Here is a 55355-nt window from a genome sequence, read left to right on the forward strand (position 1 = left end):
TCCAGCGCCACAGAAGCTGCGGCCCATCTTGGCATCTCCGAGTTCTACATCGGCAAGAACGCCAAGCTGACCTTCACCATGATTCACAACTGGGGCGAAGAAGTCGTCGTGCGCCCCCGCACCCGCGGCGTCATTCAGGCTGGCGGCGAGTTCCAGAACAACTACGTGCTCATGAAGCCCGTGGGCAATCTGCAGTCCAGCCCCATCATCGACCTCGACGGCGCCGGCGCCCGCGCGCGTCTGAACTCCGTCATCGTCGCGCCCAAAGGCTCCTACGTGAACTCCGGCGGCGTGCTGAACCTCAACGCCCCGGACACCCGCGGCGAGATTATTTCCCGCACCCTGACCACCGGCGGCACCATCGTGGCCCCCGGTCGCATCTCCGCCAAAGCCGTGCCCGCGCGCGGACACTTGGAGTGCAAGGGCCTTATCCTTGGCGATGGCCGCATTCACGCCATCCCCGAGCTGGACGGTCATCTCGAAGGCGTGGAGCTCTCCCACGAGGCCGCCGTCGGCAAAATCGCGCAGGAAGAAATCGAATACCTGCAGGCCCGTGGTCTCGATGAGGACGAAGCAACGTCCACCATCGTGCGCGGTTTCCTCAACGTCGAAATGGACGGCCTGCCCAGCGAACTGCAGACCGCCATCGAAGAGCAGATTAACCAGCTCGACGCCAGCGACGCCATGTAGCGACGCGTGCAGAGCATCCGTGCTTCTCAAGGCGCCCCGGTCAGCGGACCGGGGCGCCTTTTTTTGTCGTGTGGTTGGTGTTGGTGGGAGTGCCACCCTCTTTGTGCTCCGCAGGCTTAAGGATTTCATCCTTAAGAATCCTGTTCATACGCCACGTCTCCCACGGCCCACGCGGTTGCGATCATGGCTATACGTCAGCTTTGAGCAGGGCGGGGGACTGTCCGTGGGCGCGGTAGCGCAGAGGCCTTTTTTCGGGCTGGCTTCCAGCCCGAAAACCTTGGGATTTTTAAGGGGTCGCACCCCTTGAGTCGCCGAAGGCATCCTCTTGAATGCGGCGTAACGACCACGTCGTCTCTGCCACCCTCTTTGTGCTCCGCAGGCTTAAGGATTTCATCCTTAAGAATCCTGTTTATACGCCACGTCTCCCACGGCCCACGCGGCAGCAATCATGGCTTTACGTCAGCTTTGAGCAGGGCGGGGGACTGTCCATGGGTGCGGCAGCGCAGAGGCCTTTTTTCGGGCTGGCTTCCAGCCCGAAAACCTTGGGATTTTTAAGGGCAACGCCCTTAAACCAGCGGAGCTAACCTCTTGAATGCGGCGTAACGACCCGGCCCCGCAAAAGGCACCGCCGTGTGAAATTTCGCACTTGGCGGGAATTCGTTTGAAAGGGGGCTGACGCGCTTGTCTTTGTGTAGCGGGAGGAGTAAAAAGTCTGACTCGGTCACCCGGGTGTGTGACCGGAAAGAGGTCAACATGGATGCACAGAACTGGACAAGAACCAGACAATCGGACCGAGGTCAGGCCTGATGCCCGGATATCAAGGACACGTTGTTGGCGGGACGCTTGCCGCTGGCGGCGTGTGGCTTTCTCTTGCCCTGTGGTTGCCCATGTACCAGCCGGAACCCGTGCAGGGCGTGGCCCTCATGGCGATTGCGACGCTGACGGCGCTTTTCCCCGACGTGGATACGGATTCTAAGGGGCAGCGCCTGTTTTACGCCATTCTCGTCGTGGCGGACCTTACGCTTTTGTGGTTTGGAAAATACCGTTGGGCCGCGATACTCGGCTTTGTTGCCATGCTCCCGGCAGTGGGGCAGCACCGGGGGTGGACGCATACATGGTGGGCCATGCTCATCGTGCCGCTTCCGATTCTGCTTTTGCCGTATTGCTTTTTTGGCACCGGGGTTGAGGTGCTGGCGCCGTACTACGCCGCCGCGGTCATTGGGTACTTTTCGCACCTTGTTCTGGACTGGGTATTGTAGGTTTCGAAAAGAATGCGGGGGCTGCTTTGGCGGCACCTCGCCAGTTGGGGGGATTCATGCGAAAACTGTGTGCCCGTTGTCTGTATTGGCTGGCTCCTGAGGGGAAGGAAATCCTCTGCGACGTCGAGGGTCTGTGCCGCTATAGACCCAAGCAGGCTGTCAGGGAAGGCGGGGCGGAGTGCCCCACCGAGGCCTGTGGCTCGTGCGAGTACTGGGAGCCGCATCCCAATCCACAACGCAACTCGGCGGAGTACTAGTCCGCCTGAGCGCACATTACCCGCTGCGCCCAATCCGAAAAAAGGCACGATGACGTTTGGTCATCGTGCCTTTTTTCGTATGCCGTGCTGGTGGCGGGTGCCGGTCACCACGGCAGGCGCAGAGTCGTGATAGGGCCGCCTGTGGCGGCGATTGGTGCGCGGTGGCCTTAGGAGGCCGCGGCGTCCATATCGTCGAACCAGCTGGACAGAATGTCCACGAGCTGTCGTGCCTGCTTGGCGGAGGATATATTGAACTTGGACTGCTGAATGTAGTGCCCGCCACGCTTCTGGTAACGTCCTACGCGGACTTTGGGGGCCTTGTATTCTTCGGTCCTTTTGTCCATTTCCTGATACAGGAAGACGATGGTGGTCCAGGAGCCTTTGGTCAGGACTTCCTTTTTCAGCTCCTTGACGACAAGACGGCCGTCTTCGTCTTCCCAATTGATTGTGATTTCGTCGATAGTCTCGGCCATGAAACACCCTCCTTTGCTGTTCTTCGCTCTCGTGGGCCTGTGCTCAATGCTTGAGCGCAGGCGTGACCGCTTCCCTCGCATGGACGAAGGAGGATTTCAAATCTTTTTTTCATTGTGCGTGGTGGCGCGCACGATGCCTTGCATGCACGAAAAGGGTCGTGCCCCTTCTGCGTCAAGGCTTTTCGTGTGGCGGGGCGCACAGTGGTAAGCTGCTGCACGTGTGGATAAATTTGACGCTGTGTCCACGGGGATGTGCGCCGTGCCGTGTGCGGGCTGAGACCGTGGATGAGCAGGGTGCACGCCCGGTTAGCGCGCCATCAGCCGGAGGTACAGGTCGCCCTTGATGGGACCTATCTTGCGCCCAAGGCCGCGCAGACGCAGCGGGCGGCCTGCCACAAAGTCCGGGGGCAGGGGCACCTCAATGGTCATGGGCTTGTCCGAGAATCCGCGCCGGATTTGCAGACGCACGACGCAACCGGGCAAAAGCTGGCTGGGAAGGAGATGGACGGTTTGTTCGTCGTCCATCTGCTTTTGCAACCAGCCTTTCATCCATTGTATCGGGCCGCCGCGCAGGTTGAGGTTCATCTCCGCACTGCCAAGGCGCAGGCTGAGACTGCGGTTTTTGACGGTGGCGTTGCGGCGCGGGGCGGTGCCAGCCTTTTTGATTTGGCTGTAGATGTCCTCAAAGACCTTGCGGGCGAAGGGGTCGTTGAGGATGTTTTTCAGCACGTCTTCCTGCTTGAAGTGGAAGCCGCCTGTGGGTTCGGCCTCGCGCCGGGGCTTTTGGCGTGCGCCGCCGGGTGGCGGCGGCGGGGGCTTGGCCTCGGACTGCTTTTTGTAGCGGCGTGCGCCTTCCTCGCGCGAGGCTTTGGCCTTGTGGTCTGCGCTTTTTGAGGTCTTGCGGCTGCGTGGTGGCTCTTGCGGCTGATCCTTCAACGCCTCGGTGAGGATGACGTAGGCTTCGTTCAGGCGCTGAAAATCCGTTGCGGCCTTGGGGTTGTTGGGATTGAGGTCCGGGTGGAGTTCGAAGGCCCTTTTGCGGTAGGCGGATTTGACCTCGTGCAAGGACGCCCCGGGTTTGAGACGAAGAATCTTGTAACAGTCACGGACGTTCACAGGGCCCCCGGTGTATGGTGGTTCAGGACGGGATGATATTCGTCAGTGCCTCGGGCGCGTCGTTGTCGTCGCACTCGATGTTCAGGCTTTTGATGTATTCGATGCCTTGTCTGCGGAATTCGTCGTGTCCGGCCTCGGCGCGGACGCCGGGACAGTATTCCTGAATCATTTCCCAGCTCATGGCGTCAACGATGTTGCCCTTGAAGAAGGGCCACGCGCGGCAGATGTCCGGACGTCCGGGGTGAACGTGGCATCCTTCGCCCTGCCGGAAGAAGATACAGTAGTCGTCGTCTCCGGTGATGAGGATAATCTTGCCGCCGCAGGTGCGGGTGTAGCGGGAGAGGAAGTCCTCAAGCGGCAGGCCGAGATGGTCGGCCAGACGGCGCTGGTCCTTGGCGGCCATAACGATGCCGCCTTCTCCCTTGCAGCAGTGGCCGCACATGCGGCACTCGAACGCCTTGACGTCCTTGTTCATCGAAGAAGTCTCCTGTGCTCGACCATGAGGCAGCGGTCCTGCACAACGCTGGTCGGCGTGTTGTTCAGTATATCCACGGCGTCGTTACTGACGATGCCGGATTGCATCCAGAAGAGGAGCGGGGCCTTTGGCAGTGCGGCGCACTCCCGGGCGTGGTCCGGGCAATACGCGGGCGCGCGGAAAACATCAACAAGGTCAATCTCGCCGGGGATGTCCGCAAGACTGCGATAGGTGGCAAGCCCCCAGACGCCGGTGCGCTTGGGGTGCACGGGATAGATGGTAAAGCCGGCCTCTATGAGGTAGCGTCCCACCATATCGACGGGTTGCCCCGCCTTGTCTTTGGCACCGATGATGGCAATGGTCCGAACCTGCGACAGCAGGTTTTTGAGCGTGTCGTCGAAGAGAATCATCCGCGACTCCATGGTTGCGAAAATCTTTCGGATGCGCCAATGTCTGGCCCGCCGGGCCTTTGTTGTCCGTGAATTTGTCGTAATCGTCAAGCAACCCGGGAGGGAGACAAATATGCAGGAGCGTTTGACTCCGCAGGCGGCGCTTGCGCTGCTGAAGCAGGAATCGGTGTTCAGCCTTGGCCGCATGGCGCATGCCCGCAGGATGCAAAAGCATCCGGACAGCCGGGTGACATATATCGTTGACCGCAATATCAACTACACCAACGTGTGCATCTCCGGGTGCAAGTTCTGCGCGTTTTTCCGTGCGCCGGGCGACGAGGGCGGCTACGTCCTCAGCCGCGAGGAGCTTGCGGCCAAAGTGCAGGAGACCGTGGACCTCGGCGGCTACCAGATTTTGCTGCAGGGCGGCATGCATCCGGACCTCGATATGGAATTCTATGAGGGGATGCTGTCCTTTTTGAAGGAGCGCTTCCCGCAGGTGGCCGTGCATGGCTTCTCACCGTCCGAGATTTGGTACCTGGGGCAGGAGAGCGGCCTTGGGCACGGCGAAGTCATCCGCCGTTTGGTGGCCGCGGGGCTGGATTCCATCCCCGGCGGCGGCGCGGAAATCCTTGTGGACCGTGTGCGCGAGGACGTCTCCCCGCGTAAAGCCACGGCGGACCAGTGGCTGGAGGTCATGCGCGAGGCGCACCTTCAGGGGCTGCGCACCACCGCCACCATGATGTTTGGCGAAGGCGAAACCATTGAGGAGCGCATTGAGCATCTGGACCGCCTGCGTACCCTGCAGGACGAAACGGGCGGCTTTACGGCGTTCATCCCGTGGACCTTCCAGCCCGACAACACCCGCCTGCCGCGCCCGGAGGCGTCCAGTGAGGAATACCTCAAAATGCTGGCCCTCTCGCGCCTGTATTTGGACAATATCGACAACGTGCAGGCCTCGTGGGTGACGCAGGGACCGCTTATCGGTCAGCTTGCGCTGTTCTGGGGCGCCAATGACTTTGGCTCCACCATGATTGAAGAGAACGTGGTGGCCGCCGCCGGCGTGCACTTCCGCCTGCCGGAGGGCAAACTGCGCCATCTGGTGGAGTCCGCAGGGTTCACCCCATGCCGCCGGCGCATGGACTACACCTTGATGGAGTAACCGTGCACACGGCGTTTTTTCTTCGTGGGATGCTGCTCTGGGCGGGATTTGTCCTGCTTGGGGCGGCGTCCGGTGCGGTGCGCGCGGCGTGGACCCAGCCTGCGTTGGGGCCGGGCGCGCAGTATGTGCACTTGGTGGCGCTGACGGCGTGCGTGGTGCTGCTGACCCATCGATTGCTGCGCCGCTTTGACGCCGCGCCCGCCTTGCTGTGGCGGATGGGGGTGATGTGGGCGGCGCTGTCCGTTGCCCTGCACCTTGGCCTTGGGCGGCTGGTGTTTGAGCGGCCCCTTGCCGCGCTGGTGGCTGAGTATGACCTCACCGCCGGAAGCCTGTTCCCCGTCTTTTTGCTCATCCTTGCCGTGACCCCCCGCTGCGCGGCGCTCCTCTCCCGTCCGTAGCTTCTGCCCGTCAGCCGCCATTTTTGTGTAGCGCAGCATAATTGCGGGCGCATATTCCCCGTTGTTTAGCCTTGTTATCAACAGCCGAAACCCACGGCCCGCTTGTGACGATGGGCTGTTCATGGTATTACAGATAACAATTGCCGATTGTCTGTTCCAAGGAGTTGAAATGCCATAAGTCCAGTTGATGCGGGGAAGCGCGATGCCCAGTGATCCCAAGATGGAGCAGGGCGTTCTTATCGCCCTGAAACCTAAAGACAAGAGCGAAGCGTCTAGACGGCGCAATGGCGACACCTTGCCCGGCCCGCCCCAGAGGCGCGAGCAAGGAATGGGTGTGGCCGATGCGCTGGGCAGCAGCCAGTATCAAACGCTCCTGAACGGGATTCCCCTTCCGACGGTAACGTGGCGCTATACAGACGGCGAGTTCGTGCTTGTGGACTTCAATGCCGAGGCCGTGAACTTCTTCGGCTCCACCGCCAATAGCCGCATCGGCTTCACCAGCACCACTCTCTATCCCGACCATCCCGAAATTTCCCTCGACCTTGAACGCGCCTACCACAGCGGCGAGCGCATTGTGCGCGAGATGCGCTATACCACGCGCACCCAGCCTGCGCGCCGCCTGCATATGCGCTTTTCTTACGCCGCGTGTCCGCCGGACCTTGTGCTCATGTTCTGCGAGGACATGTCGCAGGGCATGCAGTTCTGGGAGGACAGAAAGAAGGCGGAGCAGCAGTTCCGCGCGCTGTTCGATGCGGCTCCCGTTGGCATCTATCAGACCGGGACGGGCGGACGCTTTGAGCATGTGAACCTGCGCCTTGCGCGGATGTACGGCTTTGCCTCGCCCGATGAAATGGAGCTGGGCGTCAAGGACCCGAGCGAGCTGTTTGTGGATCAGAAGCAGCGCGACGCCCTGCAACGCGCACTGGCCGAAAGGGGCGCGGTGGACGACTTTGAATGCCTTGTCCGCCATGCGGATGGCTCCACGTTTTGGGTGTCCAAAAGCGTGAAGCAGATTCGTGACGGGCAGGGCAATGTCCTGTCGTCCATGGGCTTTGAGGTGGACATCTCGGAGCGCAAAATGGCGGAGAACCTGCGCGAGGAAGTGGAACGCATCACCCGCCACGACCTCAAGTCGCCGCTCAACGCTGTGGTCGGCCTCGCCAACCTGCTGCAGGATGATGAAAATCTGACTGATGATCAGGTGGAAAGCCTGCGTGTTATCGAGCACTCGGGCAATACCATGCTCAACATGATCAACCTTTCGCTGGCGATGTATCGCATGGAGCGCGGCGCCTATACTGTGAAGGCCCAGCGCATTGACCTGCTACCCCTGCTGGCCGAGGTGCTGACCGAACTGGAGACCACGCTGTCCGCGCATAAGGTGAAGGCGGACGTGCGCATTCGCGGCGTGCTGGCGGGACCGGGAGCGGGGTTCTTTGTGATTGGCGAGCGGCTTCTGTGCTGGGCGCTGCTGTACCATTTGGTGCAAAACGCGGTGGAAGCCTCGCCGCCGGGCGAGCATGTGCACATTCATTTTAACGAAGACAAGAGCTGCTGCGTCAGCATCCACAATATGGGTATGGTGCCGGACAAGATTCGCGATACCCTGTTCGACAAGTTCATCACCGAGGGCAAGAAGGACGGCACCGGCCTTGGCGCGTACTGCGCGCGCCTTGTGGTGCAGACCCTTGGGGGCAGCATTTCCTACACGTCCACCAAGGCGGAGGGGACCACCATGCGCGTGCGATTGCCGTTGCCGCCCTCCGGGTGCTTTTAGCCGCGAAAGGGGCCAGACAGCGCAAAAGAAGCGCCGCGCCGCCGGGTTATCCGGGGCGCGGCGCTTTTGCGTGCAGTGGGGAGAATGACGGTACTGGTCGCAGGGGCGGGCTGGCCGCCGTGACGGTGCCGCCCTTGGGCGCGGGTCAGGCGCCGATAAAGAGCTTTTTGGCGTCCAGCACCTTTTTGATGTAGCGGCGCGTCTCCGCGTAGGGCAGGTGGGCGCGCAGCTTGGCGTAGACCTCGGACGGGCGCATGGCATTGATGCGCCGTACCGCTGTGGAGCGGTTGGAGCTAAAGGTCCGCAGCACGTTGCCCGCGCCGGTGTTATAGGCGGCAATGACGCAATACTCCCGTGTGAGCGGGTTGGTGATTTTGGCGAGGTGGCGCGTATCCAAAATGTGCAGATAGGCGGAACCAAAGGTGATGTTGTTGTCCGGCTTGAACAGGAAGTCCCGGCTGGGCGGCGTGGTGCTGCCGTGGAGCATACGGTTCACTTCCGCGCCTGCACTGGTGGGCACAATCTGCATCAGGCCAAAGGCCGGCGCGCCGCTGACGGCAAAGGGGTTGAAATCGCTTTCCGTTTTGATGACAGCGTAGATGAGGTTGCGGCTGACGCCAAAGCGCTTGCTGCGGCTGGCCACAAGGGAGGCGTACTTTCGCGCGCGGATGTGCAGGTGGTCCTTCACCAGCGGAAAGCTGACCGAACGCGCCGTGCCGTGGCCGTTGTCCAGACGGCGCGTGGAGAGGGAGGTGCTAACAAGGTGCTCCGCAAAGCGGTTGGCGCGCCATTGCCAGCGGATGGCCTTGCCGTCCTGGTCCAGCACTTCTTTGTAGAGGAAGGGCGTTGCGCCGTAGGTGACCTCGCCCGCGGAGTAGAGGTCCACGGCGCGTGGGTCGCCGGGGGCGAGGACCGTTGCCACCACGGCCTGCTTCAGGCTGTCCAGCGGGGCGGTTGTGTCCACCGTTTCCACGGTGACGCGCCCTGCGTCAAAGTCCACCAGCGCGCGGGATTTGTAGCCTTCGGTATATTTGACGTAGGTCTTTGGCGTTGGTTCGCGCCGTTCCTTTTTGCCCCACACGCCGTCGATGGCGTCGCGGAATTCCTCAATGCGTTTTTTGAAGGCGAGGATGTCGGCCTTCAGCTTTTTGGGGTTGGCAGCGTAGCGGGCGGCCTTTTCCGCGGCAAGGGACTGCACGGCGGCCGGGTCGCCACTGGTGGCGATGCGGGCAAGGCGGTAGGCGTCGGAGCTGGTGCAGCCAAGGAGAATGACGCAGGCTGCGCCCAAACAAATATTCCTGAGCAGACGGGTGCGGGTGGTGGTGACGGCTTTCATAGCCCGGACTGTAGCGGAATTGTCCGGGAATTCAAGGGGCCGCGGGGCGGCCCCGGATGATGTCTGGCAGAATGCCGCGGCGTGTTTAGGACAGGAGCGTGACGCCGAGGCGGGTTTGCAGGTCCGTCGTAATGGCCTTGGCGCGCTGGGTATCCGTGGTGGAGAGCAGTTCGTCCAGCAGCTCCGTGGGGATGACGTCTGGCTGGTAGCGCACGTGGATGGTCTGGGTGAAGATGTTTACCTTCACGTCGTCGATGCCGCTTGGCAGCTCGTCGAACTTGGGCAGACCGGAAAAGCCGGGGGCGGAAAGGATGGCGGGGTTGACCTTAATCTTGAGATCACCGGGCGTATGGCTCGCCACACGCAGGTAGTCTCTGGCTTTCATGAGCCAGTCGAAATCCATATGTCCTCCTGATGGATGCTCGTGTCGGGGCAAATATGCTGTGCTCCGGGCCGAAGCGCCCGGGGAAAGTGTCGCGATGCGGACGGGAGTTCGTATACTAGCGCGGGAGCCATGGCAAGCGCGGCTGGGAATGCCAATCCGTGCAAGTGGTTGCGTATGCATCTCATTGTGGCGTATGACGGGCCATTCGCAGAGCATGAGAAAATTTTGGTGAATCTGCCAAGGAGAATCACTATGACAACGGCGCTTGAAACGATACCGCGCGAGGAACTTGCGCTGCGCTGGCAGCGTTGCCGCGAGGCCCTTGCACAGATGGTCCCCGAGGCGGGCGGCCTTTTGGCAACGTCGCGTACGGCCATCTATTGGCTGTCCGGGTCGTGGATGAACGGCCTGTTCTGGCTCCCGCGCGAGGGGGAGCCTGTGCTCCTTGTTCGCAAGGGCATGGAGCGGGCGCGGCTGGAATCGTCCGTTGCCGCCATGGCGCCATACCGCAGCTACCGCGACATAGCCGGGGCGGTGGCGGAATGCGGGGGCACGCTGGCGTCGACGGTAGCCGTGGAAATGAACGGCCTGCCGTGGACCATGGGTGACAAGCTGCGCTCGGCCCTTGCGAGCGTAACATTGCTGCCGGGAGACGCCGCGCTGGGCTTCGCCCGTTCGCGCAAGACGGCGTGGGAGCTGGCAAAGATGCGCCTGTGCGGCGAGCGGCATAACTTTGCCCTTGCCGAGGTGCTGCCGGAGATGCTCCACGCGGGCATGACCGAGCGGGAGGTCTCCCACGCGGCGTGGAATGTGTTCTTTGAGCTTGGGCACGGCGGTCCCCTGCGTATGGGGAATCCCGGCGAGGAGACGTTTCTGGGGCATGTGGCGGCTGGAGACAGCGGCAACTACCCCAGCGTGTTTAACGGTCCCCTTGGCCTGCGCGGCGAGCATCCGGCCATTCCGGTCATGGGCTACGCGGGTAAGGTGTGGAAGCGGGGCGAGGTGCTCGCCTGCGATATTGGCTTTTGCCTCGAAGGATATGTGACGGATAAAACGCAAGTCTACTTTGCCGGAACGCCGGATGAGGTGCCGCAGGCCGTGCGCGTGGGGCATGAGTTCTGCAAAAACGTGCAGGACTGGCTGGCCGAAAACCTGCGTCCCGGAGCCATCCCCGAAGATCTTTATATGCACTGCGTCGCGTGGGCGGAGCGCGAGGGGCTTGCTGGTGGATTCATGGGTCTTGGTGACAACAAGGTGCCCTTTGTGGGGCACGGCATCGGGCTGGTGATTGATGAATTCCCGCCCGTGGCGAAAAAGGTCCGCACGCCGCTGGAGGAGGGCATGGTCCTCGCGCTGGAGCCGAAGTTTGGCATCCCCGGCGTTGGTATGGTGGGTGTGGAGAATACCTTTGAAGTTACAGCGGATGGCGGCGTCAGTCTGACTGGGGACATGCACGACATTGTGTGCATTGATTCGTAGCGGCCCGCTTGTCTGAATACGGCTGGGGACTGACGGAACACAAAAGGGCGCGGAATATTCCGCGCCCTTTGTGCGTTTGGAGACGGCGGGGGGCCTACGGCGCGCCAAGGGCTTCGGCCAGTGCGGCGTCCATCTGCGATTCCGTAAAGATATCGCGCAGGACCACGGGCCGTGTGGCGTCCTTGCCGGCCGGGAAGATGGCCACCACTGGGATGCTTTGACTGCCCAGACTGCGCAGCAGGGCCATGGCCTCAGGGTTCGATTCCGTCAGGTCCGCTTGCATGAAGCTGACGTCCCATTCCTCAGTCCAGCGCGTCAGGTTGTCGTTTGTGAGGGTGGTCTTTTCCAGCGCCTTGCAGTTGGGGCACCAGTCGGCGGTAAAGTCCAGAACAATGGGCGTTTCGCCAAGGGCGCTCTCGAAGGCCGCGGGGGTGTAGCCCAGCCACGGGTTTGGCGCTGCGGGCCGCATAAGCAGCGGCCAAGCGATGAGCACCAGCGCTACGGCCACACTGCGGATGGACCAGCGCTTGACGCGCGACTGGGACAGATTCGTCCACTTGCCCCACATCCATGCGGCCACGGCCACAACCCACAGCAGGGCAAGGGCGCTGATGAGCCATGCCTCGGGGATAATACTGAGGAGGTAGACGCACGTAGCCATAAGGAACAGCCCAACCCCAGCCTCAAGGTAGCGCATCCAGCCGCCGGGACGTGGAAAGTGCGTGGCAAGACCGGGACGCAGCGCCATGAGCAGGAAGGGCGAGCTCATGCCAAGGCCAATGCACAAAAAGACCGAGGCAATGACCAGCGGCGGCTGGAGAAGCACCCAGCCCAGTACGCCGCCAAGAAACGGCCCACTGCACGGGGTGGCCAGAAGCGTGGCGAGAATGCCTGTAAACATCGCCTGCATGCGCGGATTGCCCGACGGGTTGGTGGTTTTGAGGTCCACCACCGGCAGGTCAAACACGCCGAACAGCGACAGGGACAGGGCAAAGACCACGGCGGTAGCGCCAAGCACCAGCCCCGGCTGCTGGAACAGTTGCCCCCACGCCAGCCCAAGGGCGCTGAGCACAGCGGCCAAGAATCCAAAGTAGAGTAAAATGCCAAGGGAGAAGAACACGTTGTGTTCGCGGAACGCGTGGATGCGTTGGGCTTCGTTTTCCGCGCCCGCGCCGCCCAGCAGGGCGGAGACCTTGAGGCTGACCACAGGTAGAACGCAGGGCATGAAGTTGAGGATGAACCCGGCGATAAAGGCAAAGATGAGCGCCTTGCCAATGCTGGTGACCTCCAGTCCGGGGCTGAAATAGCGTGGCTGGAACTCTGGCGCCGGGGCTGGCTCCGCGTCGCCGGTTAGCGATAGCACAGGGGACGGCGCAGCAATATCGCCGGCCGCCGGAGCGCCGCCTTGGGCAAGGCTGGTATACAGGGGCCACCAGACGGCACTTTTGGCGCTTGGCAGGTCCGCGGGGGCGGCTTCACCAAGGTCGAGGGTGATGTCCGTATTAATGGGGCGGCAGTTGATCTCCGAACACAGCAGCGCGGACAGCCGTCCCGAGAGTGGCGCGTCGGCATGCTCCGCCACCTGTGCCGGGATGGGCATAAAAATGGGCGTTTCGTGCTCGTAGACGAAAACGGTTTTGGTCGGGTCGTAGATGTCGTTTTGCTTGTCGCCGGGAGGATACAACGCCGGGAGCGGCTCTTCACCTTCCACCGCCATGGTCAGCGTGGTGGGCAGCCCCGTGTCGCCGGCGGGATTGCCATAAGCATGGGTGCCTGCTGGAGGAGTGATCCACAAGACGGCAAGGAGCGCGTCCTGACTGTCTGACGGCATGGCGTACAGCTCCCATCGATATGGGAGGGGAGCGTCGTCCGCATGCGCCGGAGCAGAGGCGACGGCCAAGGCGACGAAGATGAAAAGCGCGGCGAGAAGCGGCGCGATGGAGCGAAATGTGGTGTGTTTCATAGTTTCCAAAGTAATTTGAAAAAAAACCGTTGACAAGTTTTGTCCAAAAGAGCACTTTCCACCTCGCTTGAGCGGAAACGCGAAAGCCCCCAATACGTGGGCCATTGGCTCAATTGGTAGAGCAGTGGACTCTTAATCCATTGGTTCGGGGTTCGAGTCCCTGATGGCCCACCACGTACATCCAAGGCGCAGCCGAAAGGCCGCGCCTTTTTTTTGCGTTACGACCACGCCGTCTGTGCCGCACTCGTTTTGCTCCGCAGGCTTAAGGATTTCATCCTTAAGAATCCTCTCCATACGCCACGTCTCCCACGACCTCCACGGCTGCAATCATGCCCACACGCCAGCCTTGAGCAGGGCGGCCTACTCGCCCAACGCCCGGCAAGGCCTGCTCCCCTTTTTGGGGCTGGCTCCCAGACCCAAAAACCTCGGGATTCTTAAGGGGTCGCACCCCTTAAGTCGCCGAAGGCAACCTCTTGAACCTTGCATTACGACCACGCCGTCTGTGCCGCACTCGTTTTGCTCCGCAGGCTTAAGGATTTCATCCTTAAGAATCCTGTTCATACGCCACGTTCCCTACGACCTCCACGGCTGCAATCACGCCCACACGCCAGCTTTGAGCAGGGCGGTCTACTCGCCCAACGCCAGGCAACGCCTGTACCTCTTTTTTGGGGCTGGCTTCCAGACCCAAAAACCTCGGGATTCTCAAGGGCGGTAGCCCTTGAGCCAGCGGAGCTTACCTCTTGAACCTTGCGATACGACCACGTCGTCTATGCCGCATCCGTTTTGCTCCGCAGGCTTAAGGATTTCATCCTTAAGAATCCTGTTCATACGCCACGTTCCCTACGACCTCCACGGCTGCAATCACGCCCACACGCCAGCTTTGAGCATGGCGGTCCACTCGCCCAAGGCCCGGCAAAGCCTGCACCCCTTTTTTGGGGCTGGCTCCCAGACCCAAAAATCTCGGGATTCTCAAGGGCGGTAGCCCTTGAGCCAGCGGAGCTTATCTCTTGAACCTTGCGATACGACCACGTCGTCTGTGCCACCCTCGTTTTGCTCCGCAGGCTTAAGGATTTCATCCTTAAGAATCCTCTTCATACGCCACGTTCCCCACGACCTCCACGGCTGCAATCATGCCCACACGCCAGCTTTGAGCAGGGCGGTCCACTCGCCCAAGGCCCGGCAACGCCTGTCCCCCTTTTTGGGGCTGGCTTCCAGGCCCAAACCTCGGGATTCTTAAGGGGTCGCACCCCTTAAGTCGCCGAAGGCAACCTCTTGAACCTTGCGTTACGACCACGCCGTCTGTGCCACACCCATTTTGCTCCGCAGGGAGGGGGGAGCGGTGCGTAGAGAGAAAAAATGGGAAAAGATAAAAAAGGCGTTGACAAGGAGGCGAGTGCGGCATAAATACGCTCTCGCTTCGACGGACACCGTCGAATTCCCCATATATGTGGGCCATTGGCTCAATTGGTAGAGCAGTGGACTCTTAATCCATTGGTTCGGGGTTCGAGTCCCTGATGGCCCACCACGCAAGTAAAAAGGCGTTACCTTTCGGTAACGCCTTTTTTGCGTTCTGCGTGCGGTTGCGGGGTGTTAAAAGGAGTACCGAACGCCGAGCAGCACCTCGTGCAGGGCGCCGTCGGCATCAAGGGTGTAGCCGTTGACGTGGAGCTTGGCCTTGCCGATGTGGACAAAGCGGTACCCAAGGTCCACCGTCCAGTCATCGTTGATGGCGTAGGAGCAGCCAGCACCTGCATTCCAGGCAAAGTTCGTCACCTCATCCGAAAAGGTTCCCTTTTCCTCCTGAATAATGGGCGGGAAGACCACGCGGAGCATTCCGTCCAGTTCCGCTTTGATGATGGCGACGCCAGCCCCAACGCCAACGTAAGGCGTGAAGGCCGAATCGTTTTCAAAATCATAATAGACATTGGCAAAGAACGTTTGGGCGTTGCATTCTACGTCAACGTCCCACTGCACGGCTTTATGGTTTTTTGAGCCGTGATGATACCAGCTGGTAAACGACCGGTACAAGTATTCCGCCTCAATGCGGACGGGGTAGCCAATGTCGTCCTTCAGGGAGCGGCCAATGGCAATGCCTGCGGCAAACTCTGTGTCGTAGACATCATCCATTGCCAAATCCACGTAGGGGACATCATGTGACTGCACATTGTCGTAGGACATGGCAGCGATACCTGTCTTCAGGCTGACATAATTGTTCCCTGCTGCATACGCAGGTGTGAGAAAGACTGTGAACCCGAGTAAAAGGGTCAGATAAAGGAAGCGCATCGTAAGCTCTCTTGTGTGTGAAAAGTGGCGAATGCCAGTGTTAAACAGACCGCACGCTAGCTTTTGGCGCCACTAGCAGAGAGGTGAAAAGCTTGAAAAGAGAGAAATGAAATTATTGATAGTTGACTCTTTTGCGCACGCATATAAACGGGATGTATTGAGGGGCGATTCGGATTGAAAAGTGGCGTGGTTTGGGACTTTTTGCATATTTTGGACGCGTGGATTTACGACGAGAAAAAAAATAGAGAAGATGAAACAGATATTTGGGGAGGGATGCTTGGGCCGGCCACGTCCCTAAATGTATTTCAGACTGGCTTTGTAGAAAAATGGAACCTTAGGTTTGGTAATAGGCAACGTTTGTGGGTGAAATTTTTTTTCCAAATTACTTTGATGATTCTGAGCAAAGGCTAAAGCAGGATTCAACTGAGAAAGAAAATGTGAATCTCTGTGAAAATCCTTAATCCATCGGTGTTGTTATGTTTCTAGAGTGGTGGTCCTTTTTGACACACAGTGGAGCGATGTCTTGGGGAATATGTTTTTCAGACAAGATAGGAAGAGTGATGTAGCGTTCACAGTCACTTCTTTATGTTTTAACTGTGAAAAATTCGGTGCAACAGAGCGCGTCGGTGCACGTTGTCCCTGTGCCTGCAGGGCGGGCAGGAGGTAGGAAGGTGGTCCGGTTTGCAACCAACCGTCCGCAACCCTAGGGGAAAAAGGAAAAAAGTTTGTGGCCGGTGTTGACATTGGGTGGCCACAGGCATAAAAGCGCACTCGCTTCGGCGGACATGCCGACGGAATATGGGCCATTAGCTCAATTGGTAGAGCAGCTGACTCTTAATCAGTTGGTTCGGGGTTCGAGTCCCTGATGGCCCACCATTATGACTGTAAAGCGCGACGGGAAACCGTGGCGCTTTTGTTTTTGGGGCTGGGGCAGAGGGCAGTCCGCCGCCATTGCTGGTCCTATTTGCCCGCACGGGGTACCGCCGTTTGGAGCGCAGGAAGCACCCTCTCGCGGTACAACCTTCGGCGTGCTTTGGCCGGTTGTCGCTGTGGGGCGGGGATATGACGAAAAAATGTCGAAAGTGAGTTGACATCCCCCGTGCTGGAGGTTTAAAAGGCTTCTCGTTCCGGCGCACCGCGCAGGAAAAATATGGGCCATTAGCTCAATTGGTAGAGCAGCTGACTCTTAATCAGTTGGTTCGGGGTTCGAGTCCCTGATGGCCCACCACTTCGCTTTTCAGGCGTTACGATTTGTCGTAACGCCTTTTTTTGTATCCTGTGCCCGTGGCCGCCGTGGAGGGAGGACGCATGCGTATTGTGTTGACTGTGCTGTTTATTGCGCTGCAGGTGCTGGACGTGTGGACCACGCGCAGCATCCTTGCCCGTGGCGGGCGGGAGCGGAACCCCGTGATGCGCGCCCTTATGCGCGTGTGCGGGCGCTGGTGGTGGGCGCCCAAGCTGGGTTTTGCCATCCCCTGCGGCGTGTACCTTGGCTTTGCCGGCGGCTGGGAAGGGCCGGCTTTGCTCGTTATGTGCAATCTCCTCTACATATGGGTGGTGTGGAATAATATGCGCCAGTTTCCGCAGGGCCGCCGCGCCCTGACGGCTCTGCGCCTGCCGCTGTAGCAGGTTCGCCGCGCGGTTGGGCGTTGTCTTTTTATCCAGACGGGCTATTCTGGACGCAGATGTCTTCTCGGCCGGAGTTCCACGTTGCACGACAGGAGCAAAGGAGGAGCGCTCCGTGGCACGGCGCTGCATGAGTCTGCGGGAAATAGCCCGGAAGCTGGACATACCACCTTCGACCGTTGCGTCCTACAAGGACCGGTTCGGCGACTACATCCCCTTTGAGCGCGACGGCAACAGGCGGGTGTATCCGCCTGTGGCGCTGGACATTGTGCGCGAAATACGCCGCGCGTCCGAGCGCATGGCGACAACGGACGAGGTCGAACGCCACATCGCCGCGCACTATGCGGATATCCTTGCGGCGGCGGAAGGGGACTGCCAGTGCGCTACGCCGGACTTTACGGCGTTTTTGTCCCGTGTGGTGGAGCGTATGTCCTGCTTGCTGCGGCGGCAGTGCGAGGGCGGCGAAGGTCCACCCGCGCAGGCTGAGGATGTGGAGGCCCTGCGTGAGGAAGTGGCCGCCCTGCGCAAGCTGGCCGGGAGCGCCAAGGGGTCGGAGCGCCGCATCCGCCGCTTGAGGGAGCAGAACTCCCGCCTCAAGGCCGAAAAGCGCGAGCTGGAACAGCTGCTGCTGAGCGCCATTGGCACGGGCGCGACCCGTGGCAAGGCGCCGCCTTCATCATTTTTGGACCTGCCCCTTGTTATTCGCTCGTCGGAGGGGGAGTTCCTTGGCGTTTTGAGCCGGGGGCGGCGGCGGTTCAACGTGCGAAAGTTCTTGACCCATGTACGGCGCGGGGCTGGTGGCGGACGCACGGTGAAGGTGCAGTGGACGCGTGGCGAGGACCACTGGCGGCTCGCCGTCCAGCTTCGGGGGAGCTCGGGAGAAGGGCGCGAGTATGTTATGCACCTTACCGAAACGCTGACGCCCATGCGCAACATTGTGGCGTGTCTTGGGGCCATGGCCGTGGATGGGCAGGAGGTGCCCGCCCGCTACATGGTGGATTTCTTCCGCCGCATCCGGGACGAATTCGCTTAACCGCGCCGCAGCTTTGTACCTTTCGCGATGCGCCGAGCTGTGCTAGGTTCGGACAAACTTTTTGGCACCACAGAGCCCGCAGACGATGAGGTAGCGATGACAGCACAGAAGACCTGCTCGTTAACGGAACATACTCCGGAAAGCATCCGATCACCCGAAGACTACGCGCCCATAGTTGGCGAGGAGCGCGTGCAGGAGCTTGTACGCCTTGCCACGCCCTTGCAGGGGAAGGGATGGGCCAATGTGAACTCCGCGCTTGTGGGCGGTGGCGTTGCGGAATTGTTGCGCGCCAGTGTCCCCCTTGCCCGTGGGCTTGGGCTGGATGCGCGGTGGTACGTCATGGAGGGCGGCGAGGAGTTCTTCCGCGTGACCAAAAAGTTCCACAACATGCTCCAAGGCCAGCATGAGGAATTGGAGCTGGAGGAAATTTTTGGCGCCTACCTTGGCACCATCGACGACAATGTGCGCAACGCCTTCATCACCTCGGACCTTGTGGTGGTGCACGACCCGCAGCCCGCAGCCATGGTTATGAACGGCATTATCTATGGCAACGTGATTTGGCGCTGCCATATTGATACCTCGGACCCCGCGTCCGTGGTGTGGCGCTTTTTGCTGCCGTATATCAACCACTGCGCCGGGGCCATTTTCACCATGCCGGAGTTTGTGGGGGCGGGCCTGCATGTGCCCGTGTACCAGATTATGCCCTCCATCGATCCGCTGTCGGACAAGAATATCGACCGCACCCCGGACGAGGCGCGCGACGTGCTTCAGCCCATTTTCCTCAAGGCGGGCATCGACCCGGAGCGCCCCATCTTCGCGGCCATCTCGCGGTATGACATCCACAAGAATCAGGCCACGGTTATCGACGCGTTCAAGGCCTTTGTAGACGCGACGTCCTATGACCCGCGCCCGCAGCTTGTCTTCCTTGGCAATACGGCGGAGGACGACCCGGAAGGCGACGGCATTCTGGAGGGCCTGACGGAGCGTGCGGACGGGCACCCGGATATCTTCTTCCTTGCCAATGTGGAGAACAACGACGCGGTGGTTGGCTCCCTGCTGGATGTGGCCGAATGTTTCATCCATGTGCCCACGCGAGAGGGCTTTGGGCTGGTGGTGACCGAGGCGCTGTGGCACCGTACAACGGTTATTGGCTCCCGTGCGGGCGGGGTGGTGGCGCAGGTGCGCGACGGTCAGACGGGCTTTGTGACCGACCCGCTGGATACGGACGGCATTGCCAAGTCCATGCACGACGTGATGGAAAAGACGGACCTGTGTCAGGGCCTGTGCGAGGCCGGGCGTGCGCATGTGCGGGAGTTCTTCCTGCTGCCGGAGCAGATGCGGCGGTACCTGCTGCTGATGCGCTACTACGCCCATGTGGACCGCATTCCGCCGGACTTTCGCCTGTCGGACCTGACCTACAGTGAGCTTATCGGGGCCATGCGCCCGCGTCCGCCGTTCTTCCCGGATTAAGGACGCTCGGGGCGCTCCCAGGAAATGTGCGCGGCCTGCCTTTTGCGGTGGGCCGCGTTTGTTTTTTGCGTGGTCTGTGTGGATTCGGGGCTTGATTCATGGCGGCCCGCTCGTCTATTGAGAGCATCGACGCACAACAACGCAACACGCATAACCGGAGACGAGGCAACAATGCTCGAACACTCCTTTTGTCATATCCCCCGCATTGGGGTGGGGACGGAAGAAAAATATTGGTTGAACGGGCTGGCCTCGTGGGACGACATTATGCGGCCGGAGGCAGACCGCGTGCTTGGCTCCAAGGCGGGGTGGGTGCGCCAGCACGTTGAGACCTCGCGCAAGCATCTGCTGGCCGGGGACGCGCTGTTCTTTCAGCAGGGGCTGCCTTCGGCGCAGCACTGGCGGCTGTTCCGCGCCTTTCGCGAGCATGCGGCCTATGTGGATATAGAGACCACCGGCCTCACCTTTGGCGAAGACCACATCACCAGCATTGCCCTGTACGGGCGCGGCGAGGTGAAGACTTACGTCTATGGCCGCAACCTTGAGGACTTTCAGGACGACATTCGGGACTTTTCCCTGCTTGTCACTTACAACGGCAAGACTTTTGACGCGCCCTTCATCGAGCGGACCTTTGGCATGAAGCTGAATATGGCCCATCTCGATCTGCGCTATATTCTCAAAAAGCTGGGCTTTACCGGCGGGCTGAAAAAGTGCGAGCAAGCCGTTGGCATTGGCCGAGACGACCTTGACGGCGTGGACGGCTACTTTGCCGTGCTGCTGTGGAATGAATTCCAGCGCACGGGTGATGAGGAAGTGCTGGAAACACTGCTGGCCTACAACGCGGCGGACGTGGTGAGCCTTGAAGTGCTGCTGACCCATGCGTGGAACGAGCTTGTCAGCGCCACGCCCTTTGGCAGCCGCAGCGGGATGCGCCTTGCTCCGCCCATGTCCCCGGACGTGCCGCATACGCCTTCGCGGCACGTGGTGGACGCCCTGCGGCGCAAGTACTGCGTTCCGGCGTTTTAACCGCGACGTGATGCTGAACGGAAACGATGAAAGCCCCCGAAAGGGGGCTTTTTTGTTGGCACGATGTGACCGGGAGGGCGTTGATACCCATACGAGGTAGGCGAAAGCCTGAGGCTAGGCGACCTGGTCCACAATGGCTCCGGTATGTCTTTCCGGAACCTGCGGGACGTCGAAGGGCTGCGGGATGGTTTGCACCCCTTCGGGGATGCGTACTTGTCCCGCACCGGGGACCACCACATGACCACTCCCCGGAACACTGACTTCGCCGCCGCCCTCAACCGTCACATATCCTGCGGGCGAACCGCGCACTTCGCCGCCCGGCAGCAGGGTGACGTTTGGCCCCGTAACGGGTTGTGAGACCGCAGGCGGGGCAGGGGTGATATCGTCGGCGAGGTAATATTCCATACCCAGAATATAGGAACTGCCCCGCACAAGTGCAAGGCTCACGTCACTGAAAATCCCCGTCACACGGTGCTTTTTGGCTAATCTCCAAGTATGCCGATGAGTGCCGCCCCCGCAAACATAATGCTCGCCCCGGCAAGGCGGGCGCGGATATTGGTCTCGCCAAGGAAATACTTGCCGAAGATGACGGCGATAACCACGCTAAAGCGCTTGATGGCAATCATATACGCGGCTTTGGCAAGGATGATGGCGAGGTTGTGGGCGACTACTTCGGCAAGCAGGCAGCCGCCACAGAGCAGTGCCGGGCCGGGCCGCTTGCGCACGGCGGCAAGAGGAAGGCGGCGCAGGAGGGCAAGGCCCGCCACCGCGCAACAGGCAAAGGCGGCAAAAAACAGCGTCGCAAAATAGACGGGGGAGGAGAGTTCAATACAGCGCTTTCCCAGCACGGTGGAGAAGCTGTAAAGGATGGAGGCCACCAGCATGCTGCGCGCTCCGACCTCATTGGAGAAGGCACGGAGCGGGGCGGCAAGGTCGCGGCCCATGGCGGGCGGAATATTGAGGACGTAGCTGCCGCAGACGATGAGCGCTACGCCGCATCCGCCCCAGATGTTGGGCAATTCGCCAAGGATGACGTTTCCCGTCAGCAGGACGAATGCGGGGGTAAATGCAAGGTAGGGCATGGTGACGGACAGTGGCGAGAGGTTCACCGCGCGCATGTGCAGGTAAAATCCGGCGGCGTTGACCGGCAGACACAGGAGGAAAAAGGTCCAGAAGCCGTCCAGCAGGGGCGGCGCGGGCGTCAGCCAAAAGATGAGGACAAACAGCGGCAGGCCCATCATCAGCGGTATGCCCGCCATTTCCAGCGGCGGCAGGGTGGAGAAATGCTTGCGCAGAACCGTTGCCACCGCCGCATTCATGACGGCGGTGGTCAGGGACAGCGTGAGCCAGGGCATGACGCCTCCGGGCTTAGGGGGTGTGCGGTTCGTCTTTGCCGTTGCCGGGGCTATCGTAGGTGTATTCGAGAAGCGTGCCGTCCGGCGCCAAGACGGCCTCAAGGGCAAAGGGCGCGTCGCGCTCGCCGATGAGCCGCCGGAGCACGGGGTTATTGGAGTAGAACCGGGCGTCGGTGAAGGTGAGCACCTGCTCCGGCGAGCGGGTGGAGCGCGCCACAACGGGCCACGCCGCAAACCAGTTCCACGTGCGGAACATGGAGACCTTTTCGCCAAGGCGGGCGAGGACGCTGCGGTCCGCCTTTTCAAAGTCCGTAAAGGTGAGGTCGTCCTCTGCGGCGGTAAGCACGCAAATGCTGGCGACACGGATGCGCTCGCCGTCATCAACGATGAGCTTCCAATACACGGGCGAGAACGGGTCCGTGGTGACGGTGGCGCTTTGGTAAGCGACGTTGTGCTGGCGCAGCAGGCTCGGGACCATGGTCTGCACGGTGTTTTTGACGCCGATACAGCACAGCGGATACACAATGACAAAGGCCAGACCAATGACGCCAAGGCGCCGCGCGCAGTTGCGCGAGCGGATGGACGCCACCAGCAGCGCAAGCATGGTCAGGGTGTAGAATGGATCAATGATGAATACCCCAGCAATTTCGAAGCGCGTATCCGAAAAGGGCGCAAGGAGCTGGGTGCCGTAGGACGTAATGAGGTCCAGAAAGATGTGGAGCATGATGGCCCCGTACATGGCCGCAAGGGCGCGCATGGCGCTGACGTCGCGCCGGAAGAGCTTCCACACGCCAGCGAGCACAAGGGCCTGCACCACAGCCCCAAACACGGAGTGCGTGATGCCGCGGTGGTACAGCAGATACTGCTCCGGACTGAGGCCGACAAAGTTGTCGATATCCGGAATCCATGCGGCGAGGATGATGAAGAACGCGGCAAGCCGTCCGGGAAAGGTGCCCCGGAAGGCGCGGGCCATAAGCGCGCCGGAGGTGATGTGCGTAACGGGATCCATGTCTTATGCGTACTTCACCCACCAGTCCTGTGCAAGACGTTCGTTGTCAAAGGCGGGATGAGTGCGTAAGGATGAGCGTTCGACATTCCATCAGAACGCGACGAGGTAACGACTATGACGACACAGCAAAAGGCCGTGGATGCGGTCATTTTTGATTTTGGGGGCGTGCTTGCCGAGGAAGGATTCTTCCAGGGCCTCGCCCATATTGCCGAGGTGGCGGGCAAGGACCGCGAACACGTGGCCGAAACCGCCGTGGATATTGTCCGCAAGGACGGCTACGGCGAAGGCCGCATTGACGAGGCCGAATTCTGGCGCAGATTTCGTGAGCGCACGGGCGTATCCGGCTCCGACGCCGATCTGCGCGAAGAGCTGCTCTCCCGCTTTGTGCCGCGCGGGTTCATGTTTGCGGCTGTGGACAACCTGCGCAAGGCCGGGTACAAGGTCGCCATCCTCAGTGACCAGACCAACTGGCTGGAAGAATTGGAGGAGAGACACTCGTTCTGCAGCAGGTTCGACGTGGTCCACAACTCGTGGAAGACCGGCGTGACCAAAAAGGACACGGCGGCCTTTACCGGCATGCTGGACGCCCTTGGCGTGGCCCCGCAGCGGGCGGCGTTCATCGACGACCACGGTGGACACATCCGCCGAGCGCGCGCCCTTGGCCTGCATGCCATCCACTACACGGACCGCGAATCCTTTGAGCGTGAACTTGCCAACCTTTGCCCCGAAGCCGGGACTCACAAGGACTAAGGATTATAGTATGAAGAAGCCTTCCATTGGAATGAGCCTTGAGGGAATGCCCATCTTTGGGCTTTGCGTCCTGCTGACGCTTGTCCTTGCCATTTGCGAATTGCCGTTTTTGGCGCTTGTCGCATTCATCCTGACGGCGTTCGTCGGCCACTTTTTCCGCGACCCTGAGCGCGTGGTGCCCCAGGACGACGGTGTGGCCGTCTCCCCCGCGGATGGCAAGGTCTGCAAGGTCTCGCGCGAGGCAGACCCCATCACCGGCGAGGAGCGTCAGGTGGTGTGCGTGTTCATGAACGTCTTCAACGTGCACGTGAACCGCATCCCCGTTACGGGTACCGTCAAGAAGCTGCTCTACATTCCGGGCAAATTCTTCAATGCCTCGCTGGACAAGGCCTCCAAGGATAACGAGCGCCTCGCCATGGGTGTGGAGGACGAGGACGGCAACCATTGGACCGTGGTGCAAATTGCTGGGCTTATCGCCCGCCGCATTGTATGCTGGGCCGAGGAAGGCGACTCCCTCAGCCGAGGATCCCGGTATGGCCTGATCAAATTCGGTTCGAGGCTTGACGTCTATCTGCCGGAAGATTATGTATCAGATGTTTACGTCGGTCAGACAGTTTGCGCTGGGCAAACCGTCCTGGCCAAGAAAAAGCAATAAGATAAGGTGATTGGTACAATGCACGCCGAAGCGCCCAAATCTCCCAGAAAGGGAGTCTACGTTCTGCCCAACCTCTTTACCACGGCTAGCCTGTTCGCGGGTTTCCTTGGTATTATGTGGGCGTTCGAGGGCCGCTTTGAGCACTGCGCGCTGGCCATCCTTATCAGCGCGGTGTGCGACGGCCTCGATGGCAAGGTTGCCCGTTTGACGGGAACCTCCAGCGACTTCGGCGTGCAGTATGACTCCCTTGCCGACCTTGTCGCCTTTGGCGTCACTCCTGCCGTCACCGTGTATTTGTGGGCCTTGCAGGACTTTGGCCGCCTTGGTCTCATGGCGTCCTTCCTCATTGTTGCGTGTGGGGCATTGCGCCTTGCGCGGTTCAATTTGGCTGCGCCCACGGCTTCCAAAAAGTATTTCATCGGCCTTGCCATTCCGGCGCAGGCCTGTACCTTCGCGACCCTTATCCTGTTCGCTCCGTACGTTCCCGAGGCGTATGCGAAGGTCCTCCCCATCTTTACGTTGGTGCTCGCCTACGTGCTGTCCTACCTGATGGTCAGCCGCGTGCGCTACGTGTCCTTCAAGGAATATGGTTTCCTGAAGGCGCATCCCTTCTCCTCCGCCGTCACCGTCACGCTCCTGTTTGTGCTGGTGGCTTCGGAACCCAAGGTGCTGGGCTTCGTATGCATGTTTGGCTACGTGGTCTCCGGCCCTATCCTCAGCCTCCTGCTCCTACGCCGTTCCGGCGCGCTATGCGGGGCTTCCAGCAAGCTCTCGTAAAAAGAATCTCCGTATTCCCGGCCCAGGCGGAGGGTTGTCCGTCCTGAGCGACTACGGCACGCCGGAGTAGTGCATCCATAGGATGTGAATCTCTGGCCGGAACGCACGTACACACTCTTCTTGCTCCTACCAGATAGGCTTGTCTATTCTGGGTAAGGGACGTCTTTGACAGAGCAGACAGGAGGATCATCATGTCCGACCGAGTCTTTATCTTTGATACGACCTTGAGGGATGGCGAACAGTCTCCCGGCGCGACCATGAACTTGCGCGAAAAGCTCCGCATTGCACGGCAGCTGGAGGCCATGGGCGTCGACATCATCGAAGCCGGTTTTCCGGCGGCCAGCGAAGGGGATTTCTGCTCCGTCCGCTCCATTGCGGAAACGGTGAAGCAGTCGCAGGTCGCAGGACTCTGCCGCGCCATGCCCGCGGATATCGACCGCGCATGGGACGCCATCCGCGCCGCCGCGCACCCGCGCATCCATACGTTTATCGCCAGCAGTCCGGTGCATATGAAGCACAAGCTGAACAAAACCCCGGACGAAGTGCTGGATATGGCGATGAAGGCCGTCCGTCACGCCAGCCAGTATACCACCAATATTGAATTCTCCGCCGAGGACGCCTCGCGCTCGGATTGGGAGTTCCTTGCCAAGCTGACGCAGTCCGTCATCGACTGCGGCGCCACCACCGTGAACATCCCGGACACGGTGGGCTACTCCCAGCCCGATGAATTCGCGGAACTCATCCGCTATTTGCTGAAGAATGTGCCCAACGCGCACAAGGCGGTCTTCTCCGTGCATTGCCATAACGACCTCGGCCTTGCCGTGGCCAACACCATGGCCGCAATCCGCGCCGGCGCGCGGCAGGCGGAGGTGACCCTCTCCGGCATTGGCGAGCGCGCGGGCAACGCCGCCTTGGAAGAGGTGGTGATGAATATCAACACCCGCCCCACCATCTACCAGGTGACCACAGGCATTGACGCGGAAAAGCTCTTCCCGGCCTGCCGCCTGCTCTCGCATGTGATCGGCCAGCCCATTCCGCCCAACAAGGCCATTACAGGTGCCAACGCCTTTGCGCACGAGTCCGGCATCCATCAGGACGGCGTGCTCAAAAACCGCGAGACCTATGAGATTATGACGCCGGAGAGTGTGGGCCGCGCCGGGACGGATATGGTCCTTGGCAAGCACTCCGGGCGCCACGCCATCAACCAGAAGCTGGAAGAGTTGGGCTACCGCCTCTCCGCCGAGGATGTCACCATGGTGTCCGACGCGGTCAAACGCCTCGCCGACATCAAAAAGACCATCTATGATGAGGACGTGGAAGCCATTGTGCTGGAGGAAATCTACCGCATTCCCGACAAGTTCCGCCTCATGCACCTGACCACGCACTCCGGAACAACTGGTGTGCCCGCAACGGCTGCGGTCATAATGGAGGTAGACGGGCAGGAACGAAAACTGGCACAGTTCGGCGTCGGTCCTGTGGATGCCACATTTAACACCATTGCCGAGATTGTGGGCGTCAGCCCGGTTTTGGAGCGGTTCCACATCAGCGCCATCTCGGGCGGCACGGACGCCCTTGGCGAGGTGACGGTGAAAATACGTGATGGAAAGCGCACCGCCGTTGGTCGCGGTGCGGACCCGGATATCATTATTGCCAGCGCACGGGCGTACATCAATGCCATGAACAGGTTGGCCAAGAAGACGGAGGAGACCACGGAATGCACCGCACCTTAGCGCAGAAGATATTGCAGCGCGCCACAGACGAAACCGTTGGCGAGGCCGGGCAGATTGTCCGGTGCAGGGTGTCCCTCGTCCTTGCCAACGACATCACCGCCCCCCTTGCCATCAAGTCCTTTCGCGCCATGGGCGCGGACGCGGTGTTCGATACGGACCGGGTCGCCCTTGTGTGCGACCATTTTACCCCCAACAAGGACATCGACTCCGCCGAACAGGTCAAGGTCGTCCGCGAGTTTGCCACCGAGCAGGGGCTGACGCACTTTTACGAGGGCGGCAACGTTGGCGTCGAGCACGCCCTGCTGCCGGAGCTTGGTATTGTTGGTCCCGGTGACGTGGTCATCGGCGCGGACAGCCACACCTGCACCTATGGCGGCCTTGGCGCATTTGCCACGGGCATGGGGTCCACGGACATCGCCGGGGCTATGGCCCTTGGTGAAACGTGGTTCAAGGTGCCGCCCACCATCCGCGTGGAGGTGGAAGGTGAACTTGGCGAGCACGTGCAGGGCAAGGATATTATGCTCCGCCTGTTGCGCGAGATTGGCGTTGCCGGCGCGCTGTACCGGGCGCTGGAATTCGGCGGTTCCACGGTGGACGATTTGTCCGTAGAGGGCCGCATGACCATTGCCAATATGGCCATTGAGGCTGGCGGCAAGGTTGGTTTGTTCCCGGTGGATGAGAAGACCCTCGCTTACACCCGCGCGGCGGGCCGCCCAGCGGACGAGGCCATGACTGCCGACCCCGGCGCGGAATACGAGCGCGTGGTCCATATTGATGTGAATGGCATGGAGCCGCAGGTTGCTTGCCCGCATCTGCCCGAAAATGTGAAGCCTGTGAGCGAAACTTCCGGCGTTGCCGTGCATCAGGCGGTTATCGGCTCCTGCACCAATGGCCGCATAGAGGACATGCGCGAGGCCGCCGCCATCCTGAAGGGGCGCAAGGTCAGCTCCCGCGTGCGCTGCATCGTGCTTCCTGCCACTCCGGGCATTTGGAAGCAGGCGCTGGACGAGGGCCTGATTGCCACCTTCATGGACGCCGGATGCGTGGTGGGGCCGCCCACCTGCGGGCCGTGCCTTGGCGGGCACATGGGCATCCTTGCCGGAGGGGAGCGCGCCATCGCCACCACCAACAGGAATTTTAAGGGCCGCATGGGCAGCTTGCAGTCCGAGGTCTTTCTCGCCAACCCTGCCGTGGCCGCTGCCAGCGCCATCGCCGGGGAAATCATCGACCCGTCCAAGCTGTAGACGGTACAGACAGGGAAACAGGTATGCACTCTACAGGAAAGGCCCACAAGGTCGGGTCGAACATTGATACGGACGCCATCATCCCCGCGCGCTTTTTGGTGACGACGGATGAGGCCGAACTCGGCGCAAACTGCATGGAAGGCCTTGAGGCGGGCTGGGTGGAACGTGTGTCCCCCGGCGACATTATGGTCGCGGGCCCGAACTTTGGCTGCGGCTCCAGCCGCGAACATGCCCCCATCGCCATCAAGGGCGCGGGCATTCCGGTTGTGGTGGCGCACAGCTTCGCACGCATCTTCTACCGCAACGGCTTCAACATGGGGCTGACCCTTGTCGAAATCGGCGACGATGTGGACCGCATCGCGGACGGCGACACCATCGAGGTGGACACCGACGCGGGCATCATCAAAAATACCACCACCGGCGAGGAAATTCCCTGCCGCCCGGTGCCGCCCTTTATGCAGGAACTGCTGAACGCCGGCGGCTTGGTCAATTATGTGCGAGAACGCTTGGCAGGCAAGGAGGGACGCCATGAAGCCGTATAATATCCGTTTACTCCCCGGCGATGGCATCGGTCCGGAAATCATCGCGCAGGCGCGCCGCGTGCTGGACGCCGTGGGCGAGCGCTTTGGCCGCACCTTCTTTGCCGAGGAGTCCCTGATTGGCGGCGCGGCCATTGACGCCACCGGCGATCCTTTGCCGCAGGCCACCATTGACGCCTGCGTTGGCGCGGACGCCGTGCTGCTTGGCGCCGTGGGTGGCCCTAAGTGGGACGACGACCCCACCATCCGCCCGGAGCGCGGCCTGCTCGGCATCCGCAAGGCCATGGGGCTGTTTGCCAATGTGCGCCCGGCCAAGCTGTTTCCGCAGCTGCGCGGCGCGTGTTACCTGCGTGAGGACATTGTGGAACGCGGCATTGACGTGATGGTGGTCCGCGAGCTGACGGGCGGCATCTATTTTGGCGAGCCACGCGGCGAGAGCGTGGAGCACGGCGAGCGCGTGGGGTACAACACCATGGTCTACCGCGAAAGTGAAATCCGCCGCATTGCCGAGGTGGCCTTCACTGCCGCGCGTACGCGCTCCGGCCGGGTGTGCAGTGTGGACAAGGCCAATGTTCTCGACGTTTCGCGCGTGTGGCGTGATGTGGTCACCGAAACCGCCAAGCACTATCCCGACGTGGAACTGTCGCATATGTATGTGGACAACGCCGCCATGCAGCTGGTGCGCGACCCCTCGCAGTTTGACGTCATCGTCACGGGCAACCTGTTTGGCGATATCCTCTCGGACGAGGCCTCCGTGATTACCGGCTCCATCGGCATGCTGCCTTCGGCGTCCCTTGGCGCAGAAGGACCCGGCCTGTACGAGCCTATCCACGGCTCCGCCCCGGACATTGCCGGGCAGGACATGGCCAATCCGCTGGCGACCATCCTTTCCGTGGCCATGATGCTGCGCCTGACCCTTGGTCTGACCGAGGAGGCCGACGCCATCGAGCAGGCGGTTTCCGAGGTGCTCACCGCGGGCTACCGCACGGGCGACATTATGGAAGAGGGCAAGACCCTTGTCGGCTGTACGGAAATGGGCACCCACGTTGTAAACGCCTTCCTGCGCGCAGGGGCATAAAGGATTTTGGGGACTGGCGGGTATGGCCGCCGGTCCTCCCGCGCTGCTCCGGGCGGACGCCTTTGGGAGTCCCGGGCGTACGAAGCGGCGCGGCCGTTGACGCATGACCTGGCACGACGCCAAATATGCTGTGGCGCGCTGGACGATCTCCGGCGCATCCGGTGCAGATACCGGAGAACACCGTGATCCGGGCGGTCATGGCGCACTCTCCACATCAGGGAAGGGAGATACATCCCTGCACGGGTTTCGATTCGCGAAGGCTGCATCGCTCTAGGGGTACATGAGCGACGCAGCGCCACTGCCCGGCGACGATCTCGCCGGGGACGCACCCGTGCTGCCGCGACATGCCGCGTTTGACGGCCTGCACGGCGAAACGATCAGGCAACTCAGAGCGACGCCATTTTTCCACGCATAGAAGGGAAGGGTGACCGCAGGCCGGAGAAATTTTTCCGGCACAATTCGGGGCGCACAGCGTCCCGGGAGTTGAACACAAGCGCAAAACGGTATACCCGAAAGGTCGCCCGGCCTTTCGGGTAATCCATTTCCAAGGAAGCACAACACACCTATGTCCAGAATCTCCATTCAGAACCTGTCCAAGTCCTTTGGTGGACGCGATTTGTTTGAAGCCTTCTCCCTTGAGGTGACCTCGGGGATGCGTTTGGCCGTTGTCGGCCCCAACGGCTGCGGCAAGTCCACCTTCATCAAGATTCTTGCCGGACTGGAAGCGTCGGATACCGGCGACGTCAGCCTGCCCAAGGGGGCGCAGTTCGGTTACTCCATGCAGGAGCTTGCGCCGGAGGACCTGAAGCGGCCGGTTTTGGACTTTGTGCTGGATGTGTTGCCCTCGTGGCGCGAATTCTGGGACGAGTGGGAAGCCGCCACCGCCAAGGACGACAAGGCCGCGCTGGCGCGCCTTGCGCAGGAGCAGGCGCATCTGGAGCATACCTACGGCTACAACCCGGAGCATAAGGCCAAGGCTGTGCTCTCGGGCCTTGGCTTTGCCGAGGAAAAGTGGGGGCAGACGCTGGAGGTCCTCTCCGGTGGCTGGCGCGAGCGCGCCAAGCTGGCCCGCATCCTCGTCGCCGGTGCGGACGTGCTGCTCCTGGACGAGCCTACCAACCATCTGGACCTTGAGGCCGTGGAGTGGCTGGAGGAATACCTGCGCGACTTTGAAGGCGCGCTTGTCTTTGTGGCGCACGACAGGGTCTTCCTCGACCGCGTGTCCACGCATGTGCTGTACCTTGGCGGGCAGCGGGCGGTGGTGCGCCCCGGCACGTTTACGCAGTTCCTGAGCTGGTACGCGGAGACGGAAGAGCAGCGCAAGCGCGAAGAGCGCCGCGTGGCCGAAGAGATTGAGCGCAAAATGGATTTCGTGCGGCGCTTTCAGTACAAGGCGACCAAGGCCAGACAGGCCAACAGCATGAAGAAGCAGGTCGCCAAGATGGAAAAGGAACTGGAAGGCCTGCGCCCTGCCTCACGCAAGCAAAAGGAACTCCAATTCTCATGGCCCACGCCCGCGCGCGGCAACAAGACGCCGCTGTCCGTGGTGGACCTCAGCATGGGCTTTGGTGATGGGCCAAGCCTGTGGGAGAAGCTCTCCTTCAATATTTACGACGGCCAAAAGGTCGCCCTTGCCGGACCCAACGGCTGCGGCAAGTCCACACTGCTCAAGTGCATCATGGGCGAGCTGCCGCCGCGCGGCGGCAGTGTGGAGATTGGTTCCAATATGGTGGTGGGCTACTACAGCCAGCATCAGGCCGATACCCTCGACCTCGACAAGCCCGCCCTCGCGGAAATCCGCCGCCTGTCCGACCCCCGCACCACGGAGGAGGAACTGCGCAGCGTGCTGGGCCTCTTCCTGCTGGGCGAGGAATACTGGGAACGCAAAGTTCGCGAGCTGTCCGGCGGCGAGAAGAACCGCCTCATCCTCGCCACGCTGTTTCTCAAGCGCGCGAATTTGCTCATCCTTGACGAACCCACCAACCACTTGGACCTTGAGAGCCGCGACGCGCTCATGGAGGCGCTGAAGGACTTCCCCGGCACTATTTTGATGGTGGCGCACGACAGACATCTGCTGTCCGAAGTGGCGGAGCAGGTGTGGTGGCTGCGTCCCGAGGGCGTGGAGGTGTTCCTGGACGGCTACACGGGCTACGACCGCGCCCGAAAGGCCGAAGCCAAGGGCGAAACCGGTGACGAGGCCGCGCCCGGCGAGGAGGAAAAGCCCCTCAGCCGCGCTGAAGCCAAAGCCATGAAGCGCAAGCAGGCCGAGGCGCGCAACGCCATCTATCGCATCCTCAAACCCAAGCAGGACGAGTACGCGGCCATGGAGGCCGAGTTTGAGTCCCTGCTTGAGGAGCAGGGGGAGGTGGAGCAGATGCTGGCCGACCCGGACGTCTACGCCGATGTGGCGCGCTCCACGGAGCTGATGAAGCGCTTTAAGGAGCTTCAGGACGTGTCCGAGCGCAAGCTGGAGGCGCTGGAAGCGCTGGAAGCGGAAATCGCCAAGCTGGAGGCCGAGCGCGAGGCGCTGAGCGGTGCTTGATTTTCGGGAAGTTACGTCCTAACCTCACCTGTTCATTTAACCAACATTTAGCGGAGCGATTGGATGCCAGACGCCGTAGACGTTGTTGCCGGAATCCTCTGGCGCGATGGTCAGTTCCTCGCCGTGGAGCGCCCGGAGGGCAAGCCGCAGGCTGGCTACTGGGAATTCCCCGGCGGCAAGGTGGAGCCAGGTGAAACGCCGCAGGCCGCCCTTGTGCGCGAATTGCAGGAGGAGCTGGGGCTCACGCCCACAGCGTTCACCTTCTGGCAGGAAAAGACCCACGCCTACGAGCACATCCGTGTGCGGCTGCTCTTTTTTCACGTCACGGCCTTCACCGGCGACATTGTCGCTAACGAGGGGCACCGCTGGCAGTGGTTCGTGCCCGGAGCCACAAACGGCGCGCCCTTTTTGGAGGCGGATACGGAAATTGTGGCCGAGCTGGCGGACAATTGCCCAAGGAGCAGGACGTGCGCATAAGGGACCTTATCGCCCGTGGCGAACAATTCCTCTCGCTGGAATTCTTCCCCCCAAAGGACGAGAACGCGTGGCCGTCGTTTTTCCAGACGGTGGACCGCCTCAAAGCCGTGCATCCGCTGTTTGTGTCCGTAACCTACGGCGCCGGCGGCGGCACGCAGCACAGTACCCTTGAAATCGTCCGGCGGATGAAACGGGACCACGGGCTGGAGCCCATGGCGCACCTGACCTGCGTCGGCGCGGACGAGGAACGCATTGGCGCGTTCTTGTCCGAGCTGCAGGCCGCAGGCGTGGATAACGTGCTGGCCCTGCGCGGCGACCCGCCGCACGGCACGGAGACGTTCACGCCCGATAACGAGGCCTTTGCCCATGCCTCGGACCTTGTCACCTTCATCCGTGGCCGGTGCCCGGAGATGGGCGTGGCCGTGGCGGGCTACCCGGAGGGGCACCCCGAGTGCATGACCTTCCGCGAGGACTACGGCTACCTGAAGCACAAGGTGGACGCGGGTGCGGACTTCATCATGACGCAGTTGTTCTTCGACAACAGGCTGTACTGGAATTTTGTGGACCTTATGCGGGATATGGGCGTTGATAAGCCTATTATTCCGGGCGTACTGCCTATCATGAGCCTGCAGTCCGTCAAGCGCATTCTTGGCTTTTGCGGCGCCAGCATCCCCGGCAAGTTTTTGCTGGAGCTTGAGGCCGCGGACGCCGAAGGCGGACCCAAGGCGGCGTACGAAGTCGGCATGCGCTGGGCGCGCCAGCAGGTGCGCGAGCTGCTTGATGGCGGCGCACCGGGTGTCCATTTGTATACGCTGAACAAGGCTGAAGCCGTTCTGGATATTGTTGACTCACTGGGCAGCGTGCCGCGCGCATCTGCCTAAACATGATTTCCCGCCGGAATCGCAACACCGGCGGAAGGAGAGTATTCGCAATGGAGAGGGATTCTTTTGTCGTAGCGGTCGTCGGAGCAACAGGAGCCGTTGGGCGCGAGATGCTCAAGACGCTGAAGGCGCGCAACTTCCCCGCGTGTGAGATTATTCCGCTGGCATCCAGCCGCTCCGCCGGCACCAAGGTGCCCTACGGCGACGATGAGCTTGTCGTGCGTGAGCTGGGCGAGCATTCTTTTGAGGGCGTGGACATCGCGCTCTTTTCCGCCGGTGGTTCCGTGTCTGAGGAGTACGCCCCCATTGCCGCCCGTTCCGGCTGCGTGGTGGTGGACAACTCCAGCGCATGGCGCATGGACGAGGAGACCCCGCTGGTCGTGCCCGAAGTGAACCCGCATGACCTCGACTGGCACAAGGGCATCATCGCCAACCCCAATTGCTCCACCATCCAGATGGTGGTTGTGCTCAAGCCCATTCACGACGCCGCCACCATCCGCCGCGTTGTGGTCTCCACCTATCAGGCGGTGTCCGGCGCTGGCCAGAAGGCCATGGACGAGCTCACCGATCAGGTGAAAAAGATGTACAACTTCGACATGGAATCCATTGATCCGAAGTACTTCCAGTACCGCATCGCCTTCAACTGCCTGCCGCACATCGACCGCTTCCTTGAGAACGACTACACCAAGGAAGAGATGAAGATGGTGCACGAGACGCGCAAAATCCTCGGCGACGACAGCATTGGCGTTTCCCCCACGGCCGTGCGTGTGCCCGTGTACATCGGCCACAGCGAGTCCGTGAATATTGAAACCGTGGACAAGCTGTCCGCCCGTGACTGCCGCGCGCTGCTCTCGCAGGCTCCCGGCATCACCGTGCAGGACAACCCCGAGGAAAATATCTACCCCATGGCCATTGAGGCCGTTGACGAGGACGCAACCTTTGTTGGCCGCATCCGCGACGACGAAACCATCGCCAATGGTTTGAACATGTGGATCGTTGCGGACAACCTGCGCAAGGGCGCGGCCCTGAACGCCGTGCAGATTGCCGAGACGCTCGTGGAGCGCGAACTCGTCCGCGTGCCCTAAGCAGTACAAGAGAAGGAGAGGGACATGATTCCCGTGTTGGATTCCGAAGACTACCTGAAGAAGATGCTGTCCGTACGACGCCCCGGCGCCGAAGACGTACGGGCGTTCTACGAGCACCGCCTCGGCGCCATTTGTACGGATCCAAAACTCATGCTGATGCCGTGGGACGACCACCTCGTCCACCGCGGCGACGGCGTCTTCGAAACGCTGAAGTTTCTTGACCGCAAGATGTATCAGGTGGACCCGCACATAAAGCGCATGCAGCGCTCGGCGGAATCCATCAAGCTGACGCCCCCCTGCACGTGGGAGCGCCTGCGCGAAATTATCTTTGAGGTTGCCAAGGCCTCCGGCGAGGACGACGGCCTTGTCCGCGTTCTGCTCGGTCGCGGCCCTGGCGGCTTCGGCATTGATGTTCGGGAATGTCCCATCCCCAGCTTGTACGTGGTGGCCTACCGCTTCCAGCCCAAGCCGTCCGAGTGGTACGAAAAGGGCGCTACCGCCTTTAGGACCAGCTATCCGGCCAAGCAGGGGTGGATTGCCACCATCAAGTCCGTGGACTACCTGCCCAATACGCTCATGAAGCACGAGGCCACGGAAAAGGGCTACGATTACCCCATCTGCTTCGACGAGCACGACTTCCTTGCGGAAGGTGCCACGGAGAACATGTGCATCGTGGACCAGTCCGGCACTATCATTGTGCCGGAGTTTGAACGCGCGCTGCCCGGAACCACGTTGTTCCGCGCCCTTGATTTGCTCCAGGGCGAAATTCCTGTGCAGATTCGCAAGATTCAGGAAAACGAGCTGTACATGGCGCGGGAGATTCTGGTCCTTGGCACCACGGGCGATTGCCTGAGCATTGTCCGCTACAACGGCAAACCCATTCAGGACGTGCGCCCCGGTCCGGTGTCGCAGAAGCTGCGCGAGCTGCTCCTGAATGACATGAAGGAAAACGGCGAGGCCTTTTAGGCCTGCATCCGCGCCGCGCCATGCGGCGAAAGCACAGCACACGACCAACGACGCGCCGGAGCGGGAGACCGCTCCGGCGTCATCGTCCAAAGGCCGCGAGGGCGGCGCAGGAATTCGACCACCATGCAGCATCAGATGACCATCCTCCAGCTGGACCTTGGCCGCGAATGGCGCGGCGGCCAGCGGCAGGTTCTCTACCTTGGACGGCACCTTGCCGCCTCGCGCGAGTATCGCCCCGTGATAGCCGCGCCGGACGGCAGTCCGCTCCTTGATTGCGCCCGAGAGGAGGGCATCCAGACTGTTCCGCTGCCGTCTCGGTTCGAGTGGCACCCGGCCACGCTGCTGTTCCTGCGGACCCTCATTCGCCGCGAGCGCGTGGACTGTCTGCATACCCACTGCGCGCGTAGTGCATCCCTTGGCGCGACCCTCAAGGTGTTGTGCGGCGGTGGGCCTCTGCTTGTGCACTCGCGCCGCGTGTCCTACCGCTTGGGGCGCGGGTGGAGCCGGAAAAAGTACGCCCTTGGCGACGCCGTCGTCGGCGTGAGCGCGGAGATTGCCCAGTCCCTGCGTGACTCCGGGCTACGGCCGGAGACGGTTTCCGTCATCCACAGCGGTATTGACCCCACGCGCTACAGCGCGCGCAAGGAACGCCCGGATGGTCCCTTGCGTATTGGCCTCATCGGCGCGCTGACGCCCCAGAAAGGCCATACTGTGTTTTTGGACGCGCTGGCGGAGCTTGCCGGACGAAGTGGTGTGCCGGAGTGGGAAGGCATTATTGTTGGCGACGGCCCGCTTCGCGGCGAGCTTGAAGAGCGCGCCAAGCACCTTGGCCTTCATAAGCAGGTCCACTTTGCGGGCTACCGCGAGAGCCGTGATATGCTTCCCGGCTTTGATATTTTGGCAGTGCCCAGCGTGGACGGCGAAGGCTCCAGCGGCGTTATCAAGGAAGGCTGGGCCTGCGGCGTCCCCGTGGTCACATCCGACCTGCCGTCCAATCTGGAGCTGGTGCAGGACGGCGTGAACGGCCGCGCCTTTGCTTCCGGCAATGGGGCGGCGCTGGCTGATACGCTGGCGAGCATGGCTGCGGACCTTCAGGGCGGCGGCAAGGCTTGCGCCGCGCTTGTACGCGGCGGTTCCAAACGGCTGGAGTTCTTTACGGATGAAGCCATGGCCAAGGCGTATATGGCCCTGTACGCCGTGCTCAATGGCGATGGGCGCGCGTGCGGCGCTGTGTAGACAGCCGCCTCGCGACTGATATTCCCCAAACGGCCAGCGGCCCCGGAGTCCTCGGACTTCGGGGCCGCTGGCCGTTTGGGGGGCAAAGGGGGCAGGGCTGTACTACCCGCCCCGCGCATGGGTCACTTTTCGCGGTGCCAGCCGGCGAGGCAATGCGCCCCGGCGAGCACGCTCTGGACGTGCAGGGCGGCGTCTTCTTTGGCTTTAGCCTCCACCATAAGGTCGGCGTCAAAGGTGAGCGTGGAGCACAGGTCCATGATGTCGGCATCCTCAATGTCGTCCGCGTGCTTGCCTGTGCGCGCACCGGGCATCTGGGATGAGAGATGGACCTTGGGGCGGCCATGCTCCGGTGACTGCGTCCACAGGGCGGCGGCGCGGTCCAGCAGTGCGGGCAGGTCGCCGCAGGGCAGGAGGCGGTGGTGGAAGATGTCGAAGACAGGCGGCGTGCCCGTGCGTTCACAGAGCTGAACAATGGCGTCGAAGGCGTAGGTCTTTTCGTCGTTTTCCAGCACCAGTCTGCGGCGCAGATGCTGAGGCAGAGCAAGGATGGCGTCGCCCATGCGCTTCAGGGAACCTTCGGGGTCGCCGTAGGCCGCCCCGCCATGCAGAACGACCTTGTGGGTGGCGTCCAGACCCATTAGGTCCAGTACGCGACAGGAGTAGGCCAGTTCGTCCTGCGCGCTACGCTGTACGTCCTCTCGCGGGGAGTTGAGCACGGCGTATTGGCCGGGATGCATGGAAAAGCGAAAGCCCTTGGCGGCGTACTCCGCGCCGATGGCGGCAAGCAGCGGGGCGAGGGGCGTTTCCCAGTCGAACTCCGGGTTGCCAAGGACGGCGGGGTGCGAGGCGAAGGGCACAAGGCTTTGCCCAAGGCGCAGCATGCGAAAGCCGCGCGGCTCCATCCATTCAAGAATGCCGCGCATTTCGCGGACGTTGCGCTCTGCGGCGTCCAGCAGGCGCTGCGGGGAAAGGCTGGAAAGACGAAAGGTGCGGTTTGTGGACAGGCCGAGCCCGCGTGTGACGCAGGCCCAGCCGATGCGGTGGATCATGATGGGAAAGTCCTACTGCTTGGACTGGAAGGTGTCCTCGACCTTTTGCATGGCGTCCAGCTTCCAGTGCGAGTGCGGATCGTCCGCGCCGCAGACGAACTTCCAGACGTCCTGCACTTTTTTGGTTTCGCTGTCCGCGCCTTCGCGCAGGGTGACATCGAAAAGGACCGTGGCTTCCTGTGTGACGCCGTCGTTGCGGCGCTCCACGAGGCTTGCGTTTACCAGCAGCAGTTCCGCGCGGGGCGGACGGGTTTCCTCCTCGGCGCGGCGGAGGAACTCCTCATGCGCGCGGGGGGTGGTGAAGTGGACAAGGTCGTCCAGGTCGCGCGCGTCCCACGATTCGCGGATGCGGGCGTAGGCCATCTTGGCCCCGGAGAGGAATTCTTTGGGGTCGAAATCGCCGCGCAGGGCTTGCGCGCGGTTTTCCGGCTCTTCGTCTTCGTCCGGTTCGTCGCGGAGCATGTCCCACGCGCGTTCGGCGCGCTTGTAGGCATCCGTGGCACGGCGCTTCATTGCTTCATCCTGTGCGGAGTCGTCACCGTCGTGCTTTTTCGCGGCCAGAAAGCGCAGAAGCAAAAAGATGCAGATGATGATAAGAAGAATGTCGAGAGGTGTCAGCAGCATGGACGGTCCTTGGACGGTTGGGATGTATTAAAGGAGGCCAAGGTTCTTGAGCAGTTTCAAGAACAGTTCGCGGTCGATGGGTTTGGGGACGTATGACGTTGCCCCGCCTCGATAATAGGCTTCCACCACATTCTGCGGGTCGTCAAGGGCGGTGGTCATGACGATGCGTGCTTCATTGGCTTGACTGATGCCGTGCTCGTGTTCCAGTTTACGGATGGCTTTCAGCGCCTCCTGTCCGTCCATCTCTGGCATCATGATGTCCAGACAGATGAGGACGTAGGGGGCGTTATCGGCAAGGGCCTGGCGGACGGCGTCTATGGCTTCCTTGCCATTTACCACCGTGTCCACACTACCGTATGGTTCCAAAATGCGTTCCAGCAGTTTGCTGCTGGTAAAGTCATCTTCAACGATGAGCACTCGCACGGTGAACTCCAACTGAGGTTTAAATCATGCACAGCGATTGTTTTACCGGATTATGCCATGCAAGGCGCAGGAAGTACAATGGGCAATTTCCCCAGAGGCGTCAGGTGGGCATTTTCCTGTCTGGGAGAAGCACGGGGACGCCGGGCGGAGTAGGGGCAGCACATGGCGCGCATTGACACCGAGGCGCGGGTGCGTACCCAGTGTTTTCTTGGCGCGTGCCTCGCCGGTGGCGCGGCCGGAGTCATGGGCGTGGCCTATGGCGACGTGTCGCAAGGGTATTTTGTTTCGGGAGTTTTGGGGGCGTTTTTCGTTTTGCTTGCGGGGCATGGTGGCGGATTTGCCGGTATGCTGGTGTCCGGCGCGTGGATGTGGATGCGCCACAAGCAGGTTCCGGACTACGCAACTGACGGCGTGATGCTCTTTGGCGCGTTTGGCGCGTTTTTGGGCATAGTTGGTGGGTTGGTGGCCGGGCAGTGGTCCGAACTGCGCCTGTGGGCGTCCTGCGGGGCGCTTGGGGGCGGTGTGTTTGCCGGACTGTCCGGTGGTGTGGCGGATATGATGTTTTGGCTGCTGGTTGTGGAGCGTCTGCCAGCCGCGCGCGGCGGGAGGCCCCAGCGGCGGCTGCTTGGCAGCCAGCGCATGGACCCCGGTGCGGTGCCGCCACCTGCGCAGGATGACGACTCCTCTTCATAATGCCGAGAAGGGCGGCGTCCTCCCCCTTTGAGAATATGTAGACCCCGCAAGCCATGAGGCTTGCGGGGTCTCTTTTGGGGGGCTGTGGGCGTCAGTCGCGGGCGAGTGGGAGCCCGCGGTGGGAGACGCGTACGGAACTATTTCCAGCCGTGCATGTAGGTCCAGAATACGGCGCCCAGCTCAATGCCCTTCTGCTTGCCCTTGTCCGGGCCGTCGGGGGCGGGCATGGTCTTGTCGTCTTCGGTCAGTGCGGCAAAGCCCCACCAGCCTTCCTGCGGGCAGACAAAGGAGAACACGCCGTTTTCATCAGCCATGGTGACGGCTGTTTCATGGTAGTCGGTGGGGTTTTCAAAGCGGCCCTTGTTGTAGAGCTCTACCTCAACGGTGGCGCCGGGGACGGGCTTGCCGTCACGCAGGACGCGGCCGGTGAAGATGCCGCCGGCGTAGTTGCCGAAGGGGCGGGTCAGGGGCACGATTTCGGTCTTCAGGCCGATGGGAGCGTCCCAGCCCTCGTCGCCGCCGTAGGCGGGCACGCTGACCTTGGTGTAGTGGATGATGAAGCAGTCTTCAGCGGGCTCCCAGTAGGGCTTGGGCTCCATGAAGAAGGAGTACACGCCGGGGCGCTTGAAGGTGTAGTCTGCCTTCCACGCGGTGTGGTCCATCACGCTGGTTTTGTGCAGGGTCCCGCTCAGGTCCGTAACGGTTCCGTCGAAGGCGACGCCGAACCGTGCGGGCTTGACCAGCTCCATGCCTTGTCCCGCAAAGGGATGCGAGAAGGAGCACGTTACGCCGATGGTCTTCTGATGCATGGTGGCGTCCGGCTGGGACGGGATAACCATGCCGAAGTGCGCAAAGGCCGTTCCGCACAAACACAGGGTGAGGGCAAGAGCTGTTACAACACGAGAAACATACCGAAACATATCGCCTCCTTGAATGTGAAACCGTTTTGCACTGCATACGATAATTTAAATTGTATGTAAATGGTGGCTCGAAATTAATAGCGGTATGAACGATGCGCTGAAATCCTACGGCAGAGTAGGAGATTCACGCATCGGGGTGAGAAATGGATGCGAGAGATATAGGTGGGGCGCGCAAAAAAGTTGTGCGTGGCAGTGGCAGGAATGGGGCAACGCCATAAGTTGATGGCGCTTTCTTTGGTTGGAGAGAGAAAAAAATGGCGCATCGCTGAAGGGCACTGCGGGGGAGGGGATTTCAAGCGGAGGTGGTGCGGGCAAAGGATGCGGCAAGTTCAGCGGAGGGTGCTTGGAAAATCGCGGCGGCGAGTGCATGCTCCACAAACGAGAAATGCGCCAATCCTTTCGGATTGGCGCATTTTAGGGAAACCAGGCACCCAGAAACAACCGTTGCCGCTGCTCCCTTTCGGGCCTGACGGGGTTGGCGGCGTCCCTGCCGCCCGGTTTCCCTCGCGGACTGGCTTTATTGCTGATTTGTGCGGTACTGTCAAGGGATGATTTGGTAGATATTGGTGAAAGCGTGGCGCATGGCAGGGCATAGCGCGGTGCGCCCACCGCGCAGGGCGCGGGCTACAGCACGGGCAGGAGCAGTAACGTGACACGGGCAAGCCAACTCAAGAAGCATCCCAAGACGCGGCTTCCAGTATGGATGGCGGGGGGCATTATTCTCATGGCGGCGGGCCTGCTTCTCGGCGCTGTCGAGATTGGTCTGCGCCTTGGCGGGTATGGCGACGTGCGCCTTCGCGCGCAGTTTCCGCAGACGTATGCGCAGGTGCGCGAGTTGCAATGCATCTACGCCGACATTGGCGCGCGGGCTGTGCGCGAGGCCGGGACGGTGCTGTACCGCTACAAGCCCGTGACCACGGCGCTGTACTCCATCAACAGCCTCGGCATTCGGGCGCGGGAGGTGCCGCCCACCAGACCGCCGTGCGCCTTTCGTGTCATGGTCATGGGCGGTTCCACGGTATGGGGGCCGCGTGTGGCAGACAACGCCACCATCCCCCAGCGCCTCGAGGTGCGCCTGCGCGCCGCCCTTTCCGCGCATCATGTGGAGGTTTACAACTGCGGCGTGGAGGGATTTCTCTTTCAGCAGGAGGCCGCCCTTGCGCAGCGCCTTGCCGAGCGTATTCAGCCGAATCTGGTTATCTTCTATCACGGGGCCAACGACGTACGCTCCGCCTTCCTGTACGGTTACCAACGGCTCTCGCCCTTTGAGCATGACTCCGAGACCTATTTTGCCCGTGGCCGCCAGCGCGGCATGCTTCACCGGGTGCGCGGCGCGATTATGACCAGCCGCCTCGCGCAGCTTGCCCGCGACGTCAGGAGCCGCATCATGCAGTGGATACGCCCCGCAAGAAACGCCACCACGTTCGACCGGTCCCCGCGGACCCTCCTCAGCCCCCAGCAGAAGGAGCAGCGGCAAGCTGACCTTGTGGCAGGCTACGCAAGCGACAAGGCCGCCGTTGAGGCGTTCTTTGCCCAGCGCGGGGTGCCCGTGCTCTTTCTGCTCCAGCCCCGCCTTGCCACCAAGGCCATCAAGACAGACCTTGAGCGCGAGTACGAACGGGATTTCGAGGCCGCCAACCCCGGCTTTGCCGACTTCGTCGCCGCCACCTACAGTGCGCTTCAGGATCAATTGCCAGACGTCGTGGACCTCTCAGGCATTTTCGACGCTGAACAGGGCGAGATTTACTGGGACGTGGTGCACGTGAATCCCAAAGGGAATGACATCGCCGCGGAAGCAATTTTTCACGTTGTGGAGGACAAGGGGCTGCTTTCGCATCGGCAGCGCAAGAGCAGTGCGCGGTAAGGCGAGGGGGGACAGGCGTCATGCGGCCTGCTGGCAGGCAAGAAAAAAGCCCCGGCATAAGCCGGGGCTGTATATTCGCTGGCGGAGAGGAGAGGATTTGAACCTCCGGTACCTTTCGGTACACACGCTTTCCAGGCGTGCTCCTTAAGCCGGACTCGGACACCTCTCCGCGTCGAGAGAGGCATACTTAAAGAAAACAGCGGCACTTGGCAAGGGAAAAGTGACAAAAAGTCTACATTCACCGTGAAATTGTGGCAGGAGGCCTGCGCCGAAGGCGAGGCGGTGGGGGGGCGCATGCTGAAGAGCGAAGGAAAGGGGAGAAGGCAGGAAGGCATGCTCCGCAGGCTCAAGGGGCGTGCCCCCTTGAGAATCCCATTTGCGCACATGCCGGTTGCCTTTGAATGGGCCGGTCGTCACCCCTGACGGCTCTCGTCCGTGTTGAAGAAGAGTTTTTTTGGGGGGGGTATTGGTGGTTCGGCCCAAGCGGTGAGAATCCCCGTTTGGGGTGGTTGCAAGAAAAGACAAAAGGCAAAAGACCCCGCCCACCCCCTTATTTTCAGGAGCGGCTTCCGCTCCTGAAAATCCTAAGGATTGTTAAGGAAATTATTTCCTTAACCCGCCGGAGGCATCTTTTGCTTTCTTCGTCCTTTCTGTCCCCCCCGATAAGAAGGCACGAAAAAAGGCTCTCGATAGAATCGAGAGCCTTTTGATGACGATCTGGCGGAGAGGAGAGGATTTGAACCTCCGGTACCTTTCGGTACACACGCTTTCCAGGCGTGCTCCTTAAGCCGGACTCGGACACCTCTCCGCGTCGGGAAAGACTTCTAAGGAAAAGGGGAGCGCTTTGCAACCCCTTTTCCGGGATTTTTTAAAAAAAGTTGAAAGCCGGGGGCTTAGTCGGTCTTGGACGATGTGTCATCCTTGGCGGATGGGTCCTTCTTCTTGGGCTGCCAACTGCAGCTGTCCGAAGCGGGGCCTCAACCGTGAATGCCAAGTTTGGGCAAAATCACTTTGTTGAGGACAACGAAGACTCCCACGATGAGGAGCAGGGTCCAGAGTGCGTCCATAGGTCCTCCGTCTGTTTTGGGGCGGCGCGGTATCGCGCCGCGCTTTCACAGACTGTATATCCTCCTGATGGCGCGTCAATCCCCCCGGGAGTCAATACGTCCTTTACTGGGCGTAGAAGGCCTTGATGGCGTCGCAGACGGTGCGTACGTCGTCATGGTCCATACCTGGAAAAATGGGCAGGCTGAGGATCTCTCCGGCCATCTTCTCGGTAAGGGCGAGGTCGTCCGTGCGGCAAGGGGCCGTTCCATCTACGAACAGCTTCTGCTTGTGTCCGGGGATGGGATAGTGAATGCCGGTGCCTATTTCGCGCTCGCGCAGATACTGGATGAGCTCTTCGCGGCGGGGGGCGCGGATGACGTAGAGATGGTAGACGTGCGTGCAGTCTTCGCGCTCGTGCGGGGTAATGACGGGCGTTCCGGCAAGTTGCGTGTCGTAAATGGCGGCGATGTCGCGGCGCTGGGCGTTCTCGGTGGCGAGCCTGCCGAGGCGGATGCGCAAAAAGGCGGCCTGCATTTCATCCATGCGGCTGTTGCCGCCTGCTGTGACGCTTTCGTAGCGGCTTGCTTCGCCGTATTGCTTGAGCAGGCGGATGCGCTGGTCCAGTTCGGCGTCGGCGCAGCAAATGGCGCCGCCGTCACCAAGGGCGCCAAGATTCTTGGTGGGATAGAAGGAGAATGCCGCGGCATCGCCAATTTGTCCGGCGAGACGGTCCTTGTAGGTGGCGCCATGGGACTGCGCGCAGTCCTCCAGCAGGGCGACGCCGTTGGCGCGGCAGAGTTCCGCGATGGGGTCCATGTCACAGGACTGTCCGTACAGATGCACGGCCATGACGGCCTTGGTCTTCTGGGACAGCATGCGCTCTACGCTGGCGGGGGCGAGGGTGTATGTGGCCTCGTCGACCTCGGCGAAGACGGGAACGCCGCCGGTTGCGAGGACGGCGTGATAGCAGGGCAGCGCCGTATGCGCGGGCAGGATGACTTCGTCGCCGTTGCCAACGCCAAGGGCGCGCAGGGCGAGGATGAGGGCGTCCGTGCCGTTACCAACGGTGATGGCGTGGTCGCGGCTCAGCCAGTGGGCGAGTTCGTTTTCAAAGGCGTCCACCTCCGGGCCCATGAGGTACCAGCCGCGTCCCATGACGCGTTCGAAGGCTTCGCGCAGGTCGTTTTCAAAGGGCGCGGTCTGCGCCTTAAGGCTATTGAACGGGATTCCCATTGCTCTAACTCCGCTATGGCGGTTGTGGTTATGGTCTGGGGTCTGTGTACCTGCGCGGACGGGCTTTGGCAAATGACGGGGAGCGCCTGCGGGACGAGAGGGCGGATGGTGGGGAAGGAAGGACGCGGTGGTGAAATGAAAAGGGGAGACCTGCCGGCCTCCCCCCGAGATATGCGGCGCATGCGCGCGGCGGCGACAGACGGACTAGATGCCCATCACGTTGTAGCCAGCGTCAACATACATCACTTCGCCCGTCGTGCCGGAGCCAAGGTCCGAGGCAAGATACAGGGCGGCGCGGCCCACGTCTTCCTGCGTGACATTGCGGCCGAGGGGGGCGCGCTCCTCAATGTGGGAGAGGATGGACTTGAAGCCCGAGATGCCGGACGAGGCCAGCGTCTTGATGGGCCCGGCGCTGATGGCGTTGACACGCACACCCTTTTTGCCGAGGTCCGAGGCGAGGTAGCGGACGCTGGATTCCAGCGCGGCTTTGGCAACGCCCATGACATTGTAGTTGGTGATGACCTTCTGGGAGCCGTGATAGGTCATGGTCAACACGGAGCCGTTTTCGCTGAGCATGTCCTCAAAGGCATGACAGACGGCAACGAGGGAGTAGGCCGAAACGTCGAGCGCCAGCTTAAAGCCGTCGCGCGAGGTGTCGATAAAGCGTCCCTTCAGGTCGTTGCGGTCGGCGTAGGCGACGGAATGGACGATGATGTCCACATCCCCCCACTGTTCACGAACGTAGTCCGCAGCGCTTGCCACGGCGGCGTCGTCAGAGAGGTCCGCCTTGATGATGAACTCGCCGCCGAGTTCTTCGTTGATGGGTTCTATGCGTTTTTGAACGGCGTCGGATGCGTAGCTGAATGCCAGCCGGGCACCCTGCGCCTTGAATTCCTTGGCCACGGCGTAAGCGATGCTTCGCTGGTTGGCCACGCCGAAGATGAGAGCCTTTTTCCCTTCAAGCAGCATGTGGTTCCTCCTTTTACGGCACCGAACATAAACGTGGCCGCCCGGATAAGCAATCGGGCGGCCATGGGAAACTGCAATTCTTTACGCTATGTGCGTGGCGGCGGCAAGAACCTTTGGGGCGGGAAGGCCCCTTTTGACGCCGCTGCAAGGGATGTGGGTCGTGCTAGGCAAGAGCGGGCTCCTGCCGCGCAGCGATGAATTCCGCCTTGAGGGTGTCCATAAGTTCGCGCACGGAGATGATCTCTTTGATGCGGTGAACATTGGCACCGGCAAAGGCGAAGCCGTGCTTGAGCTTGCCCTTTTTGGCATTGGCGAGGGCTACGGCAATGCAGTAGGGGCTTTTGGTATAGTCGCAGGTCTTGATGCAGTGGAAAGGGCATTTAAAAGGCTTGCGCTTGCCGTTTTCCACGTCATCGATGAACGGGCTGCGGATGGCGCGACCGGGCATGCCCACCGGGCTTTTGATGATTTTGATGTCATCCTTTGTGGCGTCCACGTAGGCCTGTTTGAAGGCGTGGTCAGCGTCGCATTCGTGGGTGGCAACAAAACGGGTGCCCATCTGTACTCCCGAGGCGCCACGGTCCAGCATGGCGCTGATGTCCGCGCCGGTATACACGCCGCCTGCGGCGATGACCGGAATATGCGCGCCGTGCTCGTCCTCGAAGGGCTTGACCGCATCCACAACGTCATCGACGAGATTTTCAACGCGGAACTCGGGATTGTCGAGGTCTTCCGCCTTGAAACCGAGATGGCCGCCAGCCTTGGGGCCTTCCACAACAAAGCCGTCGGGCAGGTAGTCGAACTTGGCGAGCCATTTTTTGCAGATGACCTTGGCCGCGCGCCCGGAGCTGACAATGGGCACAAGGCGGGTCTTGGTCTCGTCCGAGAGGTATTTAGGCAGGTCAAGGGGCAACCCGGCGCCGGAGAAGATGACGTCCGCGCCTTCTTTGATGGAGGTCTTGACCATGTCGGCGAAGTTGGTGAGGGCAACCATGACGTTGACGCCGATGATGCCGTCCGTCTTTTCACGGGCGGTGCGGATTTCGCGCGCGAGGGCGCGGCGGTTTGCCTCGTCGGGGTTTTTGGCCAGGTCCGGTTCGTTCTGGCCGATCATGGCCGCGGCAATAACACCGACGCCGCCCTGATTGGCCACTGCCGAAGCAAGACCGGACAGCGAAATGCCAACGCCCATGCCACCTTGGACAATGGGGATACGCGCCACAAGGTCGCCGATGTGCAGCTCCGGCATTTTGATGTCCGGAAATTTGATCTCCGGCATCTTCATTTCAGGAACCTTGAACTCGGGCATGCGCAGTTCGGAGATTTTCATGGAACTCCTTCCAGAATTTGTATTGACTAAATTGCTTGCGCAACCATCACGGTGTGAAATTAAGTGCGCGCAATGGATGTGCACCGCCGTTATGTACCCCAGCGGCGCTGATGTCAAGGAATGGCGCAGCAGTGGTGGCGTGGAAGGAGCAAGGCAGCGGTGAAAAAGGCGGGGAATGCCGCAGAGATAAACGGCCCGCAGCGGGGCTGCGGGCCGTAGGAGACTGTGAGGGCGGACGCGGGGCGTGCCTCCGGCGCGGCGGCTAGACCGTGGTAAACGGCTTGCCGGTGAGGTGCTGGTAGGCCTCGGCGTACTTGGCGCCGGTCTTTTCGATGACTTCGTCGGTCAGCGTGGGCGGCGGCGGAGTCTTGTCCCAGTCCTGCTTGGAAAGCCAGTCGCGCAGGTACTGTTTGTCAAAGCTGGGCTGGGTGACGCCGGGGGCGTAGCCCTGCATGGGCCAGAAGCGCGAGGAGTCGGGCGTGAGGACTTCATCAATGAGGGTGAGGTGCCCGTCCACCATGCCGAACTCAAATTTGGTGTCCGCAATGAGGATGCCCTTTTCCGCGGCAAAGTCGCGGGCGCGGGAGTAAATCTCCAACGACGTGGTCTGCACCTTGTCCAGCAGGTCGGCGCCAATGAGGTCACGAGCCTGCGTCAGGGTGATGTTTTCGTCATGCTCGCCAAGCTCGGCCTTGGTGGAGGGGGTGAACAGCGGCTCGGGAAGTTTTTCGGATTCCTGCAGGCCGTCCGGCAGGGGATAGCCGCAGACGGAGCCTGTGCGCTGGTAGTCCTTCCAGCCGGAGCCGGTGATGTAGCCGCGGACGATGCATTCGATGGGCAGGGGCTTTGCCTTTTTGACGATGACGGCGCGGCCTTCCAGTTCCTCGGCGTAGGGCGCGAGGGCATCGGGGAAGTCGGCAACATCGGAGGCGATGAGATGGTTCGGGACGATGTTTTTGAACATCTCCATCCAGAACATGGTGATCTGGTTCAGGATGACGCCCTTGAACGGGATGGGTTCGTTCATGATGACGTCAAAGGCGGACATGCGGTCCGTGGTGACGATGAGGAGCCGGTCCTCGGCGAGGTCGTAGATGTCACGTACCTTGCCGCGTGAAGTCAGGGGAAATTCCTTGATTTGAGTCTCGGTCACGACCTTCATGGAATCGTTCTCCTTCATAAAGGATATGATGGTTGGCGGTGTGCACTGCATAATAGAAAAAGAAACGGTTTGGAACCCCCGTTTGTGCAGTGATTTCCGCTTTTGTGCAGGATAGGGAAGAAAAAATGCGGGGCCGGTGCGTTGGGATGCAGGCTCCGCAGGCCGCCGTATCTGGTCCGGGCGGCAAAGAGAAGCCCCCGCTCATCAGGCGAGCGGGGGCTTGGTATTATTTTGCGAAGCGTTTCTCCACACTGCGCGCGTGGGCTTCCAACCCTTCAAGGCGCGCAAGGCGGGCGATTTTGTTGCCGTGAGCGGCTGTGAAGCTTGGCTGTGTGGCAATGACGCTGGAGCGCTTGAGGAACGTCTGCACCGATAAGGCCGAGGAGAACCGCGCGGTGCCCAGCGTGGGTAGAACGTGGTTCGGTCCGGCGAAATAGTCGCCGACGGGTTCCGGAGCGTGGTGCCCCATGAAAATGGCGCCCGCATGGCGGATGCGGCCGAGCAGGGACCACGGATCGTCAACGGCAAGCTCAAGATGCTCGGGAGCGATACGGTTGACGATGTCTGTGGCGGTTTCGAGGCTGTCACAGGTAATGATGGCGCCCCAGTCCCGCAGGGATTGTGCGGCAATCTCGGTGCGGGGGAGTTCCTGAAGCTGTCTGGACAGGGCTTCCCGGACGCGCCCGGCAAGGCCTTCGTCCGTCGTGACAAGCACGGCGGAGGCGAGGGCGTCGTGTTCCGCCTGCGACAGCATATCTGCCGCCAGCCATTCAGGGTCGGCGGAGGCGTCCGCGAGAATGGTGATTTCGCTCGGTCCGGCAATCATGTCGATACCCACGCGGCCTGTCAGCAGGCGTTTGGCCGTGGTGACAAAGATGTTACCCGGTCCGGCGATGACATCAACGGGAGTGATGGTTTGCGTGCCGTGAGCCAGCGCGGCGATACCCCACGCGCTTCCGGCGCGGACGATATCCGTAATGCCAAGGATGTGGGCCGTTGCGAGGAGTGTGGGGTTGAGCGTGCCGTCGGGGCGCGGCGGGGACACCACTGTAATATTCTGCACGCCAGCAACCTGCGCCGGGATGGCGTTCATCAGCAGGCTGGAGATAAGCGGCGTCTGCCCGCCCTGCCCGCCGGGCACATACAGGCCCACACGGTCCACGGGCGTGACCATCTGACCAAGGATGGTGCCGTCGGCCTGTGTGGTCCACCAGGAGTTTTCCTTCTGGCGTTCGTGAAAGGCGCGGATGTTGGCGACGGCTTCGCGGATGATGGCAAGGTCCTCGGCCGGAACCTCGCGCAGAGCGGCTTCACATTCATGGTGATGCACATGCAGATGCTCGGCGGTGAGGGTGTCGCAGTCGAATTTGCGTCCATATTCCGCAATGGCTTCGTCGCCACGCTCCCGGACATCGGCAAGGATGTCCAGCACAAGAGCGTCAACGTCGTGTCCGGGATTGTCGCGTCCGGACAGCCACTGGCGGATACCGTCGAAATCTTCGGGACCGCAATAGGCGATCTTCCGGCAGGGCATGATGCATCTCCTTAGGATGGATTGATGAATGTGCGACCTGAAAAGCCGCGCCGTTGTAACGTCTGGACAGAGAGATATAGGAGAGAGCCGGGGAAAAGTCGAGGGGTGATGTTGTGTGTGGAGGGGGGGGGGAGGAGAAGGAGAATGGGGAGGTGATGGGAAGCCTTGTGGGGCCGGGGGTGAGTCTGGAGTTTGGAGGGGAGGTATCAGGAGGGAGTTTGGAGGTGTGGGGACGTGTTGGTGTGTGGGAAGCAGGAAGACAGTGGGGAACGAGGAGGATGAGAGAGCAGGGGAAGGCATCGTGGAGGGCGTTGGGCGGGGAGTATGGAATGGAGTGGGCAGAAGGGGCAGGAGTTTGGGAGGGCGGCGATGTCTTGGAGCGGTGCGGGGGACTGTGAAGGAAAAGCAGGGGGAATAGAGAATGAGAGGGCGCTTTACTGATACCGACAAAGAAAAAGGGCGGGGTCCGAAGACCCCGCCCGAGATGGCGTTGGGTAAATCGGCTAAGCCGATTTAGAAGTCGTACTTGAGGTAGAACGCAGCCTTCATGGCGTCGTCGTCGTTCTCATCACCCCAAACGTCTTCGTCACGATCCATGTTGATGTAACCAAGCTCGACGATGGCGGCCAGGTTCTCGTAGATCTGGTAGGTGGAGTCGACGTTGACTTCAACGAAGGAATCTTCTTCGGAGAGGAAGTAACGGTTGTCATCGAGCTTGCGGCCAGCTTTGACAGCTTCCTCGTCGGAGGTGCCCTGACCGTACATCACGATCACCTTGTGGGAGAGGTCTTCCACGAAGGAGAAGTCAGCGAGGTAGGCGCCAATGGCCCACAGGTCGTAGCGGTCGCCAGCAGCGAGCTTGCTGTCCATGCCGCCGGACTGAGCGCCGGTGAAGCCGAGGTGGGTCGGGCCGAAGCCGGAGTCGTTCAGGGTAGGCATGGTGTTGGAGCCGTCTTCAGCGGCGTCTTCGTCATCACCGGTGCCGTACATGGCCAGCAGGCCGAGGGTACCGAAGTCGGCCTTGTACTCGGCGCCGAGGTCCATGAACCAACCGGAACGGTCGTTCTTTTCTTCGTCGGCGTTCACGGAGCCGTAGATCACGTCACCCTTGAAGGTGAAGGGGGAGAACATGGCAACTTCGAAGTTGACGCCGCCCCAGTACACGGAGGAGTCGTCGTCAGCTTCAACGCCACCGTTGGCAGCGTTCACGAGGCCCTTGGTGTACCACAGGGTGTCGTTGCCGAGGCCGTTGTCGTACAGGTCGGAACCAATGTTGCCGTAGATGGCGTAGGGGGTCACGGAGAAGCCGTTGCCCTGGATGGGCAGGATGGCGGTGAAGATGTCGATGTCGTCCTGGGTCTGGCCGTCTTCAACACCGTCAACACCGTTGTCCAGTGCACGCACCCAACCGACGGTCAGGCCGACCTGCTCGGTGATGGGAGCGGACACGAGGATGCCAGCGGCGTCGTCGTCAAAGATGGGGGAGCCGTAGGCGCCCTTGAAGCCAACAGGCTGCAGGCCAACACGGGCGGACACGGAGGTGCCGGGAACCATGAAGTTGGTGTAGGCGTGCTTCACTTCAACGTTGCCGGCGCCGTCAGTACCAAGAGCGCCACCGTTAGCGTCGCCCCATTCGGTGTCGATTTCGAAACCGAGAACAGCGTTCAGGGACTCGGAAGCAACGTAGTCGAAGTACACACGAACACGCTGGCTAGCGCTGAAGTCGTCTTCGTTGTTAGCGTCGGTGAAATCGGTGTTGTCAGCCCAAGTCAGGTTGTGGACGAACTGAGCCTTCATCTGGACTTCCTTGGCGGAAGCAAAGCCCGCCACGCCCATGACGAAAGCGGCCACGAGGGCCAGAGTCAGAATGCGTTTCATTTTTAATTCCTTCTTTGTTTTGCTTGATGCAAAGAATTGTTCCCAACGCCGTGTTTTGATCGAAACCAAAACGAGGACCGTGAATAGAAGTTTTTTGGGCGACTTTCAACCCCAAACGGTCAAGAAAATGCCGGAAAGTACAATTTTTTTTACCCGTCAAAAATTTGTACTAGGTTGCTTGCGTGGTGAAAGTTCAATTGAAACAGCATCTTGTATGTATTTAGTGTGCTTTTGCGGAAACTGTTGCCGAAGCGAAGGAATTGTAGTTCGAGGGCCAAGTGAGGGGCGCTGGGAAATAGAAAACTGTCTGACTCGGGACAGTTTGAGGGGCGAGGAGTGTTGATATTCAATGAAAAAGGCCGGAGCCTCAGATGAAGCTCCGGCCAGGATGACGTCGGGAGAATTGATGCACCGGTTTAGAAGTCGTACTTCAGGTAGAAGGCAGCCTTGAGGGCGTCGTCGTCCTGATCGTCGGTCTTCCAGACGTCTTCGTCCTTGTCCAGATTGATGTAACCAAGCTCAACAATGGCGGCCAGGTTCTCGTAAATCTGGTAGGTGGTGTCGAAGTTGACTTCCACGAAGGAGTCTTCGTCGGTGATGAAGTAGCGGTCGTTGTTGACGCTCGCCTTTTTGATCAGTTCACCGTCGGTGGTGCCCTGACCGTACATCACGATAACCTTGTGGCTCATGTTCTCAACGAAGGAGAAGTCTGCCAGGTAGGCGCCAATGGCCCACAGGTCGTAGCGGTCGCCAGCAGCCAGCACGGAGTCGGTGCCGCCGGAGACAGCGCCGGAGAAGCCGAAGTGGGTGGGGGCAAAGCCGGAGTCGTTCAGGGTCGGCATGGTGTTGGAGCCGTCGGTGTCGGCGTCTTCGTCGTCGCCGGTGCCGTAGACACCGATGATGCCGAGGGTACCGAAGTCAGCCTTGTACTCAGCGCCAAGGTCCATGAACCAACCGGAACGGTCGTTCTCTTCGTCGTCAGCGTTGACGGCACCGTAGATGATATCACCCTTAACGGTGAAGGGGGCGAACATGCTCACTTCAAAGTTGGCGCCGCCCCACCAGATGGAGGAGTCGTCTTCAACGTTGCCCTTGGCGCCAGCGGCGTTCAGCAGGCCGCGGGCGTAGAAGTTTTTGTCGTAGGCGTCTTTGTCAGTGTTAAAGAAGTCGTTAGACGCGTCGTACAGGTCGGAACCGAAGTTGCCGTAGATGAGGTAAGGCGTCACGCCAAAGCCCTCACCCTGCACAGGCAGGATGGCGGTGAACAGGTCGATGTCGTCCTGAGTCTGACCATCTTCAACACCTTTCACACCGTCATCAAGAGCGCGGACCCAGCCGAGGGTCAGGCCAACCTGATCAGTGATGGGGGTGGACACCATGATGCCAGCGGCGTCGTCGTCAAAGATGGGAGAGCCGTAGGCACCCTTCCATGCGACGGGCTGCAGACCAACACGGGCGGACACGGAAGTGCCGGGCACCACAAAGTTGGTGTAGGCGTGCTTCACGCGGACGGTGTCGCCGTCGGTGCCGAGGTCGCCACCGTTATCGGCATCACCCCACTCGGTGTTCATTTCGAAACCGAGCACGGCGTTGAGGGAGTCGGACGCAACGTAGTCAAAGTACACGCGGACACGCTGCTTGGCGAGGAAGTCGTCCTCGTTGTTCTCGTCATTGAAGTCAGTGTTGTCAGTCCAGGTCAGGTGATGGACGAACTGAGCCTTCATCTGGACTTCCTTGGCGGAGGCAAAGCCAGCCAGGCCCATGACGAAAGCGGCCACGAGGGCCAGAGTCAGAATGCGTTTCATGATAATCTTCTTCGTTTTGCTTTTGATTGTTCAAAAGTTTCCCGACGTCAATATCGAGGTTTTTGCTCGACGTGCAGATTTGTCTATCGCTGACATGAGAAGGAATCAAGTGATTTGAGCGCACAAACGAGAAAAAGTTTAAAAATTTGTATCAATGAAATTTCAGCAATGACGGTGATTGCGAGTTGAACTGTATCAATAAGGAATCGTTTCAGGGTGTGGCTAATGGAATGGTGTGGAAACAGAACAGTCTATATTGAGAGAGGGCTACGCTGAAAGCAGTGAGGGATTTGGAGGGGAGTTGGGGGCGGTGTTCTTTGAGTGCACTTGAGGCAAATGCCCCCCCACGGGTTGTCTGGTGCAGAGCCAAACAGGGGGGATGATGTGCGTTGGAGGGGCATGATGGGTGGAGGTGTTTACAGCGTCCTTGAATGAGAAACCGTGCTGAGTGCAGGAGGGCAAAAAAGCCGGGGCCCAAACGGGCCCCGGCAGGGTGTGGCGTTAGAAAAGGTTCGGCTGTGCCGATTTAGAAGTCGTACTTCAGGTAGAAGGCGGCCTTCAGAGCGTCGTCGTCATTTTCGTCGCCCCAAACGTCGTCGTCCCTATCCAGATTGATGTAGCCGAGCTCGGCGATGCAAGCCAGGTTCTCGTAGATCTGGTAGGTGGAGTCGAAGTTGACTTCCCAGAAGGAGTCTTCGTCGGTGATGGCCGGGGTGGAGCCCTTGAGAGTGTAGGTCGTGCCGCTGTCCTTAACCAGCTCACCGTCGGTGGTGCCCTGACCGTAGACAACGATCAGCTTGTGGGACAGGTCTTCCACGAAGGAGAAGTCAGCCAGGTAGGCGCCGATGGCCCACAGGTCGTAGCGGTCGCCGCCAGCGAGCACGGAGTCCGTGCCGCCGGTCTGTGCGCCGGAGAAGCCGAAGTGGGTCGGGCCGAAGCCGGAGTCATTCAGAGTCGGCATGGTTTCGGAGCCGTCGTTTTCGTCGTCGTCGTCACCGGAACCGTAGATGCCCATGACGCCGAGGGTACCAAAGTCCATGGCGTACTCAACGCCAAGGTCCATGAACCAACCAGAACGGTCGTTTTCTTCGTCGTCAGCATTGACGGAACCGTAGATGATGTCACCCTTAACGGTAAAGGGATCAAACATGGTGACTTCGAAGTTCAGGCCGCCCCAGAACAGGGAGGAGTTGTCATCGACGCCAGACAGCTTCGGGTTGGAAGAGACCAGGCCCTTGGCGTAGAAGTGCTTGTCGTCGAGATCCAGCATGCGGGTCTCGCCAGCAGACCAAGCGCCACCATCGGTGTTGAGGCTGTAAGCGTTGTAGATGTCAGCGCCGAGGGAGCCGTAGATCAGGTACGGGGTGAAGCCGAAGCCGTCCATGTTCACCGGCAGGATGGCGGTGAAGATGTCGATGTCGTCTTCGTTGTACTTGCTGTCGTCTTCGCCGTCAGCGTTGTCCAGAGCACGCACCCAACCAACGGTCAGGCCGACCTGGTCGGTGATGGGGGAGGACACGAGGATGCCAGCGGCGTCGTCATCAAAGATGGGAGAGCCGTAAGCGCCCTTAAAGCCGACAGGCTGCAGACCAACACGGGCGGACACGGAGGTGCCGGGAACCACGAAGTTGGTGTAGGCATGCTTCACGGCAACGGTGTTGCCGTCGGTGCCGAGGTCGCCACCTTCGCTTTCGTTACCCCATTCGGAGTTGATTTCAAAGCCGAGGACGGCGTTCAAGGACTCGGAGGCAACGTAGTCAAAGTAGACACGGATGCGCTGGTCGGCCTTGAAGTCGTCTTCGCGGTCAGAGTCGTCAAAGTCGGTGTTGTCAGTCCAAGTCAGGAAATGATTGAACTGAGCTTTCATCTGGACTTCTTTGGCGGAAGCGAAGCCCGCCAGGCCCAG

General features: G+C 60.8%; 51 protein-coding genes, 6 tRNA genes and 1 other RNA gene (2 of these 58 only partly in view). 30 read left to right on the forward strand and 28 right to left on the reverse strand.

Going from position 1 to position 55355, the window contains the following annotated elements:
* From ACI3L3_RS06865 to ACI3L3_RS06875, 3 genes are all read left to right on the forward strand, one after another.
* Positions 1–690: the 3' portion of a SufB/SufD family protein gene (locus ACI3L3_RS06865; protein WP_404844372.1), read on the forward strand. Its footprint begins 471 nt before the window's first position; 690 of the gene's 1161 nt are visible here — the last part of the coding sequence; the start codon falls outside the window, past its left edge; it ends in the stop codon at positions 688–690.
* Between the two features lie 806 nt (positions 691–1496).
* Positions 1497–1949, forward strand: a complete 453-nt coding sequence (locus tag ACI3L3_RS06870; protein ID WP_404844373.1) for a metal-dependent hydrolase — start codon at positions 1497–1499, stop codon at positions 1947–1949.
* 56 nt (positions 1950–2005) lie between these two features.
* Positions 2006–2206, forward strand: coding sequence for a hypothetical protein (locus tag ACI3L3_RS06875; protein WP_404844374.1), 201 nt, complete (start codon positions 2006–2008; stop codon positions 2204–2206).
* A 167-nt stretch (positions 2207–2373) separates the two neighbouring features.
* Here ACI3L3_RS06875 and ACI3L3_RS06880 read toward each other — a convergent pair whose 3' ends face one another.
* From ACI3L3_RS06880 to ACI3L3_RS06895, 4 genes are all read right to left on the reverse strand, one after another.
* The gene (locus tag ACI3L3_RS06880; protein ID WP_404844375.1) at positions 2374–2679 is read right to left on the reverse strand and encodes a hypothetical protein; all 306 of its coding nucleotides are present in this window, start codon (positions 2677–2679) and stop codon (positions 2374–2376) included.
* A gap of 306 nt (positions 2680–2985) precedes the next feature.
* Positions 2986–3795, reverse strand: coding sequence for a J domain-containing protein (locus tag ACI3L3_RS06885; protein WP_404844376.1), 810 nt, complete (start codon positions 3793–3795; stop codon positions 2986–2988).
* A gap of 22 nt (positions 3796–3817) precedes the next feature.
* Complete coding sequence (locus ACI3L3_RS06890) at positions 3818–4270, reverse strand: YkgJ family cysteine cluster protein (RefSeq protein ID WP_404844377.1); 453 nt, start codon at positions 4268–4270, stop codon at positions 3818–3820.
* Positions 4267–4680, reverse strand: coding sequence for a CoA-binding protein (locus tag ACI3L3_RS06895; protein WP_404844378.1), 414 nt, complete (start codon positions 4678–4680; stop codon positions 4267–4269). Before ACI3L3_RS06895 ends, ACI3L3_RS06890 begins: the two co-directional genes overlap by 4 nt.
* A 112-nt stretch (positions 4681–4792) precedes the next feature.
* On the opposite strand from ACI3L3_RS06895, the gene mqnC reads away from it, so the two are divergent.
* From mqnC to ACI3L3_RS06910, 3 genes are all read left to right on the forward strand, one after another.
* Complete coding sequence (gene mqnC, locus ACI3L3_RS06900) at positions 4793–5821, forward strand: cyclic dehypoxanthinyl futalosine synthase (RefSeq protein WP_404844379.1); 1029 nt, start codon at positions 4793–4795, stop codon at positions 5819–5821.
* Positions 5822–5823: 2 nt separating this feature from the next.
* Positions 5824–6219: a hypothetical protein gene (locus ACI3L3_RS06905; RefSeq protein WP_404844380.1), complete on the forward strand. Its 396-nt coding sequence runs from the start codon at positions 5824–5826 to the stop codon at positions 6217–6219.
* Positions 6220–6421: 202 nt separating this feature from the next.
* A complete protein-coding gene (locus ACI3L3_RS06910; RefSeq protein ID WP_404844381.1) occupies positions 6422–7996 on the forward strand; it encodes a PAS domain S-box protein in 1575 nt (524 codons plus the stop codon).
* A gap of 145 nt (positions 7997–8141) precedes the next feature.
* Here the strand turns inward: ACI3L3_RS06910 and ACI3L3_RS06915 are convergent, their stop codons facing one another.
* A complete protein-coding gene (locus tag ACI3L3_RS06915) occupies positions 8142–9284 on the reverse strand; it encodes a murein transglycosylase domain-containing protein (protein WP_404844382.1) in 1143 nt (380 codons plus the stop codon).
* Between the two features lie 133 nt (positions 9285–9417).
* Positions 9418–9735: a hypothetical protein gene (locus tag ACI3L3_RS06920; RefSeq protein ID WP_404844383.1), complete on the reverse strand. Its 318-nt coding sequence runs from the start codon at positions 9733–9735 to the stop codon at positions 9418–9420.
* A 234-nt stretch (positions 9736–9969) separates the two neighbouring features.
* On the opposite strand from ACI3L3_RS06920, the gene ACI3L3_RS06925 reads away from it, so the two are divergent.
* A complete protein-coding gene (locus ACI3L3_RS06925; RefSeq protein WP_404844384.1) occupies positions 9970–11196 on the forward strand; it encodes a M24 family metallopeptidase in 1227 nt (408 codons plus the stop codon).
* Positions 11197–11290: 94 nt separating this feature from the next.
* On the opposite strand, the gene ACI3L3_RS06930 is transcribed toward ACI3L3_RS06925, so the two are convergent.
* Positions 11291–13159, reverse strand: a complete 1869-nt coding sequence (locus ACI3L3_RS06930) for a protein-disulfide reductase DsbD family protein (protein ID WP_404844385.1) — start codon at positions 13157–13159, stop codon at positions 11291–11293.
* Positions 13160–13257: 98 nt separating this feature from the next.
* Here ACI3L3_RS06930 and ACI3L3_RS06935 point away from each other — a divergent pair.
* Positions 13258–13333 (forward strand) — tRNA-Lys (locus ACI3L3_RS06935).
* Positions 13334–13861: 528 nt separating this feature from the next.
* Here the strand turns inward: ACI3L3_RS06935 and ACI3L3_RS06940 are convergent.
* The gene (locus ACI3L3_RS06940) at positions 13862–13987 is read right to left on the reverse strand and encodes a hypothetical protein (RefSeq protein ID WP_404844386.1); all 126 of its coding nucleotides are present in this window, start codon (positions 13985–13987) and stop codon (positions 13862–13864) included.
* A 141-nt stretch (positions 13988–14128) separates the two neighbouring features.
* The gene (locus ACI3L3_RS06945; protein ID WP_404844387.1) at positions 14129–14254 is read right to left on the reverse strand and encodes a hypothetical protein; all 126 of its coding nucleotides are present in this window, start codon (positions 14252–14254) and stop codon (positions 14129–14131) included.
* A gap of 354 nt (positions 14255–14608) precedes the next feature.
* Between ACI3L3_RS06945 and ACI3L3_RS06950 the strand changes: the two genes are divergently transcribed.
* A tRNA-Lys gene (locus ACI3L3_RS06950) sits at positions 14609–14684 on the forward strand.
* 65 nt (positions 14685–14749) lie between these two features.
* Here the strand turns inward: ACI3L3_RS06950 and ACI3L3_RS06955 are convergent.
* Complete coding sequence (locus ACI3L3_RS06955; RefSeq protein WP_404844388.1) at positions 14750–15442, reverse strand: outer membrane protein; 693 nt, start codon at positions 15440–15442, stop codon at positions 14750–14752.
* Between the two features lie 800 nt (positions 15443–16242).
* Between ACI3L3_RS06955 and ACI3L3_RS06960 the strand changes: the two genes are divergently transcribed.
* The 6 genes from ACI3L3_RS06960 to ACI3L3_RS06985 all read left to right on the forward strand — a co-directional run bounded on the left by ACI3L3_RS06960 (position 16243) and on the right by ACI3L3_RS06985 (position 20594).
* Positions 16243–16318: transfer RNA gene (locus ACI3L3_RS06960), tRNA-Lys, on the forward strand.
* A gap of 276 nt (positions 16319–16594) precedes the next feature.
* Positions 16595–16670 (forward strand) — tRNA-Lys (locus tag ACI3L3_RS06965).
* A gap of 80 nt (positions 16671–16750) precedes the next feature.
* A complete protein-coding gene (locus ACI3L3_RS06970) occupies positions 16751–17068 on the forward strand; it encodes a DUF5658 family protein (protein WP_404844389.1) in 318 nt (105 codons plus the stop codon).
* Positions 17069–17183: 115 nt separating this feature from the next.
* Positions 17184–18101, forward strand: coding sequence for a MerR family transcriptional regulator (locus tag ACI3L3_RS06975; RefSeq protein ID WP_404844390.1), 918 nt, complete (start codon positions 17184–17186; stop codon positions 18099–18101).
* Positions 18102–18197: 96 nt separating this feature from the next.
* Positions 18198–19571 carry a glycosyltransferase gene (locus ACI3L3_RS06980; RefSeq protein WP_404844391.1) on the forward strand — a complete coding sequence of 458 codons (1374 nt, stop codon included), beginning with the start codon at positions 18198–18200 and terminating at the stop codon, positions 19569–19571.
* A 171-nt stretch (positions 19572–19742) separates the two neighbouring features.
* The gene (locus tag ACI3L3_RS06985) at positions 19743–20594 is read left to right on the forward strand and encodes a ribonuclease H-like domain-containing protein (RefSeq protein ID WP_404844392.1); all 852 of its coding nucleotides are present in this window, start codon (positions 19743–19745) and stop codon (positions 20592–20594) included.
* Between the two features lie 114 nt (positions 20595–20708).
* On the opposite strand, the gene ACI3L3_RS06990 is transcribed toward ACI3L3_RS06985, so the two are convergent.
* Genes ACI3L3_RS06990 through ACI3L3_RS07000 form a run of 3 tightly spaced genes read right to left on the reverse strand, consistent with a single transcriptional unit; the run spans position 20709 to position 22958 of the window.
* Entirely contained in the window at positions 20709–21041 is a 333-nt protein-coding gene (locus tag ACI3L3_RS06990; RefSeq protein WP_404844393.1) for a hypothetical protein, read from the reverse strand.
* A 35-nt stretch (positions 21042–21076) separates the two neighbouring features.
* Positions 21077–21949 (reverse strand): EamA family transporter, encoded by an 873-nt coding sequence (locus ACI3L3_RS06995; protein ID WP_404844394.1) that lies wholly within the window; start codon positions 21947–21949, stop codon positions 21077–21079.
* A gap of 13 nt (positions 21950–21962) precedes the next feature.
* Entirely contained in the window at positions 21963–22958 is a 996-nt protein-coding gene (locus ACI3L3_RS07000) for a metal-dependent hydrolase (RefSeq protein ID WP_404844395.1), read from the reverse strand.
* A 114-nt stretch (positions 22959–23072) separates the two neighbouring features.
* Between ACI3L3_RS07000 and ACI3L3_RS07005 the strand changes: the two genes are divergently transcribed.
* The 13 genes from ACI3L3_RS07005 (at position 23073) to ACI3L3_RS07065 (ending at position 36918) form a co-directional block, all read left to right on the forward strand.
* A complete protein-coding gene (locus tag ACI3L3_RS07005; protein WP_404844396.1) occupies positions 23073–23708 on the forward strand; it encodes an HAD family hydrolase in 636 nt (211 codons plus the stop codon).
* Between the two features lie 10 nt (positions 23709–23718).
* On the forward strand, positions 23719–24363 hold the full coding sequence (locus ACI3L3_RS07010; protein WP_404844397.1) for a phosphatidylserine decarboxylase family protein: 645 nt from the start codon (positions 23719–23721) through the stop codon (positions 24361–24363).
* An 18-nt stretch (positions 24364–24381) separates the two neighbouring features.
* Positions 24382–25140, forward strand: coding sequence for a CDP-diacylglycerol--serine O-phosphatidyltransferase (pssA, locus tag ACI3L3_RS07015; RefSeq protein WP_404844398.1), 759 nt, complete (start codon positions 24382–24384; stop codon positions 25138–25140).
* Between the two features lie 191 nt (positions 25141–25331).
* Positions 25332–26870: a 2-isopropylmalate synthase gene (locus ACI3L3_RS07020; protein ID WP_404844399.1), complete on the forward strand. Its 1539-nt coding sequence runs from the start codon at positions 25332–25334 to the stop codon at positions 26868–26870.
* Positions 26855–28114 carry a 3-isopropylmalate dehydratase large subunit gene (gene leuC / locus ACI3L3_RS07025; RefSeq protein WP_404844400.1) on the forward strand — a complete coding sequence of 420 codons (1260 nt, stop codon included), beginning with the start codon at positions 26855–26857 and terminating at the stop codon, positions 28112–28114. The genes ACI3L3_RS07020 and leuC overlap by 16 nt, the downstream gene beginning before the upstream one ends.
* A gap of 23 nt (positions 28115–28137) precedes the next feature.
* Positions 28138–28656 carry a 3-isopropylmalate dehydratase small subunit gene (locus tag ACI3L3_RS07030; RefSeq protein WP_404844401.1) on the forward strand — a complete coding sequence of 173 codons (519 nt, stop codon included), beginning with the start codon at positions 28138–28140 and terminating at the stop codon, positions 28654–28656.
* The gene (gene leuB, locus ACI3L3_RS07035; protein WP_404844402.1) at positions 28643–29731 is read left to right on the forward strand and encodes a 3-isopropylmalate dehydrogenase; all 1089 of its coding nucleotides are present in this window, start codon (positions 28643–28645) and stop codon (positions 29729–29731) included. The genes ACI3L3_RS07030 and leuB overlap by 14 nt, the downstream gene beginning before the upstream one ends.
* Before the next feature lie 565 nt (positions 29732–30296).
* Complete coding sequence (locus tag ACI3L3_RS07040; RefSeq protein WP_404844403.1) at positions 30297–32273, forward strand: ABC-F family ATP-binding cassette domain-containing protein; 1977 nt, start codon at positions 30297–30299, stop codon at positions 32271–32273.
* 63 nt (positions 32274–32336) lie between these two features.
* Entirely contained in the window at positions 32337–32750 is a 414-nt protein-coding gene (locus tag ACI3L3_RS07045; protein WP_404844404.1) for a (deoxy)nucleoside triphosphate pyrophosphohydrolase, read from the forward strand.
* On the forward strand, positions 32741–33631 hold the full coding sequence (gene metF, locus ACI3L3_RS07050) for a methylenetetrahydrofolate reductase [NAD(P)H] (RefSeq protein WP_404844405.1): 891 nt from the start codon (positions 32741–32743) through the stop codon (positions 33629–33631). The genes ACI3L3_RS07045 and metF overlap by 10 nt, the downstream gene beginning before the upstream one ends.
* Positions 33632–33681: 50 nt before the next feature.
* Positions 33682–34716, forward strand: coding sequence for an aspartate-semialdehyde dehydrogenase (locus ACI3L3_RS07055; RefSeq protein WP_404844406.1), 1035 nt, complete (start codon positions 33682–33684; stop codon positions 34714–34716).
* Between the two features lie 24 nt (positions 34717–34740).
* The gene (locus ACI3L3_RS07060; protein WP_404844407.1) at positions 34741–35682 is read left to right on the forward strand and encodes an aminotransferase class IV; all 942 of its coding nucleotides are present in this window, start codon (positions 34741–34743) and stop codon (positions 35680–35682) included.
* 123 nt (positions 35683–35805) lie between these two features.
* Complete coding sequence (locus ACI3L3_RS07065; protein WP_404844408.1) at positions 35806–36918, forward strand: glycosyltransferase; 1113 nt, start codon at positions 35806–35808, stop codon at positions 36916–36918.
* A gap of 122 nt (positions 36919–37040) precedes the next feature.
* Here the strand turns inward: ACI3L3_RS07065 and uvsE are convergent, their stop codons facing one another.
* From uvsE to ACI3L3_RS07080, 3 genes are read right to left on the reverse strand one after another with little or no spacing between them, the layout of a single operon-like run.
* A complete protein-coding gene (gene uvsE / locus ACI3L3_RS07070; RefSeq protein WP_404844409.1) occupies positions 37041–37967 on the reverse strand; it encodes a UV DNA damage repair endonuclease UvsE in 927 nt (308 codons plus the stop codon).
* Between the two features lie 12 nt (positions 37968–37979).
* Complete coding sequence (locus ACI3L3_RS07075) at positions 37980–38591, reverse strand: TIM44-like domain-containing protein (protein WP_404844410.1); 612 nt, start codon at positions 38589–38591, stop codon at positions 37980–37982.
* A gap of 27 nt (positions 38592–38618) precedes the next feature.
* Entirely contained in the window at positions 38619–39014 is a 396-nt protein-coding gene (locus ACI3L3_RS07080) for a response regulator (RefSeq protein WP_404844411.1), read from the reverse strand.
* A gap of 162 nt (positions 39015–39176) precedes the next feature.
* On the opposite strand from ACI3L3_RS07080, the gene ACI3L3_RS07085 reads away from it, so the two are divergent.
* The gene (locus ACI3L3_RS07085) at positions 39177–39707 is read left to right on the forward strand and encodes a hypothetical protein (protein WP_404844412.1); all 531 of its coding nucleotides are present in this window, start codon (positions 39177–39179) and stop codon (positions 39705–39707) included.
* Positions 39708–39844: 137 nt separating this feature from the next.
* On the opposite strand, the gene ACI3L3_RS07090 is transcribed toward ACI3L3_RS07085, so the two are convergent.
* Both ACI3L3_RS07090 and ffs read right to left on the reverse strand, forming a co-directional pair.
* A complete protein-coding gene (locus ACI3L3_RS07090; protein ID WP_404844413.1) occupies positions 39845–40627 on the reverse strand; it encodes a DUF4198 domain-containing protein in 783 nt (260 codons plus the stop codon).
* Between the two features lie 411 nt (positions 40628–41038).
* Positions 41039–41134: signal recognition particle sRNA small type (gene ffs, locus ACI3L3_RS07095), an RNA gene on the reverse strand.
* Between the two features lie 142 nt (positions 41135–41276).
* Between ffs and ACI3L3_RS07100 the strand changes: the two genes are divergently transcribed.
* Positions 41277–42491 carry an SGNH/GDSL hydrolase family protein gene (locus tag ACI3L3_RS07100; RefSeq protein ID WP_404844414.1) on the forward strand — a complete coding sequence of 405 codons (1215 nt, stop codon included), beginning with the start codon at positions 41277–41279 and terminating at the stop codon, positions 42489–42491.
* A 79-nt stretch (positions 42492–42570) separates the two neighbouring features.
* Here ACI3L3_RS07100 and ACI3L3_RS07105 read toward each other — a convergent pair.
* From ACI3L3_RS07105 to ACI3L3_RS07150, 10 genes are all read right to left on the reverse strand, one after another.
* Positions 42571–42660, reverse strand: a tRNA-Ser gene (locus ACI3L3_RS07105).
* A 549-nt stretch (positions 42661–43209) separates the two neighbouring features.
* Positions 43210–43299: transfer RNA gene (locus tag ACI3L3_RS07110), tRNA-Ser, on the reverse strand.
* Between the two features lie 362 nt (positions 43300–43661).
* Positions 43662–44771 (reverse strand): DegT/DnrJ/EryC1/StrS family aminotransferase, encoded by a 1110-nt coding sequence (locus tag ACI3L3_RS07115; RefSeq protein WP_404844415.1) that lies wholly within the window; start codon positions 44769–44771, stop codon positions 43662–43664.
* A 204-nt stretch (positions 44772–44975) separates the two neighbouring features.
* Positions 44976–45740 (reverse strand): enoyl-ACP reductase, encoded by a 765-nt coding sequence (locus ACI3L3_RS07120; protein WP_404844416.1) that lies wholly within the window; start codon positions 45738–45740, stop codon positions 44976–44978.
* Positions 45741–45903: 163 nt separating this feature from the next.
* A complete protein-coding gene (locus ACI3L3_RS07125) occupies positions 45904–46995 on the reverse strand; it encodes an NAD(P)H-dependent flavin oxidoreductase (RefSeq protein ID WP_404845208.1) in 1092 nt (363 codons plus the stop codon).
* A gap of 337 nt (positions 46996–47332) precedes the next feature.
* The gene (locus ACI3L3_RS07130) at positions 47333–48232 is read right to left on the reverse strand and encodes a phosphoribosylaminoimidazolesuccinocarboxamide synthase (RefSeq protein WP_404844417.1); all 900 of its coding nucleotides are present in this window, start codon (positions 48230–48232) and stop codon (positions 47333–47335) included.
* Positions 48233–48458: 226 nt separating this feature from the next.
* Positions 48459–49766, reverse strand: coding sequence for a histidinol dehydrogenase (gene hisD / locus ACI3L3_RS07135; protein ID WP_404844418.1), 1308 nt, complete (start codon positions 49764–49766; stop codon positions 48459–48461).
* 513 nt (positions 49767–50279) lie between these two features.
* Positions 50280–51644: an outer membrane homotrimeric porin gene (locus ACI3L3_RS07140; RefSeq protein WP_404844419.1), complete on the reverse strand. Its 1365-nt coding sequence runs from the start codon at positions 51642–51644 to the stop codon at positions 50280–50282.
* 416 nt (positions 51645–52060) lie between these two features.
* Positions 52061–53449, reverse strand: coding sequence for an outer membrane homotrimeric porin (locus ACI3L3_RS07145; protein ID WP_404844420.1), 1389 nt, complete (start codon positions 53447–53449; stop codon positions 52061–52063).
* 526 nt (positions 53450–53975) lie between these two features.
* A protein-coding gene (locus tag ACI3L3_RS07150) for an outer membrane homotrimeric porin (RefSeq protein ID WP_404844421.1) crosses the window boundary here: on the reverse strand, positions 53976–55355 show its 3' portion. Its footprint extends 42 nt past the window's final position; 1380 of the gene's 1422 nt are visible here — the last part of the coding sequence; its start codon lies off the right edge, out of view; its stop codon occupies positions 53976–53978.

It is taken from the genome of Desulfobaculum sp. SPO524 (assembly GCF_044987625.1).
Lineage (GTDB): Bacteria > Desulfobacterota > Desulfovibrionia > Desulfovibrionales > Desulfovibrionaceae > Desulfobaculum.

What these genes read in the sequence shown, in the direction of transcription:
- ACI3L3_RS06875 (WP_404844374.1), top strand. Translation starts at nt 2,006, where the DNA reads ATGCGAAAACTGTGTGCCCGTTGTCTGTATTGGCTGGCTCCTGAGGGG.
- mqnC (WP_404844379.1), top strand. Translation starts at nt 4,793, where the DNA reads ATGCAGGAGCGTTTGACTCCGCAGGCGGCGCTTGCGCTGCTGAAGCAG.
- ACI3L3_RS06870 (WP_404844373.1), top strand. Translation starts at nt 1,497, where the DNA reads ATGCCCGGATATCAAGGACACGTTGTTGGCGGGACGCTTGCCGCTGGC.
- ACI3L3_RS06980 (WP_404844391.1), top strand. Translation starts at nt 18,198, where the DNA reads ATGACAGCACAGAAGACCTGCTCGTTAACGGAACATACTCCGGAAAGC.
- ACI3L3_RS07130 (WP_404844417.1), bottom strand. Translation starts at nt 48,232, where the DNA reads ATGAAGGTCGTGACCGAGACTCAAATCAAGGAATTTCCCCTGACTTCA.
- ACI3L3_RS07085 (WP_404844412.1), top strand. Translation starts at nt 39,177, where the DNA reads ATGGCGCGCATTGACACCGAGGCGCGGGTGCGTACCCAGTGTTTTCTT.
- ACI3L3_RS06985 (WP_404844392.1), top strand. Translation starts at nt 19,743, where the DNA reads ATGCTCGAACACTCCTTTTGTCATATCCCCCGCATTGGGGTGGGGACG.
- ACI3L3_RS06945 (WP_404844387.1), bottom strand. Translation starts at nt 14,254, where the DNA reads ATGAAGAGGATTCTTAAGGATGAAATCCTTAAGCCTGCGGAGCAAAAC.
- ACI3L3_RS07145 (WP_404844420.1), bottom strand. Translation starts at nt 53,449, where the DNA reads ATGAAACGCATTCTGACTCTGGCCCTCGTGGCCGCTTTCGTCATGGGC.
- ACI3L3_RS06925 (WP_404844384.1), top strand. Translation starts at nt 9,970, where the DNA reads ATGACAACGGCGCTTGAAACGATACCGCGCGAGGAACTTGCGCTGCGC.
- ACI3L3_RS07140 (WP_404844419.1), bottom strand. Translation starts at nt 51,644, where the DNA reads ATGAAACGCATTCTGACTCTGGCCCTCGTGGCCGCTTTCGTCATGGGC.
- ACI3L3_RS07045 (WP_404844404.1), top strand. Translation starts at nt 32,337, where the DNA reads ATGCCAGACGCCGTAGACGTTGTTGCCGGAATCCTCTGGCGCGATGGT.
- ACI3L3_RS06940 (WP_404844386.1), bottom strand. Translation starts at nt 13,987, where the DNA reads ATGAACAGGATTCTTAAGGATGAAATCCTTAAGCCTGCGGAGCAAAAC.
- ACI3L3_RS06920 (WP_404844383.1), bottom strand. Translation starts at nt 9,735, where the DNA reads ATGGATTTCGACTGGCTCATGAAAGCCAGAGACTACCTGCGTGTGGCG.
- ACI3L3_RS07120 (WP_404844416.1), bottom strand. Translation starts at nt 45,740, where the DNA reads ATGCTGCTTGAAGGGAAAAAGGCTCTCATCTTCGGCGTGGCCAACCAG.
- ACI3L3_RS07020 (WP_404844399.1), top strand. Translation starts at nt 25,332, where the DNA reads ATGTCCGACCGAGTCTTTATCTTTGATACGACCTTGAGGGATGGCGAA.
- hisD (WP_404844418.1), bottom strand. Translation starts at nt 49,766, where the DNA reads ATGCCCTGCCGGAAGATCGCCTATTGCGGTCCCGAAGATTTCGACGGT.
- ACI3L3_RS07075 (WP_404844410.1), bottom strand. Translation starts at nt 38,591, where the DNA reads ATGCTGCTGACACCTCTCGACATTCTTCTTATCATCATCTGCATCTTT.
- leuC (WP_404844400.1), top strand. Translation starts at nt 26,855, where the DNA reads ATGCACCGCACCTTAGCGCAGAAGATATTGCAGCGCGCCACAGACGAA.
- uvsE (WP_404844409.1), bottom strand. Translation starts at nt 37,967, where the DNA reads ATGATCCACCGCATCGGCTGGGCCTGCGTCACACGCGGGCTCGGCCTG.
- ACI3L3_RS07005 (WP_404844396.1), top strand. Translation starts at nt 23,073, where the DNA reads ATGACGACACAGCAAAAGGCCGTGGATGCGGTCATTTTTGATTTTGGG.
- ACI3L3_RS06910 (WP_404844381.1), top strand. Translation starts at nt 6,422, where the DNA reads ATGCCCAGTGATCCCAAGATGGAGCAGGGCGTTCTTATCGCCCTGAAA.
- ACI3L3_RS06970 (WP_404844389.1), top strand. Translation starts at nt 16,751, where the DNA reads ATGCGTATTGTGTTGACTGTGCTGTTTATTGCGCTGCAGGTGCTGGAC.
- leuB (WP_404844402.1), top strand. Translation starts at nt 28,643, where the DNA reads ATGAAGCCGTATAATATCCGTTTACTCCCCGGCGATGGCATCGGTCCG.
- ACI3L3_RS07115 (WP_404844415.1), bottom strand. Translation starts at nt 44,771, where the DNA reads ATGGGAATCCCGTTCAATAGCCTTAAGGCGCAGACCGCGCCCTTTGAA.
- ACI3L3_RS06955 (WP_404844388.1), bottom strand. Translation starts at nt 15,442, where the DNA reads ATGCGCTTCCTTTATCTGACCCTTTTACTCGGGTTCACAGTCTTTCTC.
- ACI3L3_RS07000 (WP_404844395.1), bottom strand. Translation starts at nt 22,958, where the DNA reads ATGGATCCCGTTACGCACATCACCTCCGGCGCGCTTATGGCCCGCGCC.
- ACI3L3_RS07040 (WP_404844403.1), top strand. Translation starts at nt 30,297, where the DNA reads ATGTCCAGAATCTCCATTCAGAACCTGTCCAAGTCCTTTGGTGGACGC.
- ACI3L3_RS07065 (WP_404844408.1), top strand. Translation starts at nt 35,806, where the DNA reads ATGCAGCATCAGATGACCATCCTCCAGCTGGACCTTGGCCGCGAATGG.
- ACI3L3_RS06880 (WP_404844375.1), bottom strand. Translation starts at nt 2,679, where the DNA reads ATGGCCGAGACTATCGACGAAATCACAATCAATTGGGAAGACGAAGAC.
- ACI3L3_RS06930 (WP_404844385.1), bottom strand. Translation starts at nt 13,159, where the DNA reads ATGAAACACACCACATTTCGCTCCATCGCGCCGCTTCTCGCCGCGCTT.
- ACI3L3_RS07060 (WP_404844407.1), top strand. Translation starts at nt 34,741, where the DNA reads ATGATTCCCGTGTTGGATTCCGAAGACTACCTGAAGAAGATGCTGTCC.
- ACI3L3_RS07010 (WP_404844397.1), top strand. Translation starts at nt 23,719, where the DNA reads ATGAAGAAGCCTTCCATTGGAATGAGCCTTGAGGGAATGCCCATCTTT.
- ACI3L3_RS07090 (WP_404844413.1), bottom strand. Translation starts at nt 40,627, where the DNA reads ATGTTTCGGTATGTTTCTCGTGTTGTAACAGCTCTTGCCCTCACCCTG.
- ACI3L3_RS06995 (WP_404844394.1), bottom strand. Translation starts at nt 21,949, where the DNA reads ATGCCCTGGCTCACGCTGTCCCTGACCACCGCCGTCATGAATGCGGCG.
- ACI3L3_RS07030 (WP_404844401.1), top strand. Translation starts at nt 28,138, where the DNA reads ATGCACTCTACAGGAAAGGCCCACAAGGTCGGGTCGAACATTGATACG.
- ACI3L3_RS06890 (WP_404844377.1), bottom strand. Translation starts at nt 4,270, where the DNA reads ATGAACAAGGACGTCAAGGCGTTCGAGTGCCGCATGTGCGGCCACTGC.
- pssA (WP_404844398.1), top strand. Translation starts at nt 24,382, where the DNA reads ATGCACGCCGAAGCGCCCAAATCTCCCAGAAAGGGAGTCTACGTTCTG.
- ACI3L3_RS07055 (WP_404844406.1), top strand. Translation starts at nt 33,682, where the DNA reads ATGGAGAGGGATTCTTTTGTCGTAGCGGTCGTCGGAGCAACAGGAGCC.
- ACI3L3_RS06895 (WP_404844378.1), bottom strand. Translation starts at nt 4,680, where the DNA reads ATGATTCTCTTCGACGACACGCTCAAAAACCTGCTGTCGCAGGTTCGG.